Source organism: Nocardia carnea NBRC 14403 (assembly GCF_000308515.1).
Classification (GTDB): Bacteria; Actinomycetota; Actinomycetes; order Mycobacteriales; family Mycobacteriaceae; genus Nocardia; species Nocardia carnea.
In genome coordinates this window covers 1-57,413 of the sequence record NZ_BAFV01000040.1, presented here as the reverse complement: position 1 = coordinate 57,413, position 57,413 = coordinate 1, and the positions used below count along the sequence as shown (strand labels likewise).

Genomic DNA, 57,413 nt, shown 5'->3' with positions numbered 1-57,413 from the left:
TCATCGTGCTCTTCGTCATGATGATCCATGTGACCGCCAACGCCCTGCTCCGGGCGTTCGCCTCGAGCCCTATCCAGAACACCCTCGAGATCACGCAGTACATCTATCTGCCGATCATCGCGCTGCTCGGGTTCATTGCGGCCCAGCAACGTGGCGAGCACATCGTCGCGGACCTGGTCACGCACTACTTCCCGCGCCCGGTCCGCCGGGGAGTCCTGTTCGCCGGATACACCGTGGCCCTGATCGTGTCCGCCGGTTTCGCCTGGTTCGGGCTGGAAGAAGCCCTGCACGCCCGGGAGATCGGTCAGACCGCGGGCGTTTCGACGGTGGTGTCGTGGCCGGTGCTGTTCCTCGTGCCGGTCGTCTTCGCCGTACTCACCGTTCAGTTCGGCATCGCCGCCGTACGGGCGTTGCGCGGCGCCGAAGACGAGGACGGGGACGGGGACGCCACCGTGGCCGGCGATATCGACGGCGAGATCCAGGCCGGGCACAGCAGTACGGTCCCGACCGGCACGACATCGGATTCGGAGAAGAAATGACCACCGCCGCTGCGCCCGCGGAGAACGCGGGCACTCGCCCCCTCACCCCACCGCCGGTCGGGCCGAGCCGTAAACACCTGCTCCGCTCGTGGTCCGTTTTCGGTGTCCTCGTCGCGGTGCTCCTGGCCACCGTTGCGGCGATGTTCATGCCGCTGAAGCCGCAGGCGATCGGGTGCGCGGCCCTGGTAATGATGCTGACGCTGCTGCTCCTGCGGCTACCGGTCGCCCTGACGATGATCATTCCGTCGTTCGCGGGGCTCTATGCGCTTCGTGGTGAGAAAACCGTGGCCAGTGCGCTGTCGTCACTGCCGTACCACCAGGTCGCCAGCTGGACTCTCAGCGTGGTGCCGATGTTCGTCCTGATGGGCCTGCTGATGTGGCGGTCCGGCCTGACCGCCAACCTCTACGCGGTCGCGCGGCATTGGCTCGGGTGGCTGCCCGGCGGTTTGGCGGTGGGCACCAATGTGGCCGGTGCGGGCCTGGCGACCGTCAGCGGTTCGACCACCGGGACGGCGTATGCGCTCGGCCGGATCGGTATCCCGGAAATGCTCAAGGCCGGTTACGACCGCCGTCTCGCGCTCGGCGCGGTGATGGTCGCGGGCCTGCCCGGCCAGCTGATCCCGCCGAGCATCCTGCTCGTCCTGTATGCGGGAATCGCGGAAGTCCCGGTCGGTAAGCAGCTGCTCGCGGGGATCGGCCCGGGCATCCTCGTCGCGATCCTGTTCACCATCGCGATCGTTCTCTATTCGGTCTTCGGCAAGGATCTGGCCGGACCGAACCGAGGCCGCAGTACCGTAAGCGTGTCCTGGAAGGAGAAGATCACCGGCCTCGGTCAGGTGTGGCCCATTCCCGTGCTGATTCTCGTGATCGTGGGGGGCATGCTCTCGGGCGTCTTCACCGCGACGGAGGCAGGTGCGGCGGCGGCACTGTGCTCGGTGGGCGTGCTGCTGCTGTGGAAGCGCAAGACCGGCGGTGCGCTGCGGGCGCTCGCCGACGGTGCCGTCGGCACAGTGTCCACTGTGGGCGCGGTATTCCTGCTTCTGCTGGGCGTCGAGGCACTGTCGCGAATGATGACCCTGAGCGGTATCAGCAACGGTTTCGCGGACCTGATCGCGGGATGGGAACTCGGCCGCATCGAGTTCCTGCTGCTGATGGTCGTGGTCTACCTGGTGCTCGGGGCGTTCATGGACCCCCTGCCGATGATGGTGTTGACCGTTCCGATCCTGATTCCGACACTGGAGAGCCTGGATATCTCGCTACTGTGGTTCGGGGCGTTCACGGTGTTCATGGGCGAACTGGCGATTCTTTCGCCGCCGGTCGGTGTGCTGGCGATGGTCATTCACTCGATCGCCAAGGATCCGGAGGTGAATCTCGGCCGCAACATCCCGTTGAAGGATGTTTTCGTCGCCGCACTGTGGTTCCTGCCCATGGCTATCGCGGTGGTGTTGCTCCTGATCTTCTTCCCGGAGATCTCGACATTCCTGCCGGACAGTTCGAGCGCGGGCTGATACCGGTATTCCCGGGAAATATCAGGTAGTTCGGCCGGAGCGGATTCGCTCCGGCCGAACTGCTGTTACGAGCGGGGATGTTCGGCGAGGACTCCGGCATCGGTGAGTGCGGTGATCTCGTCGTCGTTCAGCGCGAGTACATCCCGCAGGACCGAGCGGCCGTCGGAACCCAGATCGGCGGCCGGTCCGGTCCGCAGATGGGCACCGTCGAACGACGCGGGCAGGGCGGCGGCGAGGTACTCGCCGATCCGCGGCTGGGACAGCGCGGCGAACAGCGGATTGCTCTCCAGGTCGCCGGACCGGACGACCTGCTCGAAGGTGCGGTACCGCTCGTGCAGCACCGAGCCAGCGGCGAGCGCGCGACCGACCTCGTCGGCATTGTGGGTACGGAACCAGCGCGCGAACAGGGCGGTGAGCAGATCCCGGTGTTCGAAACGGTCGCTTTCCCGTTCGAAATCGGCGCCGAGGGCGGTTGCCAGCGCGGCGACGGTTTCCCGGGTACCGGTGAGGGCGGTGAGGTCGCGGAAATGGCGCGGTGTCAGTGCGACCACCATGAACCGCGCGCCGTCGGCGGTGACGAAATCGGTGCCGTAGGTGCCGTAGACATCGTTACCGGTGGCCGGCCGGGCGCTCCCGTTGACCTGTACCTCCGTGAGATATCCGAGGGTGCCGGCGGTCGCGAGCGCGACATCTTCGAGGGGAAGGACGATCCGCGACCCCGCCCCGGTGGTGGACCGGCGGTGGACCGCCGCGGTGATCGCGAGGGCGGCATGCAATCCGGCGGCGATATCCCAGGCGGGCAGTACATGGTTCACCACGCCGTCGTGGTCGTCCGGCCCGGTGATCTGCGGGAAGCCGAGGGCGGCGTTGACGGTGTAGTCCACGGCCGGCCGTCCGTCGCGGCGGCCCAGCAGTTCCAGGGTGATGACATCCGGGCGCAAACCGGACAGCGCGTCGTGGCTCATCCACGACCGGCCGCCTGTATTGGTCACCAGGATGCCGCCACCCGGGCCCGGTGCGGTCACCAGACGCTGGACGATGTCCTGTCCGGCATCGCTGCGCAGATCGAGGGCGAGCGAGCGTTTGCCGCGGTTGAGGCCGGTCCAGTAGATCGATTCCCCGGTGTCTGTCAGTGGCCAGCGGCCGGTGTCGGCGGCACCGCCGAGCGGGTCGATCCGGATGACCTCGGCGCCGAGCTGGCACAGCGTGAGCCCGCACAGGGGAGAGGCGACGAAACTCGAGATCTCGACGATGCGGAGTCCGGTGAGGGGGCGGTCGGGAGTGTGTTCGGGTGCGGTCATACCGGTCTGTCCTTCTGTCGTACGGCGGCTGAGCTGGGCGAATCGTAATTAATGATAATAAATCACACCATAGTATTGACATGCATCTTTATCGGCAGCAATACTGCCTGCATGGCCACCATTTCGGCAGTCGGTCCGGAAGATTTCGCTGACATCCTGGCGCAGACCCGTGCGTTCATCCGCAAGGAAGTGCTGCCGCGTGAGCAGGAGATCGCGGATACCGACAGCATTCCCGACGATATCCGCAAGAACGCCGCGGCGATGGGCCTGTTCGGCTACGCGATCCCCCAGGAGTGGGGCGGTCTGGGGCTGGACCTGACCCAAGACGTCGAACTGGCAATGGAATTCGGCTACACATCGCTGTCGCTGCGGTCGATGTTCGGCACGAACAACGGTATCGCGGGCCAGGTGCTGGTGGGCTTCGGTACCGAGGAACAGAAATCACGCTGGCTCGCCGGTATCGCATCCGGAGAGGTCGTCGCCTCCTTCGCCCTCACCGAACCCGGCGCGGGATCGAACCCCGCAGGATTGCGCACCAAAGCGGTCCGGGACGGCGACGACTGGGTGATCACCGGCGAGAAGCGGTTCATCACGAACGCCCCGCTGGCCGATCTGTTCGTCGTCTTCGCGCGCACCCGGCCCGCCGACGAGAACGGCACCGGGATCGCGGTGTTCCTGGTCCCTGCGGCGACACCGGGTGTCGAGGTCGCGCCGAAGGACCGCAAAATGGGGCAGGAGGGCGCCTGGACAGCCGATGTCCATTTCGCCGATGTCCGGGTGCCGGAGGCGGCACTCGTCGGCGGTAGCGAGGATGTCGGGTACCGGGCCGCGATGACCTCGCTGGCGCGGGGTCGCGTGCATATTGCCGCCCTGGCCGTCGGCGCGGCCCAGCGTGCGCTCGACGAATCCGTCGCCTATGCCGCGACCGCCACCCAGGGCGGAACACCGATCGGGGATTTCCAGCTGGTACAGGCGATGATTGCCGATATCGCCACCGGTGTCCTGGCGGGTCGCGCGATGGTGCGGGAGGTCGCCGCCCGGTATGTCTCCGGCGCGGACCGGCGGACCGGCCCGTCGGCCGCAAAACTCTTCTGCACCGAAATGGTCGGCAAAGCAGCCGATCTCGCGGTGCAGATCCACGGCGGTTCCGGTTATCTGCGGGAGGTCGCCGTCGAACGGATCTACCGCGATGTGCGGTTGCTGCGGCTGTACGAGGGTACGAGCGAGATCCAGCGCCTCATCATCGGTGGCGGTCTGGTGAACGCCGCCAAGAAATCGGCCACGGCTGGAGGGCGCTGATATGCAGTCCCACGCAGTAACCGGCGATACCGGACTACCGCTCGCCGGGTTCACCGTCGTCAGCCTCGAACAGGCCGTCGCGGCTCCTATCGCGACCCGGCACCTCGCCGATCTCGGCGCCCGGGTGATCAAGATCGAGCGGATCGGTGAGGGCGATTTCGCCCGTAACTACGATGCCGCGGTGCACGGGCTCGCCTCGCATTTCGTGTGGTTGAACCGCGGTAAGGAATCGCTGTGCGTCGACCTCAAGGCCGACGCGGGAATCGCCGCGGTCCGCGCGCTGATCGCCGGGGCGGACGTCTTCGTGCAGAATTCCGCGCCCGGCGCGGCAGAGCGGCTGGGGCTGGGCGCGGAGGAGCTGAGCGCCGATCATCCCGAACTGATCGCGGTCAATATGTCCGGGTACGGAACCTCGGGCCCGTTCGTGGACCGCAAGGCCTACGATATGCTCGTCCAGGCCGAAACCGGGCTCGTATCGATCACCGGGACCCCTGAAACGGCTACCAAGACAGGTATTCCGACCTCCGATATCGCGGCCGGGATGTATGCCCTGTCGGCGATCCAGGCGGCACTGCTGCGCCGGGAACGGACCGGAACGGGCGCGATCATCGATATCGCGATGTTCGACGCGACCGTCGAATGGCTCGGTCATTCCATGTACATGCAGATGTACCAGGACGTCCAGATCAAACGGATGGGACTGTCGCACGCCTCCATTGCGCCCTATGACGCCTACCCGACCCGGGACGGGCAGATCCTGATCGGCGTACAGAACGACCGGGGCTGGCGCACCCTGGTCACCGATGTGTTCGAGCGCCCGGATCTCGCCGATGACCCGCGGTTCGCGACCAATATCGAACGGGTGCGGCACCGGGCCGAGGTCGACGCCGAGGTCGGTGAACTCACCGGGGGGTTCGATACCGCCGATCTCGACGACCGCCTCGCGAAAGCGGGTATCCCGGCCGCGCAGCTGGGCGATATGAAGGATTTGATCGCCCACCCCCAGCTGTCGGCCCGGGATCGGTGGCGCGAGGTGCAGACCGAGGCCGGACCGATCCGTGCTGTGTTGCCGCCCATGACCTTCCGCGATATCGAGCTGCGGATGGGTGCGGTGCCTGCGCTGGGGGAGCAGACCGATGCGGTGCTCGCCGAAATCGGCTTGGACGCCGAAGGTATCGCGGAACTGCGTTCGGCCGGAATCGTGCAGTAGCGCGCGCTCGCGCGTCGTATTCACAGATCAACGATTGGAGCGGCAGTGGGACTGCTGGCAGGAAAGGTCGCCGTCGTCACGGGGGCCGCGCAGGGGATCGGCCTGGAGATCGCGCGCACCTTCGTCGGTGAGGGGGCCCGTGTTGTCGTGGCCGATATCAACGACGATGCCGGTGCGCGGGCGGTGGCCGAGCTCGGCGGGGCGGACAATGCCGCGTACGTACGTTGCGATGTGCGCGACGGTGCCGCGGTGGCAGACCTGGTGGAAACCGCCGAGGACACGTTCGGTCCGCTCGGTGTCTTCGTGAACAACGCGGGGATGACCCGGGACGCGACCATGCGCCGGATGAGCGAAGCGGATTTCGACGATGTCGTCGCGGTGCACCTGAAAGGCGCGTGGAACGGTACCCGGGCGGCCGCGAACCGGATGCGTGAGCACGGGGCGGGGGCAATCGTGAACATCTCCTCGCTGTCGGGCAAGGTGGGCCTCGTCGGGCAGACCAACTATTCGGCCGCCAAGGCCGGAATCGTCGGTCTCACCAAGGCCGCGGCCAAGGAGGTCGCGTTCAAGAATGTGCGGGTCAACGCCGTACAGCCGGGGCTGATCCAGACGCCGATGACCGAGGCCATGCCCGAGCGGATCTGGGAGCAGAAGATGGCGGAGATCCCGCTGGGACGTGCGGGCCTGCCGAGCGAAGTCGCCTCCGTGGTGTTGTTCCTGGCCAGTGACCTGTCGAGCTATATGACGGGCACGGTGCTCGAGGTGACCGGTGGCCGGTTGATGTGACCCGCTGCCGGACGCGCCGGCAACCGGCGGGTCATGGGATGAAACCTTGCCTTAATTCATGACTATGATTATGGTGAACTGGCGAACGTTTCGCATCCCGGTAGGCGTGGGACGCAAACCCCGTACTGCCGGTGCACACCACAGCGAAGGAGTGAGGATGTCCGACAACACCGCAGGTACCGAGGCCGGTAACGGCAGCCGGTTGCGCTGCAACGAATGCGGCTCGGAAGCAATCGTCACGACCGCCGGCGGTTCCGCGCTGAGCTGCTGCGGCGTCGCACTCGAGGTCACTTTCGCCGGTCGCTGACCGCATCAGATCCAGGAGAAGCCCCGATGAACGAAACCGGTAAGCGCTACACCTGCGCCACCTGTTCTACCCAGGTCATCTGCGTCAAAAAGGGGGAAGGCGGTTTCACCTGCCACGGCGCGCCGATGGAACTGCTCACCGCCAAACCGCTGCCCTCGTCCGACTAGGACCACGGCACCACTCGGAAGTCATGTGCCGCGATATCGCGCGCCCCGGGCGGGCGCGGGCGGTGCGGCAATCGTGTAACAGAAGGAGTCTCTGATGGCTGGTCCACTCGACGGACTCGTCGTGATCGACGCGAGCTGGGGAATGCCCGCGGCCATCTCGACGATGCTGCTCGCCGACTACGGCGCCCGGGTCGTCAAACTCGAACGTCCCGGCGGGCCGGCCGATGCGGATTCCGTCCTGCGGAAATCGACCGATCGCGGGAAGTGGAGCGTCGAGGCCGATCTGGGCACTCCCGAAGGCCGCGCGATCGCCGAACGACTCGTAGCCGGTGCGGACGTATTCGTCGAATCCTTCGGCGCGGGCCGGGCCGATGCGCTCGGCATCGGCTACGACGCATGGCACGAGAAATTCCCGGAACTGGTGTACTGCTCGGTCACCGGGTACGGCACCGACGGCCCGCTGGCCGACCGTCCCGGCTACGAAGCGCTGCTCAACGCACGGCTCGGCCAGATGGCCGAACAGCAGGGACATCGCGACGGGCCGGTCTTCATGGGGCATCCCACGGTGTCCTACGGGACGGCGTTCATCACCACGATCGGCATCCTCGCCGCGTTGCGCGCCCGCAAGGTCAACGGCACCGGGCAGAAGGTCGACACATCCCTGCTGGACGGCATGCTGGCCATCTCGTCGATGAACTGGTGGTGGAACGAGCAGGACATCTCCTATCTCGCCCGCAGCGGCAACCAGAAGGGTTTCGGCAACAAACGGCTCATCACCGACCCGTTCCAGTGCGCGGACGGTAAATGGCTGATCCCGCACACCGGTGGCCCGGGCTCCTACAAGCGGATGATGGATCTGCTGGGCTTCGGCGAGCAGACACAGACCATCGCCGGACCGGAGATGGCGGTACCGCTCGACGACGTGGAACTGGATATCGCCCGGAACAAGGTGCCGGAAGCGTTCCGCTCCCGCCCGCGCGACGAATGGCTCGAACTCTTCCACGCCGCCGATATCGCGGCCCTGCCCGTGCTGCATCCCGAAGAGACCTTCGCCGACGATCAGGTGCGGTTCGCCGAAATCGCGGTCGATATCCCGGATCCCGACCACGGCACCCTCCGTCAGATCGGCCCGGTCGTCCGTTTCGAGAAATCCGACCCGGGCACGCCGGATCCCGCCCCGCGCGTCGGTGCGCACAACGGCCGGATCGACGAGATCTCCCGTTCGCCGCAGTGGGCGCCCGCGCCGACCGGCGACCCGGTGGCCGCACCGTTGCAAGGTGTGCGCATCCTGGATTTCAGCTCCTACTTCGCCACCGGTTTCGGTTCCCGGCTGCTGTCGGATCTCGGCGCCGAGGTGATCAAGATCGAACCGCTGGCCGGCGACCAGATGCGCCCGCTCGGCGATCTGTTCGAAGGCGCCAACCGCGGTAAGCGCACCATCGCACTCGACCTGCGCTCCGCCGAAGGTCAGGAGATCGCGCACCGCCTCGTTGCCGAGGCCGATGTGGTGATGCAGAACTATCGTCCCGGCAAGGCCGAGAAGATCGGCCTCGGCTACGAGCAGTTGAAGGCGATCAACCCCGACCTGATCTACGCGTACCTGCCCGGATTCGGTTCCGCGGGGCCGAAATCCACGCTGAAATCGTTCGCTCCGCTCGTCTCGGGCCTGGTCGGGCTGAACTTCGAAGGAGCCGGCGAGGGGAATCCGCCGATCCGCCGGGTGATCGGTAACGAAGACCTCTACAACGGGTTCCTCGGCGCCGTCTCCGTGCTGCTGGCCCTGCACCATCGGGCCAATACCGGTGTGGGACAGTACGTCGAGAGCCCGCAGCTGCATTCGAGCCTGTTCGTGATCAGCGAGCACTGCGCCACCGTGGACGGCGCCGCGGTCCCCGCGCATCGGCTGGACGCCGAGCAGATGGGTCTGTCGCCGCTCTACCGGCTGTATCGCACGATCGACGGCTGGATCGCGATCGCGGTGTTCGGTGACGCGGCCTTCGGCAGGCTCGTCAGTGCCCTGAACCTGGGCGATCTGGCCGCGGATACACGGTTCGCGACCACCGCCGACCGGACCACGCACGCCGACGCACTGGCCCAACGGCTCACCGAAAGGTTCACCGAACTCACCAGCGCCGACGCGTTCGCGGTGCTGGACGGCAACCAGGTGCCCGCCGAGATCCCTCTCGACTATCCGATCATGCCCGAACTGCTGTGGGAGGAATGGGCCCTCGACTCGCAGCGAGTGGTCGAACACCACCACCCGGAATACGGCTGGTCGCGTGAGGTCGGCATGGTGATCCACCTGTCCGATACGCCCGGCCGGTTCAAGGGCGGCAGCCCCCGGCTCGGCGAGCATTCGGCCGAGATCCTGGGCGAAATCGGCTATACCGCCGACGAGATCACCGCACTGATGGCGACCGTGTGTGCACTGCCCACGGCCGCGGCAAAGGAATCCTGAACCATGGATATCACCTATCCCGCCGAAGCGGAGGCGTACCGCGGAAAGATCCGGGCGCTGCTCGAATCGAAACTGCCGCAGGGGTGGCGCGGTATCGGGGCGCTGGCGGAATCCGAGCAGGAAGAATTCCTGACCAGCTGGCGCAAAGTACTCTCCGACAACGACCTGCTCGCTGTCTCCTGGCCGCAAGAGTACGGCGGGGCCGGGTTGTCGAGTATCGAGCAGGTGGTGCTGAACGAGGAGCTCATGCGGCTCGGGGTACCGGACGGCACCGAAAACGACACCCTCGGTATCAAACTGCTCGGCAACACCATGACCGTACTCGGCACCGAGGAACAGAAGCAGTACTTCCTGCCCCGGGTGCTGTCCGGCGAACACGTCTGGTGCCAGGGCTATTCGGAACCCGAAGCCGGTTCGGACCTCGCCGGGATGCGGACGCGCGCCGTCCTCGAGGGCGACGAATGGGTGATCAACGGCCAGAAGACCTGGACCTCCCAGGGGCACCGGGCCAATTGGATCTTCGTGATCGCCCGGACCGATCCGGCGGTGGCCAAACACAAGGGGCTGTCGTTCCTGCTGGTGCCGATGGACCAGCCGGGGGTCGAGGTACGCCCGATTGTCAACGCGGCGGGCTATGTCGCCTTCAGCGAGGTGTTCTTCACCGACGCCCGGACACCGGCCTCCTATGTTCTCGGCAGGGTCGGCGGCGGCTGGAATACGGCCAACACCCTGCTCGGTTTCGAGCGCGGGGTGCGCGCCACCACCGACGCCGTCCGCTTCGGCCGCGAGGTCGAACGGCTCATCGAACTGGCCCGGGAACGCGGTCTCACCTCCGACCCGCGGATCCGCGCCGAACTGGCATGGTGCTGGTCTCGGGTGCAGACCATGCGTTTCCGCGGTTACCGCGCGCTCACCAAACTGCTCAACGGTGGTTCCTACGGTGTGGACGGTTCGTTCTCCAAGGTGATCTGGAGCGAATTCTTCCAGCGGCTCACCGAGGTCGGAATGCAGATTCTCGGCCTCGAGGTGCTCACCCCGACCGGCGGCGGCAACGACGGCATGCTGGTGACCCCCAATCCCGGCGCCGACAATTCGTCGCGCTGCTGGACCGATATCGCGCTCTACGCCCGCGCCGCCACCATCTACGGCGGTAGTTCGCAGATCCAGCGCAACATCATCGGCGAACAACTGCTCGGGTTGCCGAAGGAGCCCCGCCTCGACGGCGGGCCCTTCCAGGACATCGGACGCCGTAAGAGCGCCTGACTCGCTGCTTTCCGCCATCACCGTGGCGGAACGGAAGAACGGAAAAGTTTCACCGTGTACTTCGCTTTCGACTCCGACCAGGAGGAGTTCCGGAGCTCGCTGCGCCGTCTCCTGTCCGAACGTGCCCCGATGACCCGCGTGCGCGAGGTCGCCGAACACGGCACCTACGATGCCGAGACCTGGCAGTTGCTGACCTCGAACATGGGGATCCCGGGCCTGCATATCGCCGAGGAGTTCGGCGGCGGTGGATTCAGCGTCCTCGAAACCGCGATCGTCGCCCAGGAACTGGGCCGTGCGCTCACCCCGGTGCCGATGCTCGGCACCACCGGCGCCATCGAAGCCGTCCTACGGCTCGGCAGTGCCGAACAGCATCGTGCGCTGCTGCCGGAACTCCTCGACGGCAGTGCGATCGGCGCCCTCGCGCTCAGCGGAGCAAAGGACACCACGGTCGCCGCCGCGCGGGTACGCGCCACCGGCGACCCCTCCGCCCCGCTGCTCACCGGCCGGCTCGACTACGTCGCCTTCGGGCACGTGGCCGACCTGCTGGTGGTGCCCGCGCTGACACCGGCCGGGGACACGGTGGGTCTGTACGTCATCGAATCCGGGGCGGCCGGTGTGCGCATCACCGCCCAACCGTCACTGGACCCGACCCGGCCCGTGGCGACCGTCGAGCTGACCGATACCCCGGCCGCGCTGCTGGGGTCGGATCCGGAATCGATCGGCCGCGTTGTCGATCTGGTGCGCACACTGCTCGCGAACGAGGCCCTCGGCGCGGCCGAGGCCGTGCTGGAAATGGCGGTGACGTACGCCAAACAGCGCGTCCAGTTCAACCGCCCGATCGGTTCGTTCCAGGCGATCAAGCACAAATGCGCCGATATGGCGATCGCGATCGATGCGGCGCAGGCGACGGTGATGTACGCGTCGATGTGCGCCGAATCGGATAACGAGGAGTTCCCCCGCGTCGCGGTGATGGCGAAATCGCAAGCGGCGGAGTGCCTGACGTTGTGCGCGTCGCAGAACATCCAGATCCACGGCGGTATCGGGTTCACCTGGGAGGCGGACCCGCATCTGTACTTCCGCCGGGCCAAGGCCACAGAGCCTCTGTTCGGAGACCACGCCCACCACACCGATCTGCTGGCCGATCTCGTCGGTATCTGATCCGCGCTTCCCCACGATCCGGCCGGTGCCGGTCCGGCAGTGCGGCCGTGACCGCGGCGATGGCGGTCCGGCGACTATCGCGCAATAACCATCTCTCCCTGGATGAGGGTGATGCGCACCGCGTCCGCGGTGGGGTGCAGGAACATTTGCTCGATCGGCCGGTCCAGCAGTACCAGATCGGCCGGCGCGCCCGCCGCGACGGTGCGGGCGGGGCCGCCCGGATCGTGCAGGGGCGCGAGGTAACGGCCGAGAGCCGAGGACGCCCCGAGTACTTCGGTGGCACCCACCACGACTCCGTCGGGCGCGCGGCGCGCTGCGGCCGCGGCGATGACCTGCCAGGGGTCGAGCGGTCCGTACGGGGCGTCACTGGAAAGTGCCAGCCCCACACCACCCTCCGTCAGACTCCGGCAGCGGTAGAGGTCCGGGAGGTCGTCGGCTTCGATCCGGCGCCGGTAGTCGTCGCCGCGATCGGCGAGGAAACCCGGCTGGGTCACCACGGTGATCCCGAGCCGGTGGAGGGTGGCGATGGATTCCGCCGGAATCAGCGCCCCGTGCTCGATCCGGTCGCCCGGAAACGCACCGGTTTCGTCGAATGCGGCGAGCAGGATGAGCAGCGCTTCGCGGCTCACGCAGTGCACGGCGACCGGCCGGCCTAGGGCGTGGGCGTGTGCGATGGTGCCCACGAGGGTGTCGATGTCGGGCAGCCCGGAATCGGCCACCACGATCTTGTACGCGCCGGTGGTGACTTCGGGCCCGCCGGTGTGACCGAGCGGAACACCGAGGAGATTCAGCCGCTGGGGGAGCGCGCCGGTCCGCCTCGCCGCAATCAGCCCGGCAAGGGAGGCCTGCGGTAGATCGGGGGTGGCGTCGGTGATTCCGGTGATCCCGTAGCGGGCGAGCCGGGTACCGATTTCCGTGAGATCGGGCGGGCCGGTATCGGGCAGCCGCGACCGCAGCCAGGTATCCGCGCGCCAGACCCGCCCCGTGGCGCGCCCGGACTCATCGCGCTCCACTCCGGGTTCGGTCGCCGTCTCGAGCCCCACGAGGCGGGCGGCGGTGGAATTGAGCGTCCACATCGCGCCGCTGCGATGCTGCATGCGGACCGGGCGGTCACGGCACAGTGTGTCGAGCCCGGCCGAATCGAGTAGCCCGGCGACAGTTTCGACATAGCCGACTCCCCGGATCCATCCGTCCCCCGGCGCCGCGGTGAGTGCGCGGGCGAGGTGGCCGGCGGTGCGCACCTGCGGGGGGCCGCAGCGCACCGAGTTCGTATCCGCGGCCATGGCATGGAGATGCAGGTGGTGGTCGTGCAGCCCCGGCAGTAGCGCCCCGCCGTCGGCATCGAGAGTGGGAAGGCCGGTCACCGGCAGGCCGGGCCCGACCGCGGCGACGGCGCCACCGCGGATCAGGACGTCGGCACGGTTCCCTGCGGATATCTCCGCACCGCGGATCAGTAGCTCCGTCATCCGGGCCGCACACCCAGTTCGGCGAGAACGGCGGCGGTCTCCCGGCCACTCTCGGGGGCCACGCCTCTCGGCTCGCGCCGGCGCGGAGCAACGACGGCCGAATCGTCGGCCGGCACGGTGGTCGAGCCGGAATCGAGGGTCGCGGCGACCACCGCCGACATGGAGATATCCCATAGATGGCCGGAACCGTCGGCAGGCGCCGACATGGCCAGGACCGCCGCGGTCAGGCCCGTCAGCGGATCGGCGATCGCATCGCCCACGAACAGTGGTGTGTTCCGGTCGGGTCGCGCCACCAGGCCCGCGGTCGCGGCGATATCGTCACCGAAACCGATCCGGTTCGAGGCCCTACCGTGCGCGGTGATCGATATCCACGTTCCGCCGGAGCCGGCGAATTCCGCCGCGTCCAGCCCGAAACCGGCGAGCGCACGCGGCCGGGACGCCTCGATCACGATATCGGCGGATTCGACGAGCTCCCGCAGGGCGCGACGCTGTATATGGTCACCGGGATCGAGAACAACGGATTCGTGACCGCCGTGCAGCAGCCGGTAGAACTCGGGGTCTCCGCGGCGGGCGCCGTCGGGCCGGGCCGGAGTCTCGACCTTGATGACGCGGGCACCGGCCAGCCCGAGTAGATGGGCGCACAGCGGGCCTGCCCACAGCGCGCTGAAGTCGACGACGCGCAGGCCGGCCACCGGGCGGGCAGCGAACGGTTCCGGGACCTTTGTGGTGACGGTATCGATCGGGCCCGCGGCCAATCCCAGGAGTTCGGCGCGTTCGGCGAGTTCGGCGCCGGTATGCGTGCGCAACCAGTCCGCCACAGCCGGCCACGGATCGTCGCCGATATCGGCGCAGACGAGGGCGCCGAGGAGAACGGGGTCGTCCGGGCGGGCACAGCTTACGGCGGCCCAGCCGTCGGCGGTGGGCAGCAGGCGGCAGTGCCGGCCGGCCGATATCGTGCCGCCGCGACGGGAGCCGGTGAAAGCGGCGCGTTCGGACAGCAATCGCGCACCGTCCAGGCGGACTCGGCCGTCGGTTGTTGTCGCGATCCGGTCGGTATGCCGGCGGGCAGTCGATGCCGCGGTTCCCGGGGGGATGAGCGGCGGCCCGTCGGAATGCCCGGTGAGCGTGGGTATACCGCTGTCCAGCCAGTCGCGCACTCGCTGCGAGTTTTCTCCTGCCGCCTCGGACACCGTCCGATGCTACCTCACACTAATAATCATGCGCAGGGATAATTGAGGCGCATAGATATTGACATGGCTGAAATTCAGACGCATGATTAGCATCATCACAGTGAGGCGGCTCACTCTTATTGCGAGGGTTGTGTGCACGAACCAACCCGCTCGCATCGTGTTCCAGCCGTCAGTTCCATTCGAGGGAGACTCAGTGTCGAAGTTCTTCACCCGTGCGGGCACGGCCGGTCGTGTCGGTGCTCTCGCTGCAGCCGGTGCGCTCGTGCTCGCCGGCTGCGCCGAATCGAGCCTCGGCGGCGCGAACGGTGGCGGTACGAGTGTCGCCTACGGTGCCACCAAAGCCGAGTACCAGGCAGCCTTCGCGGATATGGACACGATCCTGCTGCATACACAGTCGCCGGGTGCCAAGGGATCGGTCGCCGGGTCGTTCGTGGAGAAGTATGTCGACGCCGTGGAGGACTGGTCCGGCGGCAAGCTCACCTTCGAGGTCGCCTACTCGGATGCCATCGCCAAAGCCACCGAGATCGACGACGCGATCGGCGACGGCCGTCTCGATATGGGCCAGGTACTCACCGTGTACGAGCCGAAGGAGTTCCCCGCGTCGGCCGCGCTGCTCGACGCCGGGGTGCTGTCGGATCAGGGCGTGGTCACCGGCACCATGCAGTCCAATGCGTGGCCGGCCGAGGTGGCGTTCTCGACGCCCGAGATCGTCGCCGAGTTCGAGGACAAGGGCCTGCATTTGATGATGCCCGCCTACAACGCCGGCGTGAACGCGCTCTTCTGCGCGGAGCCCACCACCGGCCTGGGCGATTTCGCGGGCAAGAGCATCTCGGTGGGCAGTACGGTGGCAGGCGAGCAGGTATCGGCTCTGGGCGCTACCTCCACATCCGTCGCCTACACCGAGGCCTACGAGGCGTTGCAGCGCGGAGTCATCGACTGTGCAATGGTCAGCCCGTCCGCCGCGCAGATCGGCGGCCTGATCGAGGTGGCCCCGCATACCGTGATCGATCCTGCGGCCGGGCTGGCCGTCCCCACGGGCAATATGGTGTTCAACTCCGACCTCTGGGACAACCTGCCCCTGGCCGCCCGGCAGCTGCTGTGGGACCGGCTCGACGTCTTCCTCGGCGCCTCCATCGAGGACAAGATCTGGCCGGTGACGGCGAATGTCGTCCAGGAGATCGAACAGTTCGGCGGAGCGGTCGCACCGTTCGCCGGTGACGCCGGTGCGCGGCTCACCGAGGCCAACGACAAGATCGTCGACGGTATCGCCGAGAACTCGGCCCTGGACGGGGCGGCATTCGCGACCGCGGTCCGGGAGAAAACCCGGAAATGGAGCGATATCATCGCCGATCTCGGCTACGAGAACGACACCGACTACAACGGTTTCGGGGAATGGTTCAGCCCCGGGAAGATCGATATCGACCCCTACGTTCAGCGAGTCTTCGAGGAAGTCCTCCTCGACCGGCGGCCGGCCTGATCCGGCCGTGCCGGCGGTCTCGTGCCTGATCGGGCCGGCTACCGGTCGCAGAGATCGGGCGACTCGATCGTCTACCTCGTAGCCGAAGAAAGCCCGGGAGGACAGCATCCTCCCGGGCTTTCCGCATTCGATCAGAAAGCGCTGCGGCCACCGTCGACGGTGTAGATCCCGCCGGTGACCCAATTCGCCTCGTCGCTCGCAAGGAACAGTGCGGTCGCGGCCAGATCGTCCGGGGTGCCGAGCCGGCGCAGCGGGAAACGGGCGGCCGCGTCGGCATCCAGTGCGGCCTGGTCGGCATCCGGCTCGGCCGCGCCGCGGTCCACCCGCGACCGATAGACCAGCGGGGTGGGGATGGTACCCGGGCAGATCGCGTTGACGCGCACGTTGTCGGGGCCGTACGTGACCGCCATCTGCTTGGTCATGGCGATGACTCCGCCCTTCGCGGCGGTGTAGGGGAAGATCCCGGGCAGGCCGATGAGTCCGCCCATACTGGCCTGATTGATGATCGATCCGGCCCGGCGTTCGATCATATGGGGCAGCGCGTACTTCGAGGTGAGCCACACACCCTTGAGGTTGATCGCGATAACCCGATCCCACTCGTCCTCGGTCGTATCGGCAGCGTTGCCCGCGCCGTTGATCCCGGCATTCGCGAACACGATATCGAGCCGGTCGAACTCGGCGAGTGTTTCGGCGATCATGCGCCGGGAATCGGCATCGGAGGTGACGTTCGCGGTCACCGGCAGTGCGTGCCCACCCGCCGTGGTGATCTCCGTGGTAACGGATTCGGCGGCCGCGGGATCGAGGTCGACGACGGCAACTGCCGCGCCCTCGGCGGCGAAGCGTAGCGCCGAGGCGCGGCCGAGTCCCGAACCCGCGCCGGTGACGAGGGCGATCTTGCCGGCCAGACGTCCGGTCGTACTCATGGTGAAACCTCTCGTGAGTAGGTGGGTATCAGGCGAACAGGGCGGTGAACCGCCAGTCCAGCACCGGGGCGGGGGCATCGTCGCCGCGATGGGCGTATACGCACGACCGGAGGTCGAGCGTGCCACCGCCGCCGGGTAGCGCTTCGGCGGCCTCGACGTGCAGCGAGCTGGTGAGGGTGTCGCCTTCGTGGACGGGGCCGGTGTGGTCGCACGACTGCCAGCCCAGGACGGTCACCATATCGGGTAGTGCGCGACAGGCCTGGGCGAGCGCGAGGCCGATCGTATGACCGCCGTAGACGAGGCGCCCGGCGGCCCCGGCCCGCTCGTCGTGATGGGTCGCGGCGATATTGAGGGTCAGTCTGGCCAATTCGGGTGCGCCGCTGACGACATCGCCGCTGGAGGTGAAGGTCGTGCCGACCAGCGATGGATCGAAATGGGTGCCGGGTACACGCGCACGGTAGGCGGCCAGATCCAGTTCTACCGGGGCGCTGTGTGGCGGTGCAGTTTCCGGCCCGAGGGCGGAGAGGTCGTCGGTGTGCACAGGTGCGGCCGGATCGGCGTTTTCACGCAAGGGCAGCATGGCGCAGCGGTGGTAATCGAGAACTGTCGCGCCGTGCTGGTCGGTCGTGGTGATCCGCAACGCGGCCAGGCCGGTCGGCCGGCGCCCCGGCTTCGCCGAATTATGCTTCAGCCCGGCCACTTCCGTGGCGGTATGCAAGGTATCGCCGATACGTGGCAGCCGGTGCAGCCGCAACCCCCGATAGAACAGATTGGCCTTGACATGGTGGGTGGCCAGCGTGGACTGCCCGATCGACAGATCGGCCACGAGCCCGGGATGCGCCACCGGGGCTCCGGCGACGGCGGTGGCGAGATGCGCGTCCAAGGGCAGGCGGAGCCGGTCGCCGAGGATGCTCTGGTGGACGGCGGCGAGCCCGTCGGTGAGCGTGACCGCAGGTGCGGTATCGAAGATCTGGCCGACCGCCAGTTCGTCGAAGTACGGTCCGCCGACGGCGCGCACGGTATTACTGCTCATCGCCGGCTCCGGTCATCGAGAGGGTGCGGCGGGCGGCCACCGCGACGGCCTCGTCCAGCATTTGGCCGTCCAGCTGAGCGGCTCCCGCGCCTCGGGCGGCGGCTTCCGCGAGTGTGGCCAGCACGCGCCGCGCCTGCTCGGCCTGTTCGGCGGTCGGGGTGAACGTGGCGCGCACCGTGGTGACCTGGGCCGGATGGATCACCCATTTTCCGTCGAACCCCAGGTCGGCGACCCATTGCGTCGCCTCCCGGAAAGGCTCGTCGTCGGCGATACCGAGGTACGGCCCGTCGACGGCTTGGATACCGGCGGCCCGGGCGGCGTGCAGTACCCGGTCCTGGACGAACAGCCATTGCTGCGGGGTCGAGGTGCGGGTCCGGCCGAGACCGGCACCGAGATCGGCGTACCCGATCACGACCGCCGCCAGGCGTGGACCGGTGACGATCTCGTCGATGGCGCCGACCCCGGCCGGTGTTTCGATCAGTGCCTGTACGGCCATGTCGGTCCCGGCGCCGAGCGCGGAATCGGCGGCGACCAGGTCCGCACGGCTCTCCACCTTCGGGATCACGATCGAGGTGAGAGCGTCACCGAGCGCGGCGCAGGCCGCGAGGTCCTCGGCGAACCAGTCGGTCGCCCGGCCGTTCACGCGGATCGAGACCGGCCGGGTCCGCCCGTATTCCCGGACCAGTTCCGAGACCAGGGACCGGGCGTCGGCCTTCAGGGCAGGAGTGACGGCGTCCTCGAGGTCGAGAATCACCTCGTCCGCGCTGCCGGTGAGCGCTTTCCGTGCTTTCTTCTCGTCGGAGCCGGGGGCGACGAGTGCGGCTCGTCGGCGGATGATTCTCACGGGCGGTTCCTTCTCGATCGTGCGCTACCTGCATGGATATTCACCGGTCCGGGCCGCTCGTGCCCGGCGAACGGGAGGGGCGGCTCGCAAACGAAGACCATGCATATGCTTATCATGATTGACATTTTCTTTCAGCCGGTCGACTATGGCCGTACAGATCTCCGCGGGCTCGCCGGGCCCGCCACACGGTGAGGACGTCGCGCGTGAGCTACTACCTGAACGACGAAGAAGCGCTGCTCGTACGAACGGTGCGCGAGTTCATCGATCGTGAGGTGAAACCGTCGGTACAGGAGGTCGAGCACGCCAACCGGTACCCGGAGGCGTGGATCGACCAGATGAAGCAGATCGGTATCTACGGGCTGGCCGTACCGGAGGAATTCGGCGGCACCCCGGTCTCGATGCCGTGCTACGTGCAGGTCACCGAGGAACTGGCCCGCGGCTGGATGTCGCTGTCCGGCGCGATGGGTGGCCATACGGTCGTCGCGAAACTGATCGGGCTGTTCGGCACCGAGGATCAGAAGAAGCAGTATCTGCCGCGGCTGGCCACCGGCGAAATCCGGGCGACCATGGCGCTGACCGAACCCGGCGGCGGCTCGGACCTGCAGGCCATGACCACGCACGCGAAACGTGACGGCGACGATCTGGTGATCAACGGGGCCAAGACCTGGATCACCAACGCGCGGCGGGCCGGGGTTATCGCCCTGCTCTGTAAGACCGACCCGGCCGCGACTCCGCGGCACCGGGGGATGTCGATCGTGCTCGTCGAACACGGGCCCGGACTCACGGTCTCCCGGGACCTGCCCAAACTCGGCTACAAGGGCGTCGAGAGTTGCGAGCTGTCGTTCGACGGTTACCGGATCACCGCGGACGCGATCCTCGGTGGCGTGCCCGGTAAAGGTTTCGGGCAGATGATGAAGGGGCTCGAAACCGGCCGGATCCAGGTGGCCTCCCGGGCGCTGGGTGTTGCCGCGGCCGCCCTCGAGGATTCGCTCGCCTACGCACAGCAGCGGGAGAGCTTCGGCGAACCGATCTGGAAGCACCAGTCGGTCGGCAACTATCTGGCCGATATGGCCACCAAACTCACCGCCGCCCGCCAGCTCACCCGTCATGCGGCCGAAATGTACGACCGCGGTGAACGCTGCGATATGGAAGCCGGGATGGCGAAACTGTACGCCTCCGAGGTGGCGATGGAGATTGCCCTCAACGCGGTCCGCATCCACGGCGGGTACGGGTACTCCACCGAATACGACGTCGAACGCTATTTCCGGGACGCCCCGCTGATGATCGTGGGCGAGGGCACCAACGAGATCCAGCGCAATGTGATCGCGGCCCAGCTGGTCGCGCGCGGGGGTTTGTGAACATGCGGGTTTTCCGGGGAATCGACGAGGTGGCGGCCGCCGTCGGCACCCACCTGGGCTACAGCGACTGGGTCGAGGTGACCCAGGCCCGGATCGACACCTTCGCCGACGCGACCGGCGACCACCAGTGGATCCACGTGGATCCCGAACGGGCGGCCGCGGGCCCCTACGGCAGCACGATCGCGCACGGGTATCTGACACTGTCGCTGCTGCCCGCACTGGGTGCCACGATCTTCGATATCGACGGCGTCCGGATGAAGATCAACTACGGCATGAACAAGGTCCGTTTCCCCGCGCCCGTTCCGGTGGGGTCGAAGATCCGTTGCGGCGCCCGGCTGGAATCGCTGGAACGGACGTCCAAGGGCGCAAACCTGATCACCACGTACACCATCGAGATCGACGGCGCGCAGCGTCCGGCGCTGGTCGCCGAGACCATCCGCGTCCTGGTCGACTGAGGAGCGAATTCCCCATGACACGCGCAGCATTGGTGGCGCCCGTCCGCACCCCCGTGGGCCGCTTCGGCGGAGCGCTGAAAGATATGCCGGCCGTGACCCTGGCGACCACCGTCATCAAAGAAACCGTCGCGCGATCCGGAATCGATCCCGAACGTATCGACGATGTCGCCCTGGGGCAGTCGTATGCCAACTCGGAAGCCCCGTGTATCGGCCGCTGGGCCGCCCTCGACGCCGGACTGCCGATCTCGGTCGCCGGATTGCAGACCGACCGCCGCTGCGGCACCGGCCTCCAGGCACTGGTGACCGCCGCCATGATGGTGCAGACCGGTGCCGCGGAGGTCGTACTCGCCGGCGGCGTGGAATCGATGAGCACCATCGAGCACTACACGACCGGCGCGCGCTGGGGCGCCAAATCCGGTGGGCTGCAACTATTCGACCGGCTCGATCGCGGTCGCGAACGTTCCCAGCCGGAATGGCGATTCGGCCGGATCAGCGGAATGATCGAAACCGCCGAGAACGTCGCGGCGAAATACGGGATCACCCGCGCGGAATCCGATCGGCTCGCCGCGGAAAGCCATCATCGGGCGCACGCGGCCTGGGAAGCCGGGCGCTTCGACGCCGAAGTGGTACCGGTCGAGGTCACCGACCGCAAAGGTGCGGTGACGGTATTCGCCCGGGACGAGGGCATCCGGCCCGAGACCAGCGCCGACTCACTCGCAAAACTACGATCGATCCAGCCCGATGGTGTGGTGACCGCGGGTAATGCGAGCCAGCAGAACGACGCCGCTGCGGCGGTGCTCGTCGTCGCCGAAGACCGCCTCGACGAACTCGGTCTCGAGCCGATCGGCTTCCTCGAAGGTTGGACGGCGGCCGGCTGCGATCCCGCGCTGATGGGCCTCGGCCCCGTCGCTGCCGTGGAGAAGCTGTTCGCGCGCACCGGCCGTAGCTTCGCCGACTACGATCTGATCGAACTCAACGAGGCCTTCGCCTGCCAGGTCCTGGGTGTGCTCCGCGGGTGGGGCTGGGACGACCGGGACCGGTTGAATGTCAACGGCTCGGGTATCTCCCTCGGCCACCCGATCGGCGCCACCGGTATACGCATGCTGACTACGGCGCTGCACGAACTCGGCCGCCGCGGCGGTGGCCGTGCGCTGCTCACGATGTGTATCGGCGGAGGCCAGGGGATGGCGGCGTCGGTGGCATCGGCCTGAACCTGCCCGGCCCCGGCCGCCGGTCGGCACCACTTTGCAGCGGACGGAACTCGGTCGGCCGCGAATACGACGGCCGGGAGGCACTGGGCCGGGCACCCACCGGTAAGTGCGCCCGCCGGTGCCGGACCCGCCGGTCAGCGGGGTTTCGGCAGCGGGATCGGGTTTCGCCGGGAGCACCGGATCCGGGCAGCGGGATTCCGCGACCGGCACAGTGAGCCCCTCGGCCGACTGGCCGGTCCGGTGGTCGTGCCTCCGCCGGGACGCGGGGTTGCACCATGGCCCGGATCCGGGGACGCATTATCCGGAACACCGGACCACTTGTCTTGCGACGCGCCACTGGTATGGTCGGATTCGTTCTGACACGGGGTGCTCCGCACGATGCGGGGCTGAGATCACACCCGAGAACCTGTCCAGGTAATGCTGACGAAGGGATGTCTTGGCGTTGTCCGCGCACACCACGGAAACCGGCCGCTTCACCGATCACCTCTGGGACCGGACGAAGGCGCTGCGCGGTGCCATCGACGATCTCGAATTCCTCCGGTTGCTCGGCACCGGTACCCTGCCGCCCGAGGTTTTCCGCACCTATATCGAGCAGGATTCGCTGTATCTGACCGGATATTCGAAGGTGCTGGCCATCCTCTCGGCCAAGGCACCCGACGCCGAGGCCGCCCGGTTCTGGGCGAATTCGGCTGCCTCGGCGGTGTCGGTCGAATCCGCACTGCACGACGAACTGCTCGGCAGCGGGAAGTTGCCCGCACGTGCGGGGGAGCCGGAACATTCGGCCGCCTGCCTCGGCTACGTCTCCTACCTGATCGCGACCGCCGCCACCGAGTCCTACGCTGTGGGCGCAGCGGCGGCGCTGCCATGTTTTTGGATATACGCCGAGGTCGGACGGGATCTGGCCGCACGCGCCGCTGCCGTCCTCGCCGCCGATCCCGATCACCCTTACGCGCGGTGGGTGGCCACCTACGGCGATGCGGAGTTCCAGGAATCGGCGGCCGCCGCCCGGACCATGGTCGATGCGGCGGCGGAGGTCGCGAGTGAGCGGGAGCGCGCGGCCATGCTGACGGCGTTCACCGTCGCCACCCGGTACGAGTTGATGTTCTGGGATACCGCCCTGCATCCGCAGCCGTGGCCCGCCCCGTGAGCGGCCGCCTCCGCCGGATCCTGGCCACGGCCGCCACCGCACTGGTCGCGCTGTCGGCGCTCACCGCCTGCACCGCGGGAAGCGACGACGACACCATCCGCTTCGCCCTGGACTGGACACCCAACACCAACCACACCGGGCTGTTCGTGGCACAGCAACGGGGCTGGTTCGCCGAGGCCGGCCTGGACGTGGAGATCCTGCCGTACAACAACACCGCCGTCGATACGGTCATCGACGCCGGAAACGCCGAATTCGGGATCAGCACCCATAATTCGTCGACCTTCTCCCGGGCGTCCGGTGGGCATACGATCTCGGTGCTCGCACCGCTGCAACACTGGGCGACCGGTATCGGGGTCAAAGCGGACCGCGCGGATATCGATTCCCCGAAGGATCTGGACGGCAAGACCTACGCCGGCTTCGGTGACCCCGGCGAAGTGGAGGCGCTGCAGCAGGTGATCCGCAACGACGGCGGCACCGGCGAATTCGAATCGGTCACCCTGGGGACCTCGGCGTACGAGGCGGTCTACTCCGGACAAGCGGATTTCACCGTCTCCTACCTCGCCTGGGAGGGTATCGAGGCCGAACACCACGGCACCCCCATGAAGTACTTCCGCTACACCGATTATGGTTTCCCCGACGCCTACGCCATCGTTATCGACGCCAACCAGGATTGGCTGACAGCGAACCCCCAGCGCGCGGCGAAATTCGTCCGGGCACTGCAACGCGGATACCAGTTCGCCGCCGACGAACCGGCGGCCGCCGCCCAGGACCTGCTCGAGGCCAACCCCGGTACTTTCCCCGACGAATCCCTGGTGTTCGAAAGTCAGCGCATGCTGGCCGAGCAGTTCATGAAAGACCCCGAGGGCCGGGTGGGCACCCAGACCCGCGAGCAGTGGGCCGCGAACTCCGGTTTCCTTTTCGACAAAGTCCTGCTCACCGGGCCGGACGGTGCGCCCTTGGCCGAGGAACCCGACTGGTCGACGTATTTCACCGATGAATACCTCGCCTCCCCGTAGCACCGCGCCACCGCCGACCCCGGTAACCGGTTCGGGGTTCTCGGCGCTCGGCCGACTGGCACCGGCGTTCGTGACAGTGGTGGTTCTGGTCGCCTGCTGGCAGGCCTATGTACAGATCAGCGGTATCCGTCCGCAACTGCTCCCGTCACCTCTGCGCGTACTGGAACAGGGGTGGGCACACCGCGGCGAGATTGCCGGTCACGCTGTCGCTACCCTGCAAGTGACCGCCACCGGTTTCGCGTTATCGCTGAGCCTGGCCTGGCTACTGGCCGTCGTGGTCGATTTCTCGCCCTGGCTACGCCGCGCGTTCGTCCCGCTGTTCGTGGCCTCACAGACCCTGCCGATCATCGCGATCGCGCCGCTGATGGTCATCTGGTTCGGTTTCGGCCTGCTACCGAAGGTTCTCGTCGTCGCGCTGGTGACCTTCTTCCCGATGGCGATCGGCCTGATCGAGGGCTTCGCCGCGGCAGACCGGGATGCGGGTGCACTGTTGCGCAGTATGGGTGCTTCCCGCGCTCAGGTCTTCCGCTATGTGCGCCTGCCGTCGGCGATACCCCGGTTCTTCACGGCCCTGCGCATCGGCATCACCTACGCTGTGGTCGGCGCGGTATTCGCCGAATACGTCGGGGCGCGCCAGGGGCTGGGTATCTATATGAGCCTGCAGAAGAACTCGTTCCGCACCGACTTGGTGCTGGCGGCCGTGTTCGTGACAGCGCTCATCAGTGTCGCGCTGTACTTGCTGACGTTCGGGGTCGAACGGATCGTCGCGCCGTGGTCGCGCACGGAACACCGGAGTCGCCGTGGCTGACCCGCACGGCAACCGGCTCGTCGTCGACGCCCTCACCAAATCGTTTGCACCGCCGGGCCGGCGGCAGGAGGAGCGGCAGGTGCTGGCCGGTGTGTCGTTCACCGCGCGGCCCGGTGAGTTCGTCTCCGTCATCGGTCCGAGTGGGTGCGGGAAGAGCACCCTGTTCAATGCGCTGGCCGGGCTGGAAACTCTGGATTCGGGCCGGATCGGCTTCGGTGACGAGACCCGGCCCGCGGCCGCGCACTGCGCCTACATGCCGCAGAAGGATCTGCTCTTCCCGTGGCGAACCGTTCTCGACAACACCATTCTCGGACTTCAGGTGCACGGTGTCGCGAAGGCCGAGGCGCGGCGCCGGGCCCTCGAACTGTTCGATACCTTCGGACTGTCCGGATTCGAGAACGCCCGCCCGTCCCAGCTGTCCGGCGGTATGCGGCAACGCGCCGCACTGCTGCGAACCGTCGTCCAGGAACGCGAACTACTGCTACTGGACGAGCCTTTCGGTGCGCTCGACTCGCTGACCCGCACCGAGATGCAGTCCTGGTTACAAGACGTCTGGCAGCGGTATCGGTGGATGGTCCTGATGATCACCCACGATATCCGCGAGGCGGTATATCTGTCGGACCGCGTCGTCGTCCTGTCCGCCCGCCCGGCCACGGTGCGCCGTGAGGTGCCTGTCGATCTCCCACGCCCGCGCGCACTTTCCATGATCACAACTCCCGAGTTCGCCGCGCTGGAACAGGAACTGCTCGACGTGCTGACGGAGGAGTCGCGTTCTGCGGCGGCCGTGCAGCAGCCGGGTGCGGCCCATCTCGGCTAGGCAGCGGGAATCAGCGATCGCAGCGCCGAAAGATCCGGCGACGGTGCCTCGATGAGGGTTCCGGCGAGCTCCTCCGCCACCCTCGGTGCGACTCCTGCACGGGCACAGTTGTCCCGGAACTTGCCGATTACGCGCGGGATGTCCCAGGGGCGCCGGGCGCCGCCGTCCACATCGTCGATCCGGACTGTGCGGCTCGAGCCGTCGGCGAATCCGGCCTCGATCGTGGCCGGGAAGACCGCCGGATAGCCCGAATCCTGCCATGGTTCCCACTCGATGCGGTCCGCCATCGCCAGGATCGCCGGATCCGGCTCGCCGACGAAGTCCTCCAGAGTCACGCCGCCGCGCACCACCTGGAGGGCCAGTACGTACGGCAGGCTCCAGCGTGCCTCATCGGCCCGGACGGGACGCTGTTTGCGTGACCACGGTACGGCTATGATCTGTTCCTGCCCTACCGGTACGCGGCACAGGATCCGCTCCGGTGCCCGGTCCAGCGTGGCAACCGCTTCGACGAACGGGTGCAGGAAATGGCAGCACGGTAAACCCTTGAAGGCGGCCGCTACCAAATGCCACCGGGAGCCGAGGTCGTCCGCAAGCTGTCCCAGCCGGTCGGCGGCGGCGGGGTCCCGGGCGTAGAGCCCGAAGAAACCGCGGTCACCTTCGAAAACATCCGCTGCTCCGGTGATTCCGCCCTCGACAAGGGCCGCGGCCGATATGGCGGCTTGCGCCCCGGCACCGGCCTGCGCCGCCTTGCTCGTCGCACCGCGACTCAGGAAGGTGAAGTTCCCCGCCGAGAAGCTCGCGGCGACGGCGACGGCGTCGATCAACTGTGCGCGGTCGAAGTCGTGCAGCACACCGACGGCCAGCGCGCCGGCGAGTGGGCCCGCTGCCGACGTGCCCTGGAAACCCGCACGCTGGAAACCACTGGGCGCTGCCAGCCCGAGCCGGATGAGGACCTCCCAGCCCACCGCGAAACTGCGGATTACCTCGGTGCCCCCGAGGCCATGGCCCTCGGCCGTGGCAAGGACTGCCGGAGCGAGAACACTGCTGCCGTGCATGACCGAACCCGTGTGGGTGTCGTCGTACTCGAGCGAGTGGATGAGCGTTCCGTTGACGAGTGCGGCTTCGGCCGGGCCGGTTCCGGATCCCGTTCCCAAGACGGTGCACGGACCGGTGGCGCGCGGCGCGGCGGCGAGCATGCGGGCCGGGCCGCATGCGGATGCCGCGACGGCGACTCCGATGGCGTCGAGCAGGTGCAGGCGGGCGATACGCTCGATTTCGGCGGGCAATACCTTCGGCAGGCCGAGGACGCCGTCGACGAGGCGTTCGGCGGCCGTCATCGCAGCACCTCGCCGAGCAGCGCGCCCAGGGGCAGATCGAGATCCATTGGGCGAGCGGGATCGGTCAGCGTCCGGATCCGGTCGGTGAACCCAGGCCGGAGTTCCGCAGTGAGGGCCTCATACTTGGCCAGGAGCTGATCGCGGGTCAGCGGGCGGTCGGGCCCGCCGGCTGCGGACAGCACGGTTTCTTCGACGATACGGCCGTCGGCGAGCGAGACCCGTATCCGTGCAGGGCGGTCGTGTGGTGGCGGTGGGGGATCGGTCCATTCCTCGATCGCCACGAGGGACCGCAAGCGTGCCACCTCGGGATCGCGCAGGGATGCCGCCGCGAAAGTCCGGGCGGAAGTGTCGCGTGCCGACAGGACGGTCGCGACGGCATGCGGCAGCGAGAACCGCCCGGCGAGACCGGTTGCGGGTGCCGGGGCGGTGAGCGCGGCGGCGAGCGGGTGCGCTCGGACGGCGATCGCCGAGATCGCCGCGGGCTCGACCTCCGATGCGACGCACGCGGCTGCCTCGACACTGGAATGCAGGTATTGGCAGCATGCGTAGGGCTTCTGATAGCCGTCCTGCACGGCGTACCGTTCCCCGAGTCCATCGGTCAGCTCAGCGAGGTTCCGCGCGGCGCCCCCCACACGGGCAAACACTTCGTCGAGCACAGTGGGACTCGCCGTCAGCCCGGCACCGGCGAGATCCGCCGCGGTGAAACCGAGTTGGGCCCCGGCCCCCGCCCACGCGTTGCGGACAGTGGCACCTTCGGTCGCGTGCCCGAACGGGCCGGTGAGCGACATCGAGGCGGCACCGAGCACTGCGTGCGCAAACCGGTTCGCGGGCAACCGGCGCGCGGCGGCGATCGCGGCGGCCGCACCGATCGGCGAGAGCGTCGCGTGGGGATGGAGCACGAGCGGTAGCGGCGGCCGGTATGCACGTGCGATCCGCGCGACGACTTCGTAGCCGATCGCCACCGAACTCAGGAGGTCGCGCAGTGTGCCACCACTGGTTTCGACCTCCGCGAGCGCGGCGGGCAGCGTGTACAGGGAACCGTGGCACGTCGCGGGCCGATAGCCACCGTCGAGTTCGATCCAGTTCGCCGCGACCGCGTTCGCGAGCGCCGCTGCCCGGCGTTCGACCCGTTTGCCCGGGATACCGACGACCGTCGCATCACCCGGACCACTCGCGTGCGCCGAGACGAAGCGAACCTCCGGCTCGGTATGTGCGCCGATCATGGCTGCGAGGTCGTCGCAGACGATAGTCAGCGTCGTCCGGAGCACGGGCTCGGGCAGGACGGGGGATTCGGTCGCCCAGGTCAGCAAATTGTGTACATCAGGCATTCTGCACCTCCACCGCCGGCCCGGCGACACGCAGCGAAGCGGCGTGCCGGCGGTGAGCGAGCTCCGCGCATCCGGCGGCGAGTAAGGACAAGGCGATCACATACCAGGCCATGGCACTGTTGCTCCCGGTCGTGCTGAACAACCAGGTCGCGATGAACGGTGCCGTACCGCCGACGAGCGTGGTCGGCAGCGCGTAGCTCGAGGATGCGCCCGTATAGCGCGTCCTGGCCGGGAACAGCTCGCAGTAGACAGCGGGCTGCGGTGCGTAGGCGGCGGATTGGATGACCGCCAGGCCGAGGATCATTCCGAGCAGGATGATCCAGCCGTTTCCGGTGTCGATCATGGCGAAGTACGGGAATATGAACGCCGCCGCGGCCAGCGCCGCCACTGCGACCTGGCGCCGCAGTCCGACCTTGTCGGAGAGCCATCCGAACAGCGGAATGGACAGGAGATAGCAGACCGACACGATGGTGAGGTGGTTGATCGTCTCGCCCTTCGGCATACCGAGCGTGCCGGTGACGTAGGCCAGCGTATAGGTGGCCACGGTGTAGTAGAGCGCGTTGTTCGCGGCGCCCAGTCCCGCGGCGACGAGTACCGTGCGCCAGTCCTCGCGCAGTACCTGCACTACCGGAACGGCCGCCACGCCTTCGGTCTGCACGGTTTCGGCGAAATCCTGCGATTCGGCGAGACCCCGGCGGATGGCCAGACCGACCACCACGATGATCGCGCTCCCGAGAAACGGGATCCGCCAGCCCCACTGCTCGAACTCGTCTCCGCTGACGGCCGCGGATGCCGAGATGACCAGACTGGCCAGCAGCAGCCCGGCCGGTGAGCCGACCTGCGTCGACGAACCGAACAACCCGCGCCGGTCGGCGGGCGCGTTCTCCACGGACAGCAGCGCGGCGCCACCCCATTCGCCCCCGAGTGCCACGCCCTGAGCGATCCGGCACACGATGAGCAGGACCGGCGCCCAGACACCGATCGTGTCGTAGGAGGGAATGCATCCGATGAGGACCGTCGCGCTACCCATGATCAGCAGCGTGACGATCAGGACGTTACGCCGTCCGAGCCGGTCACCGTAGTGCCCGAAGAGGATACTGCCGAATGGTCTGGCGAGGAATCCGACAGCGAAGGTCGCGAACGCCGCCAGGGTGCCGACCACCCCGTCCTGGGTCGGGAAGAACACCTGCCCGAACACCAGCGAAGCCATCGTGCCGTAGATGAAGAAGTCGTACCACTCGAAAGTTGTGCCGACGAAGCTGCCGATCGCGGCGCGTCGCGACTGGCCGGCGCGCGCCGGGGGTGAAGAGGACACGGATTGGCTCCTGATTGTTCGTCGAGTTCAGGCGCGGGATACGGCGGCGTGCCGGCCTGCGAGCATGCCGAGGCCGAGCGCGGCGAGTAGTCCGTTGCCGGAGGAGTAACCGGCTCCGCCGTCTCGGCCGCTCACTCCGGCGGCGACCCCACCGGTCGCGTACACACCGGGAATCGGGCCCGCGGCACCGAGAACGCGAGCGTGGGCGTCTACCTGCACTCCGCCCTGGGTATGGAAAAGCGCGGGGATCGCCCGTACGGCGGCGTACGGCGGCCGCAACGGACCCCAGCCCCATTCGCTACGGCCGGTGGGATCGGGGGCCGAGCCGGCCGCCGCGGCATATGCCGTCTCGAGGGTGCGAGTCAGTTCGTCGACATCCGCCCCGATCGCCGTGGCGAGCGCGGGAAGATCGGCTGCTTCCTTCACCCCGCCGGCGGCGACCAGATCGGCGAATTCTTCCTCATGGGCGGCAACCGAATCGCGGATCCTCGTATCGAAGAGGACATGTACCGGTCCGGGCACTCGCGAGACCTCGGACACGAATCCCGAATATCCGATCGTTTCGTCGCCGATGCGTGCACCGCGGGCGTCGACGAGGATCCCGCCGTGCTCCACCGTGGTCCACGAGGTGATCGAGCCGTGCGGGTTCGCGACTGCCGCGTAGCCCTGGAAGGCGGAGCTGTTCGCCATGGTCGCGCCGAGGTCGAGCAGCCATCGCACTGCCTCCCCGGTACTGCCCTGCGCGCCGAGATATTCGAGCCCACGGGCCTGCGGGGCGAACCGGGCGATCATCGCCGGATCGGCGCCGAAACCGTTGGCCGCCAAGACCACTGCGTGGCTGCGTAATTCGTAGGTGCCCGAGCGGCGACCGGATACGACCACGCCGCGGACGGTGCCGTCCTCGACAATCAATCGTTCCACCGGACTGTGCGTGAGTACCTCGACGTCGGCGGCCTTGGCGGCGCGCAGCAGATCGGCGATCAGGGCGTGTCCTTTGCGTGACGGCGGCGCGTGCAATCGCGGGACACTGTGGCCGACATGCTTGTAGTCCGTGATCAGCCGAAGGTCGATCCGGTGCGTATCCACCAGCCACTCGACCAGGGGCGCGCTCGCGGTCGCGAGGATCCGCACGAGGTCCTCCGCCTCGTGCGGACCGGACTGGCGCAGCAGGTCGGTTGCGAGCCGCTCGGCCGAATCATCGATACCGGCCTCGGTTTGCCAGCGGCTGCCGGCTCCGGGGACCGAACCCGTCGAGGCGGCGGTGTTTCCGCCGGGCCGTTCTTCTTTCTCCAGCACGACGGCGGTCGCACCGCCGTCGGTCGCCGCCAGTGCGGCGGCGAGGCCGGCGCCACCGGCTCCTACCACTACGACGTCGACGTCCACTTCGTTCTGCTCGGGCTCTGTCACGGCGTCCTCTCTGCTCAGCTGACGCGCAGCGCGGTGTCGCGCGTCTCGGTCAAGGTCAGGGCGGTGGCCGCGCTTATCACGGCAGTGGTCACGAGGAACCAGGCCGGTGCCAGCGTGTTGCCGGTGATATCGAGCAGCCATAGACAGATCAGCGGTGCGGTGCCGCCTACCGCCATACTCGCGAGGTTGAACCCGAGCGCGATACCGGTGTAGCGGACGCGGGCCGGGAACATCTCGGCGAACGTCGCGAAAACGACACCCATGAGCGCGGATTCCGGTAGTCCCAGAACCACGTGGGCGAGTATTGCCGTCCCGTAGTCGCCGGCGTTCATCAGTGCGAAGCAGGGAACCGCCAGAACTCCGAAGGCCACCGCGGCGCCGAACAACAGTGGTTTCCGTCCCCACTTGTCGGCGAGGTGGCCGAATAACGGCATCGCCAGGCACGACACCGTCAGCGTCGTGGTGGTGGACCAGAATGCGGCCGTCGTGGTGAAACCGCCGGTCTGCTGCAAGTGTGTGGAGGCGTAGACGTAGACCACGTAGTAGCCGGCGAAGAGCAGAGTGGATAATCCGAGCGTGCGCAGCAGGCCGGGCAGGTGTGCGCGCACGAGTTCGGCGGCCGGTGCCGAGGCGAGGCGGCCGCCCGCGGAAAGGTCGTTGTCCGCCACGGAATCCTCGAGCCGGTACCGGATCCACAGGCCGACCAGGCCCAGCGGCAGACTCAGCAGGAAGGGAATCCGCCAGCCCCAGTCCACCAACTGTTCATGGGTCAGCACCGACGTCAGGATCGTCACCGCCACCGATGCCAGCAACGCGCCCATGAGCGCACCGAGTTGCACAGTGGAACACAGGAATCCGCGCCGCGCGGGCGGCGATTTCTCCGCCACGTAGGCCGCAGCTCCGCCGACTTCGCCACCGGAGGCGATGCCCTGGACGCAACGCGCCACCACCAGGAGGAATGCCGCGCTCACCCCGATCGCGGCATAGGTGGGCAGCATACCGATCGCTACGGTCGCGACGCACATCGACAGGATGGTCGCGGCAAGAACGCGTGACCGGCCGAATCGGTCGCCGAGGTGTCCGAAGATCAAACCGCCGAGTGGGCGCAGGACGAAGGCCGCGGCGAAGGTCGCGAACGTGGCCAGTAAGGCGCCTGTCGGGTCCGTTTCGCTGGCGAAGAACACCACCGAGAGGACCGTGGCCAGGTAGCCGTAGATCCCGAAGTCGTAATACTCGACGATCGAGCCGATAAGTCCGGCGGGCACCACTTTCGGGTCGATCGATTGCGGGACAACGGGTGTGGCACTGCCCGCGGCGTCCGATTCGCGGCGGGGGACCGGTACGGGCCGGTCGTCTATGTCCGGGGCCGCGGCGTTTCCGTTAGCCTCCACCGTGAGGACCTCCTGCTTCTGGTCGCCGGTACCCGACCGGCTCCGTGATGCATTACTCTGCGATACACACTGCCAACTGTCAACAGTTTTCTATCTTTGGGCGGCTGGCTAATATAGGAAACGACTATTGCTACTCGCCGGCTGTCGAGAGTTTCAGCCGATCTGGTGAGTAGCCCCGACGGCACGGCACTGCGCACAGGCCGTGTAAGGAGACCCTGGTGAGCGAGCAGATCCGTCCCGCCAAACTCGGCCGGGTGGCGACTTTCGCCGGTCGCAGCCTCGAGGTGTTGCGAGATATGATTCTCGACGGGACGCTGGCGCCCGGTGAACGCCTCAACGAGGTGCAGCTGTCCCAGGCCCTCGGTATCAGCCGGGGCCCCCTGCGCGAGGCGATCCAACGCCTGGCCAGTGAAGGACTCGTCGAGGCGGTGACCCATCGCGGTGCCTATGTCCGGTCTTTCTCGGCGAACGAACTCACCGAGTTCTACGAACTCCGCATCGCGCTCGAAACGCATGCCGTGCGGCTTGCCGCGCGGCAGACCCCACAGGAGCGCATCGACGAGCTGAACCAGCTGCTCGACAATACGGAGTCCAGTATGGGCCAGGACGCGGCCGCCACCTATCCTGCCGATCAGGACTTTCACGCGCAGCTGGCCGGGTTGGCGGCGAAGCCACCGCTACTGAACGCACTGACCGAGGTCGGCCGCAAAATCCAGCTCGCCCGCGCTCGCTCGGCCCACCAGCCGCGGCGTGCGCGCACCGCCCTCGACGAGCATCGCGCGATTGTCGCGGCACTGTCGTCGCGGGACGGTGACCACGCCGCGGCCCTGCTCGAAGCGCATCTGGTGAGCTCGCTGAACAACGCGTCGGCGGTGTTGTGTGCCGACGAGATCAGCTCCGGGCAGGAAGTTCCCGTAGCGCAGTCAGCAGCGAATCCGTCGTAGTCACATCCGCGTATTTCTGGGCCATATCGAAGAGATTGGCCTCGTGCACGACGGGGCTGCGGTCGTAAACCGCGTCCGCAGGCACGCTGACCCGGAAGTTGTAGGAGAACCCGTCGGCGACACTGGATCGCACGCAACCCGATGTGGTGGCGCCGGTTACCACCAGGGAATCCGCCCCGGCCTCGACCAGATAGCTGGTGAGGGGGGTGCCGAAGAAGGCGCTGGGATGACGTTTGGGGACCAGCACGTCGCCCTCGACGGGCGCGATCTCGCTGACGAACTCGTAGCCCTCGGCCGGGATATCCATGATGCCGGGCACTTTCGCGCCCAGCCTGCCGGCGTCGTAGGACTTCTTCGGTGCCACGTGCGGGTACAGGATCGGCCAGCCCTTCGCGCGGAAGGTTTCGACCAGCCGCGCGATCCGGCCGACCGCCTGCCAGCCGACCTCACCGCAGCTGGTCGGAAACTCGCGTACGGCCGTCTCGAACGGTGCGGGCGTGGTGCCGACGGTGCGGTACTGCACGTCGATGATCAGCAGCGCGGGCCGTGATCCCAGCCCGACGGGTTTGCCGAAGCCGGCGAGTTCGTAATGGCGCAGCGTGGTTTCGTCGATGATCCCCGCGCCGCCCACTGTCCAGGTGTGCTCGGTCATCCGAGTTCCTTCCGTATTTGTGCCAGGGCGGCGGCGCCGCCGTGTTGACGGGCGAGGTAGGTGCCGACCGGATTCTCGGACAGCTCGCCGTCGCGTAGTGCGAAATGACCGCGGACGAGCGTGTGCACGACGCGCAGCGGGATCTCGTGTCCTTCCCACGGCGAGTATTCGGCCGCGGAATACTGGGTCTCGGCGTGCACGATGGTTTTCGCGTTCAGGTCCACCACTGCGAGGTCGGCGTCGGACCCGACGCGGATGGTTCCTTTACGGGGGAAGAGTCCGAACAGCTGCGCCGCCCGCGTACTCGTGGCATCGACGAGCCGCTCGAGGTCGATCCCGCGGCGGAGTCCCTCGCCGAGGGTCGTCGGAAGCACGAGACCACTACCGGGAAAACCTGCCGAGGCCGACCAGATGTCCTTCTCCTTGGCGGTGCGGTGGCGGGCGTTGTGGTCGGAACCGACCGTATCGACCGCACCCGAGCGCAGACCGTCCCACAATGCCTCGACGTCTTCGCGGTGCCGGAGCGGCGGATTGACCTTGCCGTACGTGCCGCAGTCGGAATCGGTGGTCAGGGTGAGGTATTGGGTGCAGGTTTCGGTGAACAGATGAGGGTAGGCCGATTGCTGCATCTGCATGGCGTTCAACGCGGCCCGGCTGCTGGTGTGTACCGCGTAGACGGAGGCGCCGGTGGCGCTGGCGAAGTACGCGACCCGCTGCACCGCCTCGGCTTCGACGATCGGCGGCCGGCTGCGGTACCAGGCTTCCAGCGGCGGGATCGACTCGTCTCGCGGCTGCTCGCGCAGTTTCCACACGAGTTCGATGTTTTCGGGGTGCGGGTTCACCATGGCGCCCGCATCCGCGGCCGCCCCGAGAAGGCCGTACATATAGGCGTCGTCGTTGCCCGGTAGGCCGAGGTACTTGCCTTCGTCGCCGCGGAAGTTCATGAAGAACTTGAAACTCGGCACGCCCAGGTCCTGGACGTACGCCGGGATCTGGGCGACCTGTTCGTCGGTGCCGAGAACGAAGTGGAAGCCGTAGTCGGTATGCGAGTTGCCTGCCATCGCGGCGTTCGAAGCGGCGAACACATCCTCGTAGGGATCGGCGCTCATCAGATAGACCAGCATCGTGGTGATGCCGCCCGCGGCCGCGGACGCGGTTTCGCGGGATGCATCGTCGGGGTCGCGGGGGACCCGGATGTCCTTGCCCAGGTGGACGTGCGGGTCGATACCTCCGGGCAGGACAACCTTGCCCGAGATATCGCATTCCTCGGCCGCGCGCACCGGCGTGCCCGGTGCGACGAGGCCGGTGATGGTGCCGTTCGTGATCAGGATATCGAGTTCCGGTAAGCCCGCACTGTGCTGGAACACCCGGCCGCCGCGCAGCCTCAGATCGTGAATATCGCTGTCGCTCACCGGATATTCCTCCGTTCCGCGGTCGCAGCGTACCGCTCTTCGAGCCGGTCGAATTCCGGTTTGCGCACGAGCGCCTGCCGGTCTTCCCAGCTGATCATCAAATCCGCCGCCGCACGCGTATCCCCGTGTTCGTGGAGATGCCCGAGCACTTCGCGCATACCGACCACTGCCCCGCGCATCGTGGCGTTCGCGTAGAGCGCGACGGCGAAACCGAGTTCGCCCAGCTCGCGACGGGACAAGATCGGGGTGCGGCCGCCCTCGACCATATTCGCCATATGCAGTCCGGGGACACGGCGCGTGATCTCGCGCATCTCCTCGACGCTTTCCGGTGCCTCGACGAAGATCAGATCGGCGCCGGCCTCGAGGTAGGCGAGGGCACGATCGCAGGCCGCCTCCAGTCCTTCGGTGGCTCGGGCGTCGGTGCGAGCGACGATGACGAGGTCGTCATCGCGGCGGGCGTCCACGGCGGCATGGATCTTGCCGACCATTTCGTCGGCTGCCACCACGTCCTTCCCGTTGAAGTGGCCGCATTTCTTGGGACTCACCTGATCCTCGATCTGGATGCCCGCGGCGCCGGCGCGCTCGAGCTTGCGGATGGTGCGCTGCACGTTGAGGGCGTTCCCGAACCCGGTATCGGCGTCCACGATCACCGGGATATCTACGACGTCGCAGATCGCGTCGACGTGCGCGCACAGCTCGTCGAGGGTGATCAGACCGTGGTCGGGCATCCCCAGATAGGTATTGGTCACGCCGGCGCCGGTGACGTAGGCGGCAGCGAATCCCGCCTCCTCCACCACTCGCGCGGCCAGGGAGTTCGCCACGCCCGGCAGGAGTAGCGGGCGATCCTGTGTGCCGGTCAGGGCACGCAGTGTTCGTGCCGGGGTGGTCATGAAATCTCCTCGAGGACGCTCGGAACCATGGATAGTCGGTAGTCGGTCACGATCTTCCCGCCTTCCTCCCAGTTCATAAACTGAAAACTGTCAACAGTTTGTAATTCTGGCATGCCTGGACGGGATATCCCGACCCGGGTGGCGAGCCGCGGGTCACGCGGTCGGAACCTTGGCCATCAGTCCACCATCCACCAGCAACGACGCGCCGGTGATGAACTGGGCATCCGGCGAGGCCAGAAAAGCGATCGCGGCCGCGACATCCGCCGCAGTTCCCATCCGCCCGAGTGGCGCGGCCGCAGCCGCACCCGACGCCGTCGCTACCGGATCGTCCTGGGCATCGAAGTAGCCCTCGAGGTTCGGAGTGCGGATGAATCCCGGGCATACAGCATTGACCCGGATCCCTTCGGGGGCACCGTCCAAAGCCATCGCTCTGGTCAGTGCGAGCACCGCGCCCTTCGAGGCGACGTAGGCCGCGTCCTGCGGGAAAGCCGCGAAGGAGGCGGTCGAGGCCACCAGGATGATCGCTCCTCCGGCGGGTCGCATCGCGGGCCAGAGGTGCCTGTTGAGGGTATGGATACTGGTCAGGTTCACATCCAGCTGCCGATGCCATTGCTCGGCCGTCAGCTGATCCAACCGGCCCACCACGGTCTGACCCGCCGCGTGCACCACGATATCGGGCGGGCCGGCCCGGTCCAGGAGATCCGGCAACTGGGCGTCCACCGCGGCGGCATCGGTGATATCGAAGGCCGCGGTGACGGCATCCGGACCGCATTCGCGGGCTGCTTCGTCCAACCGGGAGCGGTTTCGGCCCAGAAGTACCACCGCGGCTCCGTCGGCCGCCAATCGCACGGCGGCGCCACGGCCGATACCCGAACTGGCGCCGGTGACGTAGGCGATCATGCGGCCCCCATCGGCAACGCGGGCTCCCCGGCCGTCCAGCCGCCGTCCACGGGCATCACTACACCGGTGACCGCCGACGCGGCCGGTGAGGCCAAGAAGGCGATCACGTTGCCGATCTCCTCGGGCTGGAACATCCGGCCCAACGGCACCCGCCGCGAGACCGCCGCGTCCAACTCCGGCGTCATCTGCTGCACCGCCATCGGGGTGAGGGTGAATCCCGGGCAAACGGCATTGACCCTGATACCCGCCGCCGCCCAGTCGATCGCCATCGACCGGGTCAGTGCGGCGACCGCGCCCTTGGAAGCCGAGTACGCCGACTGATGCGGCAGACATACCAGCGCGGCTTGCGACGCCACATTCACCACCGCGCCGCGCGAATCGGCGAGCGCGGTATGCAGCGCCTGACTCGCGTGCACGATCCCGCCGACATTCACATCGAAGGTGCGGCGGAAATCCCCCGGATCGGTGTCCTCGACGGGCAGATTCTCGGTGATGATGCCCGCGCAGTTGATCAACGCGTCGACCCGGCCGTACTGCGCGAGCACCGCGCCGGCGGCAGCGCGAACCGCGGCGAGATCGGTCAGATCCAGTGGGTCCGCTTCCGGTGTTCCGGACAGGTCCCAGCCCACGACGGTGTCGTCCTGCTCACGGAAAACCTGCACGGTAGCGTTTCCGATTCCGGAGGCCGCGCCGGTCACCACCACAACTCGTCTATTCGATATCGGGCTCACTTCTTACTCCTCTGCTTACAGTCGACAAGATTTGCGGTGTCCGGCACCCACAGCGATTCGCCTACTCGATCCGATGCCCATTACCCCCTCTGCTCGCACATGACGTGGTCGCGGCAGCTCATTTCCGCGCGCCGCGCTCGGCACTCGATCCGGCGGTGTCCCGAGCGGGTCGGCGGCATGTACCACCACGACACCTCGCCACAGTCCTCATCGCTCACCCGTCCCTTCGCACGCGAAGGGGTAATCGATGTACCCGCGATCCCCGCCGCTGTAGAAGGTGTCCTCGTCCCATTGCGCCCGCGGCACATCGTGGCGCCAGCGCCGGACGAGGTCGGGATTGGAGATGAACAGGCGTCCGACGCTCACCAGATCCGCTGCACCCGAGGCGATCAGCGGCGAAACATCGGCCAGCTCGCTCGCGCCCAGATACCCGGTGTTCAGTATGTAGGCGGTCGGCCAGCAGTCTCGTATTTCCCGGTGCAGCGGGGACGAACGCCGGCGCAGCGTATGCAGATATGCCGGCCGTAGCGCGGCAAGCCCGTCGGCAAGGGCGAGGTAGGTGTCCTCGTTTCCTTTGTCCTGCATATCGTTGAACTGACCGCCCGGGGAGATCCGGATCCCCATCCGCCCGGCACCGATCTCCGCCGCGACGGCCTCGGCGACCTCGATGACGAACCGGGCCCGCCCCTGCGCCGAGCCGCCGTACTCATCGCGACGCCGGTTGGTGCCGGGAGACAGGAACTGGTGCAGCAGATAGCCGTTGGCCGCGTGCAATTCGACCCCGTCCAGCCCGGCCCGTACCGCCCGAACCGCTGCCTCCGCGAAATCACGTACAACCCCGGCGATGCCCTGCGCGGTCAGTGATTCGGGCATCACCGCCGGCACCATCACCCCGTCGGCGCGGGCCACCTCCACCTGGGCGGGGATCGCACTCGGCGCGACGATCCGGGCATCGTCCGGTATGAGGCTCGGGTGGCCGATCCGGCCGGTGTGCATGAGCTGACAGAAGATCCGCCCGTCCGCGGCATGCACCGCGTCGGCGACCTTTCGCCACGCCGGCTCCTGTAGGTCGTCGTGGATGCCCGGGGTGCCCGGATAGCCTTTGGCTGCCGCGCTGGGCTGGGTGCCCTCGGTGACGATGAGCCCGGCCGAGGCCCGCTGCGCATAATAGGTCGCCGCCGAATCCGGAAGTACGCCGTCGGCGTTTGCGCGGTTACGGGTCATCGGCGCCATCACCACCCGGTTGGCGAGTTCGACGGCACCGATACGCACCGGGTCGAAGACGGTTTTCGTCGCCCCGACTCCGTCAGTCATCGATATCCACGCAGACTGTTTTGACGTCGGTGTAGTCGTGCAGCACCTCGTGGCCCATCTCGCGGCCCCAGCCCGATTCCTGCATACCGCCGAACGGCATACTCGGGTCGAAAACGCCATAGGTGTTGACCCATACCGTCCCCGCCCGCAGCCGCTCCGCGACCCGGTGCGCGGTGCCGACCCGACTCGTCCAGATTCCGGCCGCGAGGCCGTAGCGCGTGTCGTTGGCGGCCTGGACGGCGTCGTCTTCGCTGGTGAAGCGATCGACCACGACCACCGGGCCGAAGATCTCCTCGGACGTGACGCGCGCGTCCGGAGCGGCGTCCGCGATCACCGTCGGCTCGACGAAATACCCCGCCTCGCCGATTCGCCGGCCGCCGGTGAGGATCGTGCCTTCCCGGCTACCTGCGTCGAGATAGGCGTTGACGCGGTCGAAATGCTCGCGACTGGCCACGGGCCCGATGTCGGTATCCGGGTCGAAGCCGTCGCCGACGCGGATCTTCTTCGTCTGCTCGACCAGGCCCGAGACGAATTCGTCGTACACCGAATCGTGGACATACAGACGAGATCCGGCTGCACAGGCCTGCCCTGCGTTGAAGAAGATCGCATCCGCGGACCCAGTGATCGCCTTGCTCAGATCGGCATCCGGGAACACGATATTGGCGCTCTTACCACCCAGTTCGAGGGTCACCCGTTTGAGGTTTCCCCCGGCGGCATCGAGAATCTTGCGCCCCGTGGCGGTGGATCCGGTGAAGGACACCTTGTCCACACCCGGATGCGCGGCGAGCGCCGCGCCGACGCTCGAACCGTAGCCGTTGACGACATTGAGTACACCCGGCGGTATCCCGGCCTCGAGCGCGAGCGCGGCGAGGCGCAGTGCCGACAACGGAGTTGCCTCGGCCGGTTTGAGTACCACGGTATTTCCGGCCGCCAGCGCGGGGGCGACCTTCCACGACGTGATCACCAGCGGAAAGTTCCACGGCACGATCAGCCCGACCACGCCGAGCGGCTCCCGGCGCGTATACGTGTGGTACCGGCCCGGGGCCGAGATCGGAATGGTCTCACCCTCGATCTTGGTGGCATAACCGGACATATAGTGGAAAAGCCCGGCCGCGGTGGGTACGTCGCCCGCCTGCGCGATCGCATAGGGTTTGCCCTGATCGAGCGTTTCGATCCGGCCCATCTCGGCGGCGTCCGCGAGCAGCAGATCGCCGAGCCGCCACAGCGCGGCGGCGCGTTCCTTCGGCTTCATCCGCGGCCACGGGCCGGTTTCGAACGCCGCGCGCGCCGCGGCCACCGCTCGGTCCACGTCGGCCGCCTCGCCCCGCGCCACCCGGGCGAAAACCTCACCGGTCGCCGGATCGACGGTGTCCAGCTCGCCTGCACCCAAGGCGTCGACCCATTCGCCGCCGATGTGCAGGCGGGTGTATTCGACAGGTGCGGTCCGTAAGTTCGCTGCGGTCACAAGATCTCCTCAGAACAAGACGACAGGTCAGTGGCTGTGTACGAGAACACCGCGGATATTCCGGCCCGCATGCATATCCGCGACTGCCTCGTTGATCTCCCCGAGCGAATACCGCTTTGTCACAAGTCCTTCGAGGTCGAGACTGCCGGCGCGATACATCTGCAGCAGGCGGGGGATATCGGCGGTCGGATTGCAATCGCCGTACATCACGCCCTTGATGGATTTGGCGAAGTTGGTCAGGTCCTGCGGGCTGACCGCGAGATGTAGGTCGGAGGAACCCACCGACACCAGGACGCACCGCCCGGATTTACCGACCGCAGCGAAGGCTTCGCCGATGATATCGCCGTCGACGCGGCCGACGGTGACGATCGCGATATCCACACCTTGCCCATTGGTGAGGCTGTCGATCAGGGGGCGCGCCTCCGCAATGGACCCGAACGCGGCAGTGGCGCCGAAATCGGCGGCCCGTTCCTGCTTGTACGGAACGGGGTCCACGACGATCACATGATCTGCCCCTGCGTGCCGGGCACCTTGTACGGCGTTGGCGCCGACACCGCCGAGTCCGCAGACCAGCACCACATCACCTGCCCGCACGGGCCCCCCGTTGACCGCCGCCCCGTAACCGGTCGCCACGCCGCAAGACACCAGACAGGCCAGTTCGAACGGAATATCGTCGGGTACCTTGATCGCCTGGGTTTCGTGGCACACCAGGTAGTTCGCGAATGTACCCAGCCGAGTCACACCGCCGATATCGCTGCCGTCGGTCGCGTGGAAGCGGGCGGTGCCGTCCATTGCGCGGCCGTGCTCCATCCCGGCACCGTTATTGCAGATGTACTGCATACCCCGGGCGCAGTAGTGGCAGGTACCGCACGCCGGGATGAACAGCGTCGCGACGTGGTCGCCCGGTTTCACACGCGTGACCCTCGACCCGACCTGCTCGACGATTCCCGCCCCTTCGTGCCCACCGACCATCGGCAGGGTGACGGCGAGATCGCCGGTGACGAAATGGTCGTCGGAATGGCACAGCCCGCTGGCCATGACCTTGATCCGCACCTCGTCGGGACCGGGCTCGTCCACCTCGAGATCCTGGACCTCCCATTTTCCGTCGATCCGGTGGAGAACGGCTCCCTGTGCCTTCATCGGTTCACTCCTCAGTCGTTGGGGGAAATCAGGCGGTCGTGACCCTGTCGCGGCGTTTACGTTCGCCGCGGGTGCGGACGAGCTTCGCGGCGATCACTGCGATCACGAGTGCGCCGCCGTAGAACAGCTGCTGGACGTATTGCTGCGCGCCGAGCAACTGCAGCCCGGTGATGCCGGTGACCAGGAAGTACACCGCGATCAAGGTGCCCCAGGGGTTGAACCGGCCGATCCGTAGCACCGTCGATCCGAGAAATGCCGCGGCGAACGCGGGCAGCAGGAACGATGCGCCCGATACCGGGTCGGCGCTTGCGGTGGTGCCCGCATAGACCACACCGGCGAGCCCGGCGGTGCCCGCGGAGATGATCAGGGCGCGCCACCGCAGCCGTGCCACGTCGACCCCGTTCAGCCGGGCCACATCATGGCTCTGGCCGACGAACAGCAGCCGCTGTCCGAATGCGGTGTGGTCGAAGATGTACCAGGCGACGGCACATAACGCGAGCGCGAAGAAGAAACCGGTCGGAATCGCCAGGAAAGGTTGAGTGAGCACCGCGTCGGACAGCGCCCGGTCGATCCCGCTGATCGTCGCGGAGTCCGACAGCAGGTAGATCAGTCCCTGTACGACAGTGCCCATACCGAGTGTCACGATGAACGGGTTGATCTGGAAGACCGTCACGATCAGGCCATTGAGGACACCGACCGCGAGAGCGGCCAGGATCGCAGCGAGTACCGACAACCAGATATTCCACTCCTGCTGGACATTGAGCACAGCGACTACCACCGTGGCCAGATTCAGCGTCGAGGCCACCGACAGGTCGTAGTCGCCCGCCCGCAGCGGATACAGCAACCCGATCGACAGGATCAGCAGGACCACCTGTGAAGCGAGCATGTTCGATACGTTCGCCGTGGTCGGAAAGATATCCGGGATCATCACGCTGAAGGCGATGATCAGGACGACCCATACACCCAGCAACGCGAAGCGCTCGGGTTCCGCGGCTGTGCTGCGGAGCTTCCGTTGCGGCGGGCCCGCCGCGCGGTCGGCGACCGTAGTTTCTTTCTCGGTGGTGCTCATGACGCTTCCTCTGCGTAGACGGCGGACGCCAGCACGTCCTTGGTGATGTCGGCCCCGGTGATCTCGGCACTGATCCGGCCGCCGTCGAATACGAGGACCCGGTCGGCCATTTCGACCAGCTGCTCATAGTCGGAGGTGGCGCACAGGACGCCCATCCCCTTCGCCACAGCCGCACGGATGAGGGCGAAGATCTCCCGCCGGGCACCGATATCGACACCCTGAGTGGGTTCACTGAGCAACATCACCCGCGGCTCTGTATCCATCCATTTACCCAGGAGGGCCTTCTGCTGGTTACCGCCGCTGAGATGTCCGAACATCGCCTGCGGATCCGGCGGGACCACGTCCAGCCGGTGGCAGGTGTCCTGTGCACGCCGGCGTAGGCCACCCCAGTCGATCGAGAGGCCACGGGCCCGGTCGGCGAGGAACGGCAGCGAAATATTCTCCAGCACGCTGAGCTCCAGTGCACCGCCCTGCGTTTTGCGGTCTGCGGGAATCAATACGACCCCGTTCGACATCGAACGCGCCGGGCCGGGCCGGCGCACCGTGCGCCCGCCGTGCTCGACGGTCCCGGCTGCCGCCTGATCCGCTCCGAAGAGCAGATCGGGCAGCTCCTCGAAACCGGATCCGGCCAGCCCGGTCACGCCGACCACCTCGCCCGAGAAGAGATCGAGGTCCAGATCGTGCACCCGGCTACCGCACAGTCCGCGGGCCGCGAGCAACGCGGGCCGGTCCCGATCGACCGTTGTACTTCCTTTCGCGACGTGCTCGTCGCGGGTCCCCAAGATGAGCTGGACGAGATCGTCGCGGGTCGCGCCGGCCGTTGTGCGGGTACCCGCGGTCCCGCCGTTGCGGAACACGGTCACCCGGTCGGTGACCTCGAGAATCTCGTCGAGATCGTGGGAGACCAGCAGCACCGCATCCCCGCGGTCACGCAGCCGGCGTAGCAGGCCGAACAGCAGGCCGACCTCGTGCCTCGGCAGGAAGACCGTCGGTTCGTCGAGGATCAGGATCTGTCCGGTGCCCCCGGAGGCCGATTCCTGGGCGCCCACTGCCCGCACCACGGCGATCATGGCCCGTTGTACCGGCGTAAGCGTATCGATCACGGCATCCGGATCGACACCGATCTCGAAGCGACCCAGCAGGTCCCGTACGCGGCGCCGCTGAGCGCGCCAGTCGATCCGGTGCAGGTTCGCGGAGCCGCCACAGGAGTCGAGCGCGATATGCTCCAGCACCGTGCCCGCACCGGCGAGCCCGAGATCCTGGTGCACAAAGCCCAAGCCGTGATCACGCAGGCCGCGGGCACCGAACGGGCTGCCGATGGTGTTGCCGGCGACGGTGACGGTGCCCGCGTCGGCGTCGTGGAACCCGGCCAGTATCTTGATCAGAGTCGATTTTCCGCTGCCGTTGGCGCCCAGCAAGCCGTGCACCTCGCCGGCGCGGACGTCGAGATCGACGCCGCGCAGCGCGGGAACACCGTTGAACGCCTTCGCCAGTCCTGCCACTGCCAGCAGTGGTGCGTCCGGGGACATCAGGCCAGGCCCCACAGCCGCAGGAAGGCACCCGCGTACTCGTCGCCGAAGCCATTGCCGCTGGTGGGCGGGTCACCCGTTTCGGCGACGTTCGACGAGTCGATCACGCGGACCGGGCCCGATTCGGCCGGTACCGGTGGCACTCCGAGCATGGCGCGGAAGGCGACATCGAGATTGACGTAGGCAACCCAATCCGGGTTTTCGGCCACATTCATCGCGACCGAACCGTTTTCGACCATCGCGAGAATGGACGGAGTGCCGTTGAACGTGTAGATCGGCACTTCGCGGTTGTACGCGGCCTGCCTGATACCCGGCGCCGCGTAGAGCGACATCGAGTCGAAGATCGGCAGCACCGCGTTGATATCCGGGTTCCGCAATACAGCCGACTGCACCTGGCCCTGAATCTGCTGCGCCCATTGCGGAACGGCGACGTTGATCACCGTCGCCTCCGAACCCGTGGGAGCCTCCTCGGCGAGCGTTTTCCGGATCGTATCGACCATGCCCTTCGACGGACCGGTTTCCGACGACTCGATGACCAGCGCGTGCACCGGCGCACCCTGCTGCGCGGCCACTGCCCCGAGGGCCATCAGCCGAGCCGCCTCGTTGAACGGCGCGAAGGATTCGTAGGGCACGCTCGGGTCGGTCGGGCTGTCCTTGTCGGAGATATGCAACGGAACGATCGGCACACCCGCCTTGTTCGCGGCGTCGATCTGCGGGCCGAGCGTCGAGGGGAGTGGGCCGTTGAGCAGGATCGCGCCGGCCCCGGCGTTGATGGCCTGGCTGATGCCTTGCTGGTAGGAGATCTGGGTACCGTCCGACGGAAAGGTTACGTAGTTGACTCCCGCTTCGGCCGCGATACCTTTCATTGCCTGTTCGCCGGCCTGATAGAACTCGGCCTTGCTGTCGATGGGAATGCTGTAGATCGTCTCGCCGCGCAACGATTCCACGGAGATCGGTGGGCCGAGATCGTCCGGCTTCGGGACAACCGCTGCTGACGCGACGACACGCTGCGCTGCCTGAGCCTTCTGAATTCCCTCCGGGGTGGCCACGGCGTCGCCGGTCCCGCTCTGACAGCCGGTCAGCACTCCGGCCGTTACGGCCGCCGTCGCGCATGCGGCAGCGAACTTTCTCCTACGCATGGGTTTTCTCCGTGTTCGGTGTCGGGCGCCGGAGCAGATATCGGGCGCCGCTATCGCGAGGCGAGTTCGGGGTTCTCGATGAGGTCGGTGTAGACGCGGGCAATGGAGCGCCGCTGGAAGAACTCGATGAGATCGTCGGGATAGCCGAGCTGGTCGCCGGTATCCACGTGAATGTTGTCGGTGAACCGGATCTCGGCCGCGGCCTGCTCACTGTCTGCGCCGCGGCGAATGGCCTCCGCCACCTCGCCCACGACCTCGCGGCCCCACTCGCGGTAACGATCGAGAAGTTCGCGCCCGGCCACCTCGCCGTGCCCCGGGACGAGAAGTTCGAAATCGTAATCGGCGACCTTGTCGATGGCATCGAACCAGTCGGCCACCCGGCAGTCCTGGAAGGACGGCAGCCCAGCTTCGCAGACGATATCGCCGGTGAAGACGACACCGTCCGCGGGCAGGTACGCGATCAGGCTGTTCGCGGTATGCCCCGGTTGGAAGGTCAGTTCCAGTGCGATATCGCCGAGGTGCAGGTCGAGCTGGTCGGTGAAGACGATATCGGGTACCCGGACCCGGTACTCGTCGAGTAGCGCGACTGCGGCCGGATCGATGCGCGCGAAAAGCCTTGCCAGGTAGTCATGATCGGGTGCGTCGTGCAGCAGGCGCCGGCGGGTGTCTCGATGCGATACGACCTCGCCACCCATCCAGCGATTTCCGATGGTGTGGTCGGGATGATGATCGGTGTTGACGACGTACCGGGTTGTGCCCAACCGGTCCGCTGTCTTCCGCCACGCGATTGCGTCGCTGGGCCGGTGCGGCGTGTCCACCAGCGCGATTCCGTCACCCACGATGATCGAGTTGTTGCTGCCGAGATGCGCTGTCTCGACATACACATGGGCACTGATCCGGCTCGGGGTCATCGCGGCACCACCGGCATCGAAGGCCCCCCGAGGAAGCCTACGAGGTTCTCGACCCGCGCCGGGGCGAACACCTCGATAAAGGTCGCCTCACCTTCGATGCTGTGCCCGCAATGCTCGACACCCCGCGGAATCACCACGACATCTCCGGTTTCGAGCACGGTTTCCGCACCGGCGACAGTGAACGAGATCCGGCCACTCGTGATGACCATGGCCTGCTCGGCGTCCGGATGATTATGCGCGGGAAGTGTCGTCGGATGCACCCAACGGATCCGGTTGAGTCCCATTTCCTTACCCGTGACGGCGGTGCGGAAGTTACCCTCCAGCACCTCTCGTTCGGGAAGGTCCGACCAGCTGGCCCAGTAACTGCCCATCGATGTCACCGCTCCCTTATCGGTCTGGCACCCGCCCTCATCTCCGGGTGCCTATGACTCAGGTCACTGTAAGCCGTCCTTCTGAAAACTGTCAACAGTTTTCAGAAGGAGGTGATTGTGGCATGATCTGCTGCTGTCGGCGGCTGAATTTCCCGCGACACCGGACATGGCCGCTGTTGCGGGCCCGTGTTTTTCGTGCCGCGGATTCGTTTCCTCGCCACTGCGGTGCCCAGCTCCCGGCTCCGGCGGAGGTGCTGATGACCGACGCCGAGGTGGGCTGTCGGTGACGAAACAGATCGAGGTGATCGGACGCCCGGCCGGCTCGGGCGCGAGTGTCGGTTCGCTGTGTCAGGATGCGGGTGTGGGTGACTTCTTCGAACGAATCGTCGACCTCGACGTGACCTCGGCCGACGCGAGTGCGCTGGCCGAACAGATGGTGGACTGGATGGTTTCGCGGGGCTGGCTGCTCCGGGAGACTTCGCGGGACGCGATGTACAGCCTCCAGGTCGACGAAGGCTATGTGCCGGGCCCGGACTGGTCACAGATCACCCAGGAATGGGGCGCCGACTGGATCCCCGCACCCGTAGCCGTCATCGTCGGCCGCCACGACCACTATGCCGGACAGGGTTGTATCGAACCGGCGTCCGCCGTGTGCCCGCGGTGCGAGACCTCCACCGTGATCATCGACTACCCGCAGGAGTGGGAGGCCGATCCCGCCGTATGGCAACCGTTCTCGGACGCAATCGAGGCCTGGAAACACACGGGCGCCGCCGCGGTGACCTGCCCCTCGTGTGCGATATCGAGCTCCGTCACCACCTGGCAGTGGGACGACGGCTTCGCCTTGGGGGCACTCGCTTTCGACTTCTGGGGTTGGCCGCCCCTCGCCGAGGAATTCATCACCGAATTCGCCGCCCGCCTAGGGCATCGGATCGAACATCACACCGGCAAGTTCTGATCCGGGCCCCTGATGATCCCGCCCCGCGGCGCGAAGGCGTGGCGGGGCGTAAGTCGACTTCTGCCGGCGGGTCGGCGCGGTGACCGGTTCATGCCGGTAGTGGATGGGCTTCGAAGAAATCCCAGATCAGCTGTGTGGCGTCGATCGAGGTGGTGTTGCTGCCGACGAAGATCTCCGGGAACGGGACCGCGGTGTCCCCGGGCCAGACATGTCCGCCACCTTGAACGGAATACAGCTCGACATCGGCGCCGGCAGGACAGGGATAGTGCTCGCGGTAAACATCGGGCGCTATCTGCTGCCGGTCCGGTACATCTCCGCAACCGTTGCGCCGCGCCCATCCCGCGACGCTCTCCGGCACACTGGCGGGGCCCGGACCGTTGACCGTGGGGCCGTTGCGTTCGGTGCCCACGGACGACCCGGTGCCGTCGGGGGAGGGCAGCAGGCGGGCGTTGGGCCCGGCGCCGCCGGTGTAGGCGACGATCGGGTCCGCGGTGCCGTGGAAGGCGATGACCGGCACCGGCCGGGAAGTCTTGCACCAGGCGAAGTCCTGTACTCCCGCGACCGGCGCGATGGCGGCTATCCGGTCGGACAGGTGGCAGGCCAGCGATGAGGTGGTGAACGCGCCCATGGACAGCCCGGCGACGAAGATGCGCCGGGTGTCGACGCACAGGGTCGCGCCGATGTGGTCGATCAGCCCGGCGAGCCAATGCATATCGGTACTCTGCGGTTCGAAGTTCCAGCGCGGCGGACCGGGCTCGTCGAGTTGGGGTGTGACGGTGATGAACCCCTGGGTGGCGCCGTAGTCGCCGAAACCGCTGGACGCGTGGGCGATCACGGCCGGCTCGAGATAGCCGTGCAGGTCGAGAACGACAGGGCGGGGTCCCGGAGCCTCGGGGATATCCCGGATATAGCTTCCCGCCCGGCCGGCGGCCGCGAAATGTTCGAGCGTGCGGCCGGGTGCGGTCGGCGCCGCTGCGCATCCGGGTGAGGGGGTGACGGAAACTTCTTCTGCGTGGGTGACGCCCGCGAACGGGGTGAACGGTCCGAGTATTGCGATGATCGCGGCGGCGACCCCGAGGGAACGGAACGTGATGTGCCACCGGGTCTGCCGGGAGCGTGCCACCCGGTCCGGCAGGCCGGAAACGGTATTCCACTTCACGGAAGTGAGTTTCTCACGGCATCGGTTCGCGGTCACGGGATTCCGGCTATCGGTGACGACCGGCGTCGTCGCGGACCTCGGATGCGGCGCGATGGCACACCGGAAACCGGCGGCACTCGGACCGAGAGGTGGCAGGCCGGCGTTGTCCGGTCGGGTCGCTCCGCCCGCCGCCTTATTCCAGTGCCGTGCGCAGCGTACGGAACTCTGCGGCCAATGCATCCAACGTGTAGTGCGCGTTGAGACCGCTCGGATTCGGCAGTACCCAGACCTCGGTGGCACCGAGCGTGTCCGGCTGCCGGCCCACGGTGGTCCGGGGCCGGGCAAACGCCGTGCGATAGGCCCCGAGGCCGAGTACCGCGAGGACCTGCGGACGGTACTCGCGCACCCGGACGGAGAGGTCGCGGCCACCGTCGCGCAATTCCTGCGCGGTCAGCTCGGCGGCCTTCGCCGTCGTGCGTGGTACGACATTCGTGATACCCAGCCCCAGCTCGAGTAATTCGGCCTCCTCGTCGGGGCGGAACAGTCGAGGGGTGAATTCCGAGCGGAAAAGCGCCGGCCAGAAACGGTTACCCGGGCGAGCGAAATGATGCCCCGTCGCCCCGGACCACAGTCCCGGATTGATACCGCAGAACAACACCCGCAGATCAGGTGCCAGCACATCGGGAACGGTGGCGCCTTCGGCGGCCGCCAGCTCGGCCGGGGAGGGGCGGTACGCAGCGGAACGTGCCATCAGAACAGTCTGCCCCAACCTGCCGGCCGTTCGAGCAGTGCGCCCGGCCGGCACCCATTTGCCGCTCCGCTGCCGGTGGTGCACGAGAACCGGAGATCGGATTCAGCCGAGTCCGAGGCTCCGGCCGTCGACCACCTGCTGCGCCGGTGACTCCGTAGCGACCGGGGCCGGGAGCGCGGTATCGGCGCCCAGGCCCTTCACCGCGGCGGCAGTCCGGATCGCGTCCACCACGAGCAGTAGCGCGGCCCGGCGGGCCGAGTTGGTGCGGTAGGCCAGGGAGACGGTCCGGGTGAGGATGTCGCCGAGGGCGATGATGTCCACCCCCGTCGGCCGCAGGGCCAGGCCCAGATCCGACACCAGAGTCACCCCCAAGCCCGCCGCGACCATCGCCATCGCGGTCGCCTGCTCCTCTACTTCGTGGTCGATCCGCGGTGCGACCCCGGCCGATTGGAACGCCAGCCGCGCCGCCTGCCCGAAATGGGAGCGGGCCGGAGCGAGTATCCACGGATGTTCGGCCAGTTCGGCAAGCGTCACACTGGCCCCCGGCACCGCCCCGGACGGGACGGCGGCATGGATCCGTTCGACCGCGATCACCGCGCGCTGCAGGCCACGGTCCCAGGCCATCGGGTAATTCGAGTAGTCGAGGACGAAGGAGAGATCCAGTGCACCGTCGCGTACCGCCGCGGCAGTTGCTTCCGGGGCGAGTTCCCGCGTCCGCACTCTGATCCCCGGGTGCGTGCCGGCGAGGGAGGTGAGCGCGTCCGGCATCAGACCGGAGGCCACCGACGCCCACACCCCGGCCGTCAGCGTTGCCGATACCGATTCGCCGGCATCCTCGAGGGCCTGGGTCGCGCGTTCGACCGAGGCCAGGATCTCCTCGGCGTGCTCGGCGAGCAGGACACCGAGATCGGTGAGCTGCACGCGGCGTCCACGCCGTTCGAACAACCGGGTACCGACATCGCGTTCGAGCTGTGCGAGCTGCTGTGATACCGCCGACGCCGTATAGTGCAGCGCCGTCGCGGCCGCCGTAACCGTGCCGCGTCGATGTAGCTCGCGCAACATTCGCAAGCGAGGGATCGACAAGTCCATACAACGAGCCTAAGCGTTGTACAGCAACGGTGAACACTGCCGTGAACCAACCGTAAATAGACGCGCGAGCAGGTACGACCGCACAGTTATGGGATCGGGCACACATAGTGGCCGTGGGGACGAAGAAGTCCGGACGGAACATTTGCGCGCCGGGGTTGCCGCATGCGGTGGCGACGGCCGAGCACGAAAAGGAGGTGGTTCATCGTGACGGCGATCGACAACCCTATGGGGGGTACCCCGCATATGACCACGCAAACCTTTCCGGACATTCCTGCGGCACCGGCCGCCGCGCCGCCGGTCCGCCGGACCGAACCGTATATGCGTCTGCAGTGGACGGATTCCCTGACGGGCGCGGTCGGCTACCTGGTCGTGCACACCCTGCGCGCGGGCCTGGCCACCGGTGGCACGCGGATGCGGGCCGGATGCGGCTTGCGGGAGGTCGAGGATCTTGCCCGCGGGATGGCGGATAAAACGGCCACCTTCGATCTGCCGGTCGGCGGGGCCAAGGGCGGTATCGATTTCGACCCCAAGGATCCCCGGGCGATCGGCGTGCTCGAGCGGTTCTGCGAGGCCATGCGCCCGTGGCTCGCCGCACATTGGGTGACGGCGGAGGATCTGGGGGTTCCGCAGCACCTGATCGACGAGGTCTTCGAGAAACTCGGCCTGGGGCAGAGCTACCATGCCGCGATCAGCCGCGCCGCCGACCCGGCCGCGACCCTGGAACGGGTCCGCAACGGGCTCAACGCCGCCGTAGAGGGTGGCTTCCTGCTGGGCGATGTGATCGGCGGCTACGGGGTCGCGCACGCCTGCCTCGCCGCCGCGGTCTGGCGGGGACGCGCGCCCGCCGAGACGACGGTCGCGATCCAGGGCATCGGCACCATGGGCGGCGCCGCGGCCTACTACCTGCACGAAGCCGGAATGAAGGTCACCGTGGTGGCCGATGCCGCGGGCGCGCTGTACTGCGCGGACGGTCTGGATATCCCCGCGCTGCTGGATCTGCGCGACGGTTTCGGCGAAGTCGACCGCACCCGGCTGCCCGAAGGTGTCGAACAGCTACCGCGCGCCGCGGTGCTCTCCGCCGAGGTGGATATCCTCGTTCCGGCGGCGATCTCCTACGCGATCACACCGGATAATTCGTACGATATCCGGGCCCGTGTGATCGTGGAGGCCGCGAACGCGGCGACGACCCCGGAAGCGGAGGCCATGCTCGCCGCCCGCGGCGTCCCGGTGCTCCCGGATTTCGTCGCGAACGCGGGGGCCGTGGCCTGGGCGTGGTGGCTGCTCCTCGGCGAGGTCGACGACAATCCGGAGAACTCCTTCGATCGGCTGCGCACCACTATGCACAGTAAGGTCGCGCAGTTGCTGGCCGCCTGGGCCGAGGAGGGTGTTACGCCGCGCGAGGCGGGTCACCGCCTGGCCGACGAGCCGGCCCTGTCGGCCGCATCGGGTCCGGTCGTCATTCCCTGACAAGACCAGCAGTAGGGCGCCGATGCCCGGCGGTCACGGTGTCCGCGCCGGCGACCGATCGCGAATAGATGATCGCCGCGGTCGAAGGCGCCGCGCCCCGCACCGACGCGAGCCTTGTCCTGCCGGATGGCGATCACCCGTGCGGTGATCGCCATCCGGCGCGTTCCGCGGCACGCTTTGTGCTCTGTTCTGCCGGAACCTGTCGGTCCCCCGGAGTACGCTCACACGCGCCGGCGTGACGGTGACGACATGGAGGTACGTGATGGACGTACTGCTCGGAATCGGGACGCGCAAGGGATTGTTCCTGGCGCGCAGCAAGGACGGTCGGAAGAACTGGGAAGTCGGTGATCCCCAGTTCGCGGTGGCCGATGTGAAAGCCTTCGCGATCGATACCCGGCGGTCCACGCCGCGCCTGCTCGCGGGTGTCTTGGACAGCCATTTCGGCCCGACCATGGTGGTCAGTGACGATTTCGGCGCCACCTGGAGCGAGCCGGACGACGCACCGCTGGCCTTCCCGGAGGATACGGGGGCGGCACTCCAGGGCGTCTGGCAGATCGCGCCCGCCACCGCGGCGGAACCCGATGTGGTGTACGCGGGCGCCGAACCGGCCGCGCTGTTCCGCTCCACCGACGGCGGCCGGACATTCGAGCTGGTACGCGGCCTGTGGGAGCATCCGCACCGGCCGGAGTGGATGCCGGGCGGCGGCGGGCTGGCATTGCATACGATCCTGCCGCATCCGGCCGATACCCAGCGGATGGCGGTCGCCATCTCCACCGGAGGCGTCTATCGGACCACCGACGGCGGATCGTCCTGGAAACCCACGAACAAAGGTGTCACCGCCGATTTCATGCCGGGTGAACTGCCGGAATGGGGGCAGTGCGTGCACAAGGTCGCAGTGGACGCGGATACGCCGGACACCATGTACCTGCAGAACCACGGCGGGGTTTTCCGCAGCACCGACGAGGGGATGAGCTGGCAATCGATCGACGGTGGATTACCCGAATCCAATTTCGGTTTCCCGATCGTCGCGCATCCCCGGCGCTCCGGAGTCATCTACACCTTCCCGCTGGTCGCGGATATGGAGCGCTTCCGTTTCCCGCCGGACGCGCGCTGCGCGGTGTATCGCAGCGAAAACGGCGGCGATACCTGGTCCGCGCAGACCGACGGGCTCCCGCAGGGCCCGTTCTGGGCGGCGGTCATGCGCGATGCCATGTGCGCCGACAACGCCGACCCGGCGGGTATCTACTTCGGCACCCGCAACGGCGAGGTCTACTGCAGTGCCGACGAGGGCGATCACTGGCAACTGGTCGCCGACAAACTTCCGGACGTACTGTGCGTGCGTGCCGCGGTGGTCGGATAACGCCGTGGCGCACGTCCGTCTGCCGTCCATGCTGCGTACCTATGTCGACGGCGAAAAGGAGATCGACGTCGAGGGAGCGACTCTCCGGAGCGTTCTGGATGCCGTCCGTGAGCGGTCGCCGGGACTGGAACGCCGGCTTCGCGACGAGAGCGGTCGACTGCGCCGCTACGTGAACTTCTACGTCGGCGACGATGAATGCCGCACCCTCGAGGGGCAGGACACGCCGGTGGATGCCGGTACCGAGATCATGATCATTCCGTCGGTCGCCGGCGGGTGAATGTGCCGAGAGCCCCTCGCTCACCTGATGGGGGTCCGTGGGGTGCGGTGAGATCACCGGGCCCGCAGTAGTTCTCGGAGAATCCTGCCGATCTGTACGAGTAGGAGAAGCAATGCGTATCGGCGTGCCGAGGGAGCTCAAGGATCACGAGTACCGAGTCGCCATCACCCCCATCGGCGTACACGAGCTGACAAGCCAAGGGCATCAGGTCGATATCGAAAAGGATGCCGGGCACGGCTCCTCCATCACCGACGACGAATACGCCGCCGCCGGCGCACAGATCGTCGATCGCGCCGAAGATGTCTGGGCCCGGGCCGATCTGGTGCTCAAGGTGAAGGAGCCGATCGCGGCCGAATATCCGCTGCTGCGCGACGGCCTGGTGCTGTTCACCTACCTGCACCTCGCCGCCGACCGCCCGCTCACCGACGCACTCCTCCACCGCGGTGTCACCGCTATCGCCTACGAAACTGTCCAGTTGCCGTCGGGTGTCCTGCCGCTGCTCTACCCGATGTCGGAGGTCGCGGGCTGTCTGGCACCGCAGGTCGGCGCCCACTCGCTGCTGAAGGCGCAATGCGGGCGCGGGGTGCTGATGGGCGGGGTCGGTGGGGTGGCGAACGCCCGTGTCGTGATCCTCGGCGCGGGGGTCGCCGGTCAGAACGCCGCCAATATCGCCCTGGGAATGGGTGCCGATGTCACGCTACTCGATACCGACCTCGACAAGCTCCGGATGTCGTTCTGGCGCTACCACAACCGGGTACACGGGCTCGCGTCGTCTCGCCTGGCCATCGAACAGGAGGTCGAGCAGGCGGATCTGGTGATCGGTGCGGTGCTGATTCCGGGGGCGGCGGCGCCCAAGCTCGTCGGCAACGATCTGGTCGCACGGATGAAACCGGGCTCCGTACTCGTCGATATCGCCATCGATCAGGGCGGCTGCTTCGCGGATTCGCGGCCGACCACTCATTCCGAACCCACTTTCCCGGTACACAATTCGACCTTCTACTGCGTCGCGAATATGCCCGGCGCCGTACCGAACACCTCGACCTACGCCCTCACCAACTCGACGCTGCCCTATGTGGTCGCCCTCGCGAACAAAGGTTGGCGCGCGGCCCTGCGCGACGACCCGGTGCTCGCCAAAGGTCTCAACACGTGCGCCGGCGGGATTACCAACGAGCCGGTGGCCGAGGCTCATCGACATACACCCGTCGCGCTTTCCGAAGTTCTCGACCGGTAGGGGCGGTTTCCCGCAAAGGTCGCGGCCGCGGCTCCGGGCACGTCGCGACGCCCAACAGCACGGATCCGCGGCGGCACAGCATCGCTTCGGCGAGTAGGTGTCCACCGCCCTCGGGCTGTCGTTCGGACAACGGCGTGCCGGCCTGGGAAACTGGAAGCGAATACATCTGCCGGATATCGCCGCCTACCGTCCTGTCTCCGGCGCCGGTTGGTGGTGCAGGAGACGGTGGATCCGAGTGAAGTGAGGTGTTCGGATATGCCCGCGCCCCGAAGGATCGCTCGCGCGAACAAGGCCGGCCTGAACCGGATCACGAAGTTCATCGCACCGTGGGCGCCGGGCTGGGCGGTGGTCGTCCATCGCGGCCGCCGCTCCGGCCGGATATTCCGGACCCCACTATGGGCCTTCCGCCGCGGCGACGGATATGTGATCGCCTTGACCTACGGCGCCGAAGCCGATTGGGTGCGTAACGTTCTCGCTGCGGGCGGTTGCGAGCTCGAATCTCGGCGGCGGCGCTACGCGGTCGGCTCGCCGCGCGTCTACCGGGACGAGGCCGCCGGCGATATGCCGCCGTTCATCCGGTTCATGCTGCGCCGGGTGCTCGACGCGCCGGACTTCCTCCGCGTCGAGGTGATCGCCGAAAGGGACACCCAGCAGTAGATTGCCGCCGAGCCACGGCCTTGCGCGGACGCTTGCACCGGTGCGAGGACCGTTGCGGTGACCGTTTCCGCAGTGCCGGCAGGGCGAGTAGCCGCCGGAGCCGGGCAGGTCGGCGGGTACGGTCGCGGGGAGAACCGGATCCGGCATCCCGATGCCGGTGCACAGACGAGCGAGGTGGACCGTAGTGCTGTCGACGCCCTGGTCGCGGGGGATGGGTTTGCGCGCGCCGATAGTCAACGCCCCGATGGGGGGTGTGGCCGGTGGCCGGCTGGCGGCCGCAGTGACCACCGCCGGTGGCCTGGGGATGATCGGGATGGGCAGTGCGGGCTCGGCCGCCCGGTTGTCCGATGAACTGGACCTGCTCGGTGCGGTACCCGGTCCGTTCGGTATCGGGCTGGTCGATTGGGTGCTGGCACGGGAGCCCGCGTTACTCGATACCGCTCTCGCCGCGCGGCCGACGGTCATCTCCGTCGGATTCACCGACGATTTCGCGTGGGTGCAACGGCTGCACCGGCACGGGGTGATGGCGGTGACCCAGGTCTACGACGCGGAACAGGCCCGCCGCGCCGCCGACGCCGGAGTAGACGTACTCGTCGCCCGCGGCGCCGAAGGCGGCGGTCACGGGGCGCCGCTGCTGGGTACCCTGCCGCTGCTCGATGCCGTACTGGACGCGGTGGAAGTTCCGGTGCTGGCGGCCGGCGGGATCTCCTCCGGCCGGACGCTGGCCGCGGTGCTCGCGGCCGGTGCCGCGGGAGCCTGGCTCGGAACGAGGTTGTCGGTATGTACCGAAGCGCTCACCCCGGACCGCGCGCGTGCGGCGCTGGTTCGCGCGGCAGCCACCGATACCGTCACCACGCGTATCTTCGATATCGGCCAGCAGCTGCCCTGGCCTGCGCGTTTCCCCTCGCGGGTACTGCGCAACGATTTCACCGGGCGGTGGGAGCACAGCGAGAACGATCTGACCGGGAACCCGGCGGCCCGCGACGAGCTGGCCGCGGCCATGGCAGCCGACGATCCCGAGGTGGCCCCGGTCGATGCGGGTCAAGGTGTGGGGATGGTGACCGAGAGCGCTCCGATGGCCCGGGTGATCGACGAACTGTGTGCGACCGCGGAGGATGCGCTGAGTGGCTGGTCCGCCCACTGAAACCATTGCGGGAGCCGGCTTCTCGACAGCTGTCGAGAAGCCGTCGCGATGCTGCCTCAGAGGTGCCGTCGGCTCGTCCCGCACCGCGCGTAGGCTCGCATAGTGAAACAACTGACGATCGGGGCCATTGCGTCCTCCCATAAGGAGGACGAGCATCGGCTCGCGATCCACCCCGCGCATTTCGCGCGGATCGACCCGGCAACCCGCGCGGGTATCTTCCTCGAATACGGCTACGGCACCCGGTTCGGCTATTCCGACGAGCAGCTGGCGCCGCTGGTCGCCGGGCAGCGGACGCGCGCGGAGCTGGCGGCCGAATGCGATGTGCTGTTGCTGCCCAAACCGATGCCCGCAGACCTCG

53 protein-coding genes and 1 pseudogene (1 of these 54 running past the window's edge) are annotated in these 57,413 nt (G+C 67.4%); 27 read left to right on the top strand and 27 right to left on the bottom strand.

Annotated features, from left to right (window positions below):
* Positions 1–539: the 3' portion of a TRAP transporter small permease gene (locus ON22_RS14985; protein ID WP_051157668.1), read on the top strand. 70 nt of this gene lie to the left of the window's left edge; only the last 539 of its 609 coding nucleotides appear in the window; its start codon lies beyond the left edge, outside the window; its stop codon occupies positions 537–539.
* The gene (locus ON22_RS14980) at positions 536–2,047 is read left to right on the top strand and encodes a TRAP transporter large permease (protein WP_081595593.1); all 1,512 of its coding nucleotides are present in this window, start codon (positions 536–538) and stop codon (positions 2,045–2,047) included. The genes ON22_RS14985 and ON22_RS14980 overlap by 4 nt, the downstream gene beginning before the upstream one ends.
* Positions 2,048–2,112: 65 nt before the next feature.
* On the opposite strand, the gene ON22_RS14975 is transcribed toward ON22_RS14980, so the two are convergent.
* Positions 2,113–3,348: a CoA transferase gene (locus ON22_RS14975; RefSeq protein WP_033242649.1), complete on the bottom strand. Its 1,236-nt coding sequence runs from the start codon at positions 3,346–3,348 to the stop codon at positions 2,113–2,115.
* A gap of 111 nt (positions 3,349–3,459) precedes the next feature.
* Between ON22_RS14975 and ON22_RS14970 the strand changes: the two genes are divergently transcribed.
* The 8 genes from ON22_RS14970 (at position 3,460) to ON22_RS14940 (ending at position 11,996) form a co-directional block, all read left to right on the top strand.
* Entirely contained in the window at positions 3,460–4,647 is a 1,188-nt protein-coding gene (locus ON22_RS14970; protein ID WP_033242650.1) for an acyl-CoA dehydrogenase family protein, read from the top strand.
* 1 nt (position 4,648) lies between these two features.
* On the top strand, positions 4,649–5,857 hold the full coding sequence (locus tag ON22_RS14965) for a CaiB/BaiF CoA transferase family protein (RefSeq protein WP_033242651.1): 1,209 nt from the start codon (positions 4,649–4,651) through the stop codon (positions 5,855–5,857).
* Between the two features lie 45 nt (positions 5,858–5,902).
* A complete protein-coding gene (gene fabG / locus ON22_RS14960; RefSeq protein ID WP_033242652.1) occupies positions 5,903–6,643 on the top strand; it encodes a 3-oxoacyl-ACP reductase FabG in 741 nt (246 codons plus the stop codon).
* 157 nt (positions 6,644–6,800) lie between these two features.
* On the top strand, positions 6,801–6,950 hold the full coding sequence (locus ON22_RS36710; RefSeq protein ID WP_156052224.1) for a hypothetical protein: 150 nt from the start codon (positions 6,801–6,803) through the stop codon (positions 6,948–6,950).
* Positions 6,951–6,976: 26 nt separating this feature from the next.
* Positions 6,977–7,117 (top strand): hypothetical protein, encoded by a 141-nt coding sequence (locus tag ON22_RS36705; protein ID WP_156052225.1) that lies wholly within the window; start codon positions 6,977–6,979, stop codon positions 7,115–7,117.
* Between the two features lie 94 nt (positions 7,118–7,211).
* A complete protein-coding gene (locus ON22_RS14950) occupies positions 7,212–9,575 on the top strand; it encodes a CaiB/BaiF CoA transferase family protein (RefSeq protein WP_033242654.1) in 2,364 nt (787 codons plus the stop codon).
* Between the two features lie 3 nt (positions 9,576–9,578).
* Positions 9,579–10,838: an acyl-CoA dehydrogenase family protein gene (locus tag ON22_RS14945; RefSeq protein ID WP_033242655.1), complete on the top strand. Its 1,260-nt coding sequence runs from the start codon at positions 9,579–9,581 to the stop codon at positions 10,836–10,838.
* Positions 10,839–10,892: 54 nt separating this feature from the next.
* The gene (locus ON22_RS14940) at positions 10,893–11,996 is read left to right on the top strand and encodes an acyl-CoA dehydrogenase family protein (protein ID WP_033242656.1); all 1,104 of its coding nucleotides are present in this window, start codon (positions 10,893–10,895) and stop codon (positions 11,994–11,996) included.
* Between the two features lie 74 nt (positions 11,997–12,070).
* Here the strand turns inward: ON22_RS14940 and ON22_RS14935 are convergent, their stop codons facing one another.
* Both ON22_RS14935 and ON22_RS14930 read right to left on the bottom strand, forming a co-directional pair.
* Positions 12,071–13,462 carry an amidohydrolase family protein gene (locus ON22_RS14935; protein ID WP_033242657.1) on the bottom strand — a complete coding sequence of 464 codons (1,392 nt, stop codon included), beginning with the start codon at positions 13,460–13,462 and terminating at the stop codon, positions 12,071–12,073.
* Complete coding sequence (locus tag ON22_RS14930) at positions 13,459–14,652, bottom strand: CoA transferase (RefSeq protein WP_033242658.1); 1,194 nt, start codon at positions 14,650–14,652, stop codon at positions 13,459–13,461. The genes ON22_RS14935 and ON22_RS14930 overlap by 4 nt, the downstream gene beginning before the upstream one ends.
* A gap of 193 nt (positions 14,653–14,845) precedes the next feature.
* Between ON22_RS14930 and dctP the strand changes: the two genes are divergently transcribed.
* Positions 14,846–16,129 (top strand): TRAP transporter substrate-binding protein DctP, encoded by a 1,284-nt coding sequence (gene dctP / locus ON22_RS14925; protein ID WP_051157651.1) that lies wholly within the window; start codon positions 14,846–14,848, stop codon positions 16,127–16,129.
* A gap of 131 nt (positions 16,130–16,260) precedes the next feature.
* Here the strand turns inward: dctP and ON22_RS14920 are convergent, their stop codons facing one another.
* The 3 genes from ON22_RS14920 to ON22_RS14910 are packed head-to-tail and all read right to left on the bottom strand — an operon-like array spanning position 16,261 to position 18,929.
* A complete protein-coding gene (locus ON22_RS14920; RefSeq protein WP_033242659.1) occupies positions 16,261–17,052 on the bottom strand; it encodes an SDR family NAD(P)-dependent oxidoreductase in 792 nt (263 codons plus the stop codon).
* Positions 17,053–17,080: 28 nt separating this feature from the next.
* On the bottom strand, positions 17,081–18,085 hold the full coding sequence (locus tag ON22_RS14915) for a MaoC family dehydratase (protein WP_033242660.1): 1,005 nt from the start codon (positions 18,083–18,085) through the stop codon (positions 17,081–17,083).
* Complete coding sequence (locus tag ON22_RS14910) at positions 18,075–18,929, bottom strand: HpcH/HpaI aldolase/citrate lyase family protein (protein WP_033242661.1); 855 nt, start codon at positions 18,927–18,929, stop codon at positions 18,075–18,077. Before ON22_RS14910 ends, ON22_RS14915 begins: the two co-directional genes overlap by 11 nt.
* 203 nt (positions 18,930–19,132) lie before the next feature.
* Here ON22_RS14910 and ON22_RS14905 point away from each other — a divergent pair, with 203 nt between their 5' ends.
* The 7 genes from ON22_RS14905 to ON22_RS14875 all read left to right on the top strand — a co-directional run bounded on the left by ON22_RS14905 (position 19,133) and on the right by ON22_RS14875 (position 25,741).
* A complete protein-coding gene (locus ON22_RS14905; RefSeq protein ID WP_033242662.1) occupies positions 19,133–20,287 on the top strand; it encodes an acyl-CoA dehydrogenase family protein in 1,155 nt (384 codons plus the stop codon).
* 2 nt (positions 20,288–20,289) lie between these two features.
* Positions 20,290–20,742: a MaoC family dehydratase gene (locus ON22_RS14900; protein ID WP_033242663.1), complete on the top strand. Its 453-nt coding sequence runs from the start codon at positions 20,290–20,292 to the stop codon at positions 20,740–20,742.
* Between the two features lie 14 nt (positions 20,743–20,756).
* Positions 20,757–21,953, top strand: a complete 1,197-nt coding sequence (locus ON22_RS14895) for an acetyl-CoA C-acetyltransferase (RefSeq protein ID WP_033242664.1) — start codon at positions 20,757–20,759, stop codon at positions 21,951–21,953.
* 442 nt (positions 21,954–22,395) lie between these two features.
* Positions 22,396–23,100, top strand: a complete 705-nt coding sequence (locus ON22_RS14890; RefSeq protein ID WP_231508260.1) for a TenA family protein — start codon at positions 22,396–22,398, stop codon at positions 23,098–23,100.
* A complete protein-coding gene (locus ON22_RS14885; protein ID WP_231508262.1) occupies positions 23,097–24,116 on the top strand; it encodes an ABC transporter substrate-binding protein in 1,020 nt (339 codons plus the stop codon). Before ON22_RS14890 ends, ON22_RS14885 begins: the two co-directional genes overlap by 4 nt.
* Positions 24,094–24,924, top strand: a complete 831-nt coding sequence (locus ON22_RS14880; RefSeq protein WP_033242667.1) for an ABC transporter permease — start codon at positions 24,094–24,096, stop codon at positions 24,922–24,924. The genes ON22_RS14885 and ON22_RS14880 overlap by 23 nt, the downstream gene beginning before the upstream one ends.
* The gene (locus tag ON22_RS14875; protein ID WP_033242668.1) at positions 24,917–25,741 is read left to right on the top strand and encodes an ABC transporter ATP-binding protein; all 825 of its coding nucleotides are present in this window, start codon (positions 24,917–24,919) and stop codon (positions 25,739–25,741) included. The genes ON22_RS14880 and ON22_RS14875 overlap by 8 nt, the downstream gene beginning before the upstream one ends.
* Here ON22_RS14875 and ON22_RS34665 read toward each other — a convergent pair.
* Genes ON22_RS34665 through ON22_RS14850 form a run of 5 tightly spaced genes read right to left on the bottom strand, consistent with a single transcriptional unit; the run spans position 25,738 to position 32,519 of the window.
* Positions 25,738–27,078 carry an MmgE/PrpD family protein gene (locus ON22_RS34665; RefSeq protein ID WP_051157650.1) on the bottom strand — a complete coding sequence of 447 codons (1,341 nt, stop codon included), beginning with the start codon at positions 27,076–27,078 and terminating at the stop codon, positions 25,738–25,740. The two genes, ON22_RS14875 and ON22_RS34665, sit on opposite strands and share 4 nt — an antisense overlap.
* Positions 27,075–28,406: an MmgE/PrpD family protein gene (locus ON22_RS14865; RefSeq protein WP_051157649.1), complete on the bottom strand. Its 1,332-nt coding sequence runs from the start codon at positions 28,404–28,406 to the stop codon at positions 27,075–27,077. Before ON22_RS14865 ends, ON22_RS34665 begins: the two co-directional genes overlap by 4 nt.
* Positions 28,399–29,721, bottom strand: coding sequence for an MFS transporter (locus ON22_RS14860; protein ID WP_051157648.1), 1,323 nt, complete (start codon positions 29,719–29,721; stop codon positions 28,399–28,401). The genes ON22_RS14865 and ON22_RS14860 overlap by 8 nt, the downstream gene beginning before the upstream one ends.
* Positions 29,722–29,748: 27 nt before the next feature.
* On the bottom strand, positions 29,749–31,128 hold the full coding sequence (locus tag ON22_RS14855; RefSeq protein WP_033242669.1) for an FAD-dependent oxidoreductase: 1,380 nt from the start codon (positions 31,126–31,128) through the stop codon (positions 29,749–29,751).
* A gap of 14 nt (positions 31,129–31,142) precedes the next feature.
* On the bottom strand, positions 31,143–32,519 hold the full coding sequence (locus ON22_RS14850; protein ID WP_231508264.1) for an MFS transporter: 1,377 nt from the start codon (positions 32,517–32,519) through the stop codon (positions 31,143–31,145).
* Between the two features lie 218 nt (positions 32,520–32,737).
* Here ON22_RS14850 and ON22_RS14845 point away from each other — a divergent pair, with 218 nt between their 5' ends.
* Complete coding sequence (locus ON22_RS14845) at positions 32,738–33,463, top strand: GntR family transcriptional regulator (protein ID WP_051157646.1); 726 nt, start codon at positions 32,738–32,740, stop codon at positions 33,461–33,463.
* On the opposite strand, the gene ON22_RS14840 is transcribed toward ON22_RS14845, so the two are convergent.
* The 13 genes from ON22_RS14840 to ON22_RS14780 form a co-directional block, all read right to left on the bottom strand.
* The gene (locus tag ON22_RS14840) at positions 33,411–34,115 is read right to left on the bottom strand and encodes an isochorismatase family protein (RefSeq protein ID WP_081595590.1); all 705 of its coding nucleotides are present in this window, start codon (positions 34,113–34,115) and stop codon (positions 33,411–33,413) included. The genes ON22_RS14845 and ON22_RS14840 overlap by 53 nt on opposite strands.
* On the bottom strand, positions 34,112–35,527 hold the full coding sequence (locus tag ON22_RS14835; RefSeq protein ID WP_051157645.1) for a dihydroorotase: 1,416 nt from the start codon (positions 35,525–35,527) through the stop codon (positions 34,112–34,114). The genes ON22_RS14840 and ON22_RS14835 overlap by 4 nt, the downstream gene beginning before the upstream one ends.
* Positions 35,524–36,417, bottom strand: a complete 894-nt coding sequence (locus ON22_RS14830) for an isocitrate lyase/PEP mutase family protein (protein ID WP_033242670.1) — start codon at positions 36,415–36,417, stop codon at positions 35,524–35,526. The genes ON22_RS14835 and ON22_RS14830 overlap by 4 nt, the downstream gene beginning before the upstream one ends.
* 153 nt (positions 36,418–36,570) lie before the next feature.
* Positions 36,571–37,317 (bottom strand): SDR family NAD(P)-dependent oxidoreductase, encoded by a 747-nt coding sequence (locus tag ON22_RS14825; protein WP_033242671.1) that lies wholly within the window; start codon positions 37,315–37,317, stop codon positions 36,571–36,573.
* Positions 37,314–38,048 carry an SDR family NAD(P)-dependent oxidoreductase gene (locus tag ON22_RS14820; RefSeq protein WP_033242672.1) on the bottom strand — a complete coding sequence of 245 codons (735 nt, stop codon included), beginning with the start codon at positions 38,046–38,048 and terminating at the stop codon, positions 37,314–37,316. The genes ON22_RS14825 and ON22_RS14820 overlap by 4 nt, the downstream gene beginning before the upstream one ends.
* A 207-nt stretch (positions 38,049–38,255) precedes the next feature.
* Positions 38,256–39,362, bottom strand: a complete 1,107-nt coding sequence (locus tag ON22_RS14815) for an alkene reductase (RefSeq protein ID WP_033242673.1) — start codon at positions 39,360–39,362, stop codon at positions 38,256–38,258.
* The gene (locus ON22_RS14810; RefSeq protein ID WP_033242674.1) at positions 39,355–40,827 is read right to left on the bottom strand and encodes an aldehyde dehydrogenase family protein; all 1,473 of its coding nucleotides are present in this window, start codon (positions 40,825–40,827) and stop codon (positions 39,355–39,357) included. Before ON22_RS14810 ends, ON22_RS14815 begins: the two co-directional genes overlap by 8 nt.
* Positions 40,828–40,854: 27 nt before the next feature.
* Entirely contained in the window at positions 40,855–41,967 is a 1,113-nt protein-coding gene (locus ON22_RS14805) for a Zn-dependent alcohol dehydrogenase (protein WP_033242675.1), read from the bottom strand.
* Between the two features lie 28 nt (positions 41,968–41,995).
* A complete protein-coding gene (locus ON22_RS14800; RefSeq protein WP_051157644.1) occupies positions 41,996–43,036 on the bottom strand; it encodes an ABC transporter permease in 1,041 nt (346 codons plus the stop codon).
* Positions 43,033–44,565, bottom strand: a complete 1,533-nt coding sequence (locus tag ON22_RS14795; protein ID WP_156052226.1) for a sugar ABC transporter ATP-binding protein — start codon at positions 44,563–44,565, stop codon at positions 43,033–43,035. The genes ON22_RS14800 and ON22_RS14795 overlap by 4 nt, the downstream gene beginning before the upstream one ends.
* Positions 44,565–45,704, bottom strand: a complete 1,140-nt coding sequence (locus ON22_RS14790) for a sugar ABC transporter substrate-binding protein (RefSeq protein WP_081595587.1) — start codon at positions 45,702–45,704, stop codon at positions 44,565–44,567. The genes ON22_RS14795 and ON22_RS14790 overlap by 1 nt, the downstream gene beginning before the upstream one ends.
* 50 nt (positions 45,705–45,754) lie before the next feature.
* Positions 45,755–46,615, bottom strand: coding sequence for an MBL fold metallo-hydrolase (locus ON22_RS14785; RefSeq protein ID WP_033242677.1), 861 nt, complete (start codon positions 46,613–46,615; stop codon positions 45,755–45,757).
* A complete protein-coding gene (locus ON22_RS14780) occupies positions 46,612–46,986 on the bottom strand; it encodes a cupin domain-containing protein (protein WP_033242678.1) in 375 nt (124 codons plus the stop codon). The genes ON22_RS14785 and ON22_RS14780 overlap by 4 nt, the downstream gene beginning before the upstream one ends.
* Before the next feature lie 283 nt (positions 46,987–47,269).
* On the opposite strand from ON22_RS14780, the gene ON22_RS14775 reads away from it, so the two are divergent.
* Positions 47,270–47,941, top strand: a complete 672-nt coding sequence (locus tag ON22_RS14775) for a hypothetical protein (RefSeq protein WP_231508267.1) — start codon at positions 47,270–47,272, stop codon at positions 47,939–47,941.
* 88 nt (positions 47,942–48,029) lie between these two features.
* Here the strand turns inward: ON22_RS14775 and ON22_RS34660 are convergent, their stop codons facing one another.
* The 3 genes from ON22_RS34660 to ON22_RS14760 all read right to left on the bottom strand — a co-directional run bounded on the left by ON22_RS34660 (position 48,030) and on the right by ON22_RS14760 (position 50,919).
* Complete coding sequence (locus ON22_RS34660) at positions 48,030–49,100, bottom strand: CE1 family esterase (protein ID WP_156052227.1); 1,071 nt, start codon at positions 49,098–49,100, stop codon at positions 48,030–48,032.
* A gap of 172 nt (positions 49,101–49,272) precedes the next feature.
* Complete coding sequence (gene mug / locus ON22_RS14765; protein WP_033242679.1) at positions 49,273–49,830, bottom strand: G/U mismatch-specific DNA glycosylase; 558 nt, start codon at positions 49,828–49,830, stop codon at positions 49,273–49,275.
* A gap of 102 nt (positions 49,831–49,932) precedes the next feature.
* Complete coding sequence (locus ON22_RS14760; RefSeq protein ID WP_033242680.1) at positions 49,933–50,919, bottom strand: LysR family transcriptional regulator; 987 nt, start codon at positions 50,917–50,919, stop codon at positions 49,933–49,935.
* Between the two features lie 243 nt (positions 50,920–51,162).
* Here ON22_RS14760 and ON22_RS14755 point away from each other — a divergent pair, with 243 nt between their 5' ends.
* From ON22_RS14755 to ON22_RS14725, 7 genes and pseudogenes are all read left to right on the top strand, one after another.
* The gene (locus tag ON22_RS14755) at positions 51,163–52,386 is read left to right on the top strand and encodes a glutamate dehydrogenase (RefSeq protein ID WP_081595586.1); all 1,224 of its coding nucleotides are present in this window, start codon (positions 51,163–51,165) and stop codon (positions 52,384–52,386) included.
* 262 nt (positions 52,387–52,648) lie between these two features.
* Complete coding sequence (locus ON22_RS14750) at positions 52,649–53,746, top strand: WD40/YVTN/BNR-like repeat-containing protein (protein WP_033242681.1); 1,098 nt, start codon at positions 52,649–52,651, stop codon at positions 53,744–53,746.
* 4 nt (positions 53,747–53,750) lie between these two features.
* The gene (locus ON22_RS14745; RefSeq protein ID WP_197039632.1) at positions 53,751–54,023 is read left to right on the top strand and encodes a MoaD/ThiS family protein; all 273 of its coding nucleotides are present in this window, start codon (positions 53,751–53,753) and stop codon (positions 54,021–54,023) included.
* Between the two features lie 112 nt (positions 54,024–54,135).
* Entirely contained in the window at positions 54,136–55,254 is a 1,119-nt protein-coding gene (ald, locus tag ON22_RS14740) for an alanine dehydrogenase (protein WP_033242682.1), read from the top strand.
* Between the two features lie 255 nt (positions 55,255–55,509).
* On the top strand, positions 55,510–55,911 hold the full coding sequence (locus ON22_RS14735) for a nitroreductase family deazaflavin-dependent oxidoreductase (protein WP_033242683.1): 402 nt from the start codon (positions 55,510–55,512) through the stop codon (positions 55,909–55,911).
* 184 nt (positions 55,912–56,095) lie between these two features.
* The gene (locus ON22_RS14730; RefSeq protein WP_033242684.1) at positions 56,096–57,055 is read left to right on the top strand and encodes an NAD(P)H-dependent flavin oxidoreductase; all 960 of its coding nucleotides are present in this window, start codon (positions 56,096–56,098) and stop codon (positions 57,053–57,055) included.
* 102 nt (positions 57,056–57,157) lie between these two features.
* Positions 57,158–57,413, top strand: a pseudogene (locus tag ON22_RS14725) (alanine dehydrogenase); the annotation flags it as partial.

Excerpts from the sequence above, each read along its gene's own strand:
- ON22_RS14900 (WP_033242663.1), top strand. The coding sequence starts at position 20,290 with ATGCGGGTTTTCCGGGGAATCGACGAGGTGGCGGCCGCCGTCGGCACC.
- ON22_RS14780 (WP_033242678.1), bottom strand. The coding sequence starts at position 46,986 with ATGGGCAGTTACTGGGCCAGCTGGTCGGACCTTCCCGAACGAGAGGTG.
- ON22_RS14935 (WP_033242657.1), bottom strand. The coding sequence starts at position 13,462 with ATGACGGAGCTACTGATCCGCGGTGCGGAGATATCCGCAGGGAACCGT.
- ON22_RS14790 (WP_081595587.1), bottom strand. The coding sequence starts at position 45,704 with ATGCGTAGGAGAAAGTTCGCTGCCGCATGCGCGACGGCGGCCGTAACG.
- ON22_RS14795 (WP_156052226.1), bottom strand. The coding sequence starts at position 44,565 with ATGTCCCCGGACGCACCACTGCTGGCAGTGGCAGGACTGGCGAAGGCG.
- ON22_RS14840 (WP_081595590.1), bottom strand. The coding sequence starts at position 34,115 with ATGACCGAGCACACCTGGACAGTGGGCGGCGCGGGGATCATCGACGAA.
- ON22_RS14970 (WP_033242650.1), top strand. The coding sequence starts at position 3,460 with ATGGCCACCATTTCGGCAGTCGGTCCGGAAGATTTCGCTGACATCCTG.
- ON22_RS14825 (WP_033242671.1), bottom strand. The coding sequence starts at position 37,317 with ATGATCGCCTACGTCACCGGCGCCAGTTCGGGTATCGGCCGTGGCGCC.
- ON22_RS14980 (WP_081595593.1), top strand. The coding sequence starts at position 536 with ATGACCACCGCCGCTGCGCCCGCGGAGAACGCGGGCACTCGCCCCCTC.
- ON22_RS14865 (WP_051157649.1), bottom strand. The coding sequence starts at position 28,406 with ATGCCTGATGTACACAATTTGCTGACCTGGGCGACCGAATCCCCCGTC.
- ON22_RS14750 (WP_033242681.1), top strand. The coding sequence starts at position 52,649 with ATGGACGTACTGCTCGGAATCGGGACGCGCAAGGGATTGTTCCTGGCG.
- ON22_RS14815 (WP_033242673.1), bottom strand. The coding sequence starts at position 39,362 with ATGACTGACGGAGTCGGGGCGACGAAAACCGTCTTCGACCCGGTGCGT.
- ON22_RS14800 (WP_051157644.1), bottom strand. The coding sequence starts at position 43,036 with ATGAGCACCACCGAGAAAGAAACTACGGTCGCCGACCGCGCGGCGGGC.
- ON22_RS34665 (WP_051157650.1), bottom strand. The coding sequence starts at position 27,078 with ATGACGGCCGCCGAACGCCTCGTCGACGGCGTCCTCGGCCTGCCGAAG.
- ON22_RS14760 (WP_033242680.1), bottom strand. The coding sequence starts at position 50,919 with ATGGACTTGTCGATCCCTCGCTTGCGAATGTTGCGCGAGCTACATCGA.
- ON22_RS14830 (WP_033242670.1), bottom strand. The coding sequence starts at position 36,417 with ATGACCACCCCGGCACGAACACTGCGTGCCCTGACCGGCACACAGGAT.
- ON22_RS36705 (WP_156052225.1), top strand. The coding sequence starts at position 6,977 with ATGAACGAAACCGGTAAGCGCTACACCTGCGCCACCTGTTCTACCCAG.
- ON22_RS14945 (WP_033242655.1), top strand. The coding sequence starts at position 9,579 with ATGGATATCACCTATCCCGCCGAAGCGGAGGCGTACCGCGGAAAGATC.
- ON22_RS14880 (WP_033242667.1), top strand. The coding sequence starts at position 24,094 with ATGAATACCTCGCCTCCCCGTAGCACCGCGCCACCGCCGACCCCGGTA.
- ON22_RS14915 (WP_033242660.1), bottom strand. The coding sequence starts at position 18,085 with ATGAGCAGTAATACCGTGCGCGCCGTCGGCGGACCGTACTTCGACGAA.
- ON22_RS36710 (WP_156052224.1), top strand. The coding sequence starts at position 6,801 with ATGTCCGACAACACCGCAGGTACCGAGGCCGGTAACGGCAGCCGGTTG.
- ON22_RS14755 (WP_081595586.1), top strand. The coding sequence starts at position 51,163 with ATGACCACGCAAACCTTTCCGGACATTCCTGCGGCACCGGCCGCCGCG.
- ON22_RS14950 (WP_033242654.1), top strand. The coding sequence starts at position 7,212 with ATGGCTGGTCCACTCGACGGACTCGTCGTGATCGACGCGAGCTGGGGA.
- ON22_RS14895 (WP_033242664.1), top strand. The coding sequence starts at position 20,757 with ATGACACGCGCAGCATTGGTGGCGCCCGTCCGCACCCCCGTGGGCCGC.
- ON22_RS14735 (WP_033242683.1), top strand. The coding sequence starts at position 55,510 with ATGCCCGCGCCCCGAAGGATCGCTCGCGCGAACAAGGCCGGCCTGAAC.
- ON22_RS14805 (WP_033242675.1), bottom strand. The coding sequence starts at position 41,967 with ATGAAGGCACAGGGAGCCGTTCTCCACCGGATCGACGGAAAATGGGAG.
- mug (WP_033242679.1), bottom strand. The coding sequence starts at position 49,830 with ATGGCACGTTCCGCTGCGTACCGCCCCTCCCCGGCCGAGCTGGCGGCC.
- ON22_RS14965 (WP_033242651.1), top strand. The coding sequence starts at position 4,649 with ATGCAGTCCCACGCAGTAACCGGCGATACCGGACTACCGCTCGCCGGG.
- ON22_RS14785 (WP_033242677.1), bottom strand. The coding sequence starts at position 46,615 with ATGACCCCGAGCCGGATCAGTGCCCATGTGTATGTCGAGACAGCGCAT.
- ald (WP_033242682.1), top strand. The coding sequence starts at position 54,136 with ATGCGTATCGGCGTGCCGAGGGAGCTCAAGGATCACGAGTACCGAGTC.
- ON22_RS14975 (WP_033242649.1), bottom strand. The coding sequence starts at position 3,348 with ATGACCGCACCCGAACACACTCCCGACCGCCCCCTCACCGGACTCCGC.
- ON22_RS14920 (WP_033242659.1), bottom strand. The coding sequence starts at position 17,052 with ATGAGTACGACCGGACGTCTGGCCGGCAAGATCGCCCTCGTCACCGGC.